General features: G+C 74.0%; 50 protein-coding genes and 1 riboswitch (2 of these 51 only partly in view). Of the genes, 36 read left to right on the plus strand and 14 right to left on the minus strand.

Annotated elements, in window-relative coordinates; translation table 11 throughout:
- The 4 genes from AB0K07_RS06450 to AB0K07_RS06465 form a co-directional block, all read left to right on the plus strand.
- Positions 1–422: the final stretch of a LacI family DNA-binding transcriptional regulator gene (locus tag AB0K07_RS06450; protein ID WP_363751514.1), read on the plus strand. It extends 568 nt beyond the left edge of the window; the window shows 422 of its 990 coding nt (coding positions 569–990); its start codon lies beyond the left edge, outside the window; its stop codon occupies positions 420–422.
- A gap of 26 nt (positions 423–448) precedes the next feature.
- Positions 449–1,699, plus strand: a complete 1,251-nt coding sequence (locus AB0K07_RS06455) for an extracellular solute-binding protein (protein ID WP_363751516.1) — start codon at positions 449–451, stop codon at positions 1,697–1,699.
- Positions 1,700–1,770: 71 nt separating this feature from the next.
- Positions 1,771–2,892 (plus strand): sugar ABC transporter permease, encoded by a 1,122-nt coding sequence (locus tag AB0K07_RS06460; protein WP_363751517.1) that lies wholly within the window; start codon positions 1,771–1,773, stop codon positions 2,890–2,892.
- Position 2,893: 1 nt separating this feature from the next.
- Positions 2,894–3,781 carry a carbohydrate ABC transporter permease gene (locus AB0K07_RS06465; RefSeq protein WP_363751518.1) on the plus strand — a complete coding sequence of 296 codons (888 nt, stop codon included), beginning with the start codon at positions 2,894–2,896 and terminating at the stop codon, positions 3,779–3,781.
- A gap of 44 nt (positions 3,782–3,825) precedes the next feature.
- On the opposite strand, the gene AB0K07_RS06470 is transcribed toward AB0K07_RS06465, so the two are convergent.
- The 3 genes from AB0K07_RS06470 to AB0K07_RS06480 all read right to left on the minus strand — a co-directional run bounded on the left by AB0K07_RS06470 (position 3,826) and on the right by AB0K07_RS06480 (position 5,942).
- Positions 3,826–4,206, minus strand: coding sequence for a VOC family protein (locus tag AB0K07_RS06470; RefSeq protein WP_363751519.1), 381 nt, complete (start codon positions 4,204–4,206; stop codon positions 3,826–3,828).
- 78 nt (positions 4,207–4,284) lie between these two features.
- Positions 4,285–5,259: a sigma-70 family RNA polymerase sigma factor gene (locus tag AB0K07_RS06475; protein WP_363751520.1), complete on the minus strand. Its 975-nt coding sequence runs from the start codon at positions 5,257–5,259 to the stop codon at positions 4,285–4,287.
- A gap of 83 nt (positions 5,260–5,342) precedes the next feature.
- Positions 5,343–5,942 carry a GNAT family N-acetyltransferase gene (locus tag AB0K07_RS06480; protein ID WP_363751521.1) on the minus strand — a complete coding sequence of 200 codons (600 nt, stop codon included), beginning with the start codon at positions 5,940–5,942 and terminating at the stop codon, positions 5,343–5,345.
- A 35-nt stretch (positions 5,943–5,977) separates the two neighbouring features.
- Between AB0K07_RS06480 and AB0K07_RS06485 the strand changes: the two genes are divergently transcribed.
- Entirely contained in the window at positions 5,978–7,252 is a 1,275-nt protein-coding gene (locus AB0K07_RS06485; RefSeq protein ID WP_363751522.1) for a glycosyltransferase 87 family protein, read from the plus strand.
- Here AB0K07_RS06485 and AB0K07_RS06490 read toward each other — a convergent pair.
- Positions 7,151–7,702 (minus strand): GNAT family N-acetyltransferase, encoded by a 552-nt coding sequence (locus AB0K07_RS06490; protein ID WP_363751523.1) that lies wholly within the window; start codon positions 7,700–7,702, stop codon positions 7,151–7,153. The two genes, AB0K07_RS06485 and AB0K07_RS06490, sit on opposite strands and share 102 nt — an antisense overlap.
- A 79-nt stretch (positions 7,703–7,781) precedes the next feature.
- On the opposite strand from AB0K07_RS06490, the gene AB0K07_RS06495 reads away from it, so the two are divergent.
- The 5 genes from AB0K07_RS06495 (at position 7,782) to AB0K07_RS06515 (ending at position 13,598) form a co-directional block, all read left to right on the plus strand.
- On the plus strand, positions 7,782–9,011 hold the full coding sequence (locus tag AB0K07_RS06495) for a crosslink repair DNA glycosylase YcaQ family protein (protein ID WP_363751524.1): 1,230 nt from the start codon (positions 7,782–7,784) through the stop codon (positions 9,009–9,011).
- A 4-nt stretch (positions 9,012–9,015) separates the two neighbouring features.
- The gene (locus AB0K07_RS06500) at positions 9,016–9,579 is read left to right on the plus strand and encodes a DUF2752 domain-containing protein (protein ID WP_363751525.1); all 564 of its coding nucleotides are present in this window, start codon (positions 9,016–9,018) and stop codon (positions 9,577–9,579) included.
- 563 nt (positions 9,580–10,142) lie between these two features.
- Complete coding sequence (gene thyX / locus AB0K07_RS06505; RefSeq protein WP_363752729.1) at positions 10,143–10,883, plus strand: FAD-dependent thymidylate synthase; 741 nt, start codon at positions 10,143–10,145, stop codon at positions 10,881–10,883.
- Positions 10,884–10,930: 47 nt separating this feature from the next.
- A complete protein-coding gene (gene dapA, locus AB0K07_RS06510; protein WP_363751526.1) occupies positions 10,931–11,857 on the plus strand; it encodes a 4-hydroxy-tetrahydrodipicolinate synthase in 927 nt (308 codons plus the stop codon).
- 52 nt (positions 11,858–11,909) lie between these two features.
- Complete coding sequence (locus tag AB0K07_RS06515) at positions 11,910–13,598, plus strand: ribonuclease J (RefSeq protein WP_363751527.1); 1,689 nt, start codon at positions 11,910–11,912, stop codon at positions 13,596–13,598.
- A 64-nt stretch (positions 13,599–13,662) separates the two neighbouring features.
- On the opposite strand, the gene AB0K07_RS06520 is transcribed toward AB0K07_RS06515, so the two are convergent.
- Both AB0K07_RS06520 and AB0K07_RS06525 read right to left on the minus strand, forming a co-directional pair.
- Positions 13,663–15,348 (minus strand): YbjN domain-containing protein, encoded by a 1,686-nt coding sequence (locus tag AB0K07_RS06520; protein ID WP_363751528.1) that lies wholly within the window; start codon positions 15,346–15,348, stop codon positions 13,663–13,665.
- Complete coding sequence (locus tag AB0K07_RS06525) at positions 15,345–15,824, minus strand: YbjN domain-containing protein (RefSeq protein WP_363751529.1); 480 nt, start codon at positions 15,822–15,824, stop codon at positions 15,345–15,347. The genes AB0K07_RS06520 and AB0K07_RS06525 overlap by 4 nt, the downstream gene beginning before the upstream one ends.
- A 113-nt stretch (positions 15,825–15,937) precedes the next feature.
- Here AB0K07_RS06525 and AB0K07_RS06530 point away from each other — a divergent pair, with 113 nt between their 5' ends.
- Positions 15,938–18,394, plus strand: a complete 2,457-nt coding sequence (locus tag AB0K07_RS06530; RefSeq protein ID WP_363751530.1) for a DNA translocase FtsK — start codon at positions 15,938–15,940, stop codon at positions 18,392–18,394.
- A gap of 69 nt (positions 18,395–18,463) precedes the next feature.
- Here AB0K07_RS06530 and AB0K07_RS06535 read toward each other — a convergent pair whose 3' ends face one another.
- Both AB0K07_RS06535 and AB0K07_RS06540 read right to left on the minus strand, forming a co-directional pair.
- Positions 18,464–18,709 carry a hypothetical protein gene (locus tag AB0K07_RS06535; RefSeq protein WP_363751531.1) on the minus strand — a complete coding sequence of 82 codons (246 nt, stop codon included), beginning with the start codon at positions 18,707–18,709 and terminating at the stop codon, positions 18,464–18,466.
- A 79-nt stretch (positions 18,710–18,788) separates the two neighbouring features.
- A complete protein-coding gene (locus AB0K07_RS06540) occupies positions 18,789–19,103 on the minus strand; it encodes an SMR family transporter (RefSeq protein ID WP_363751532.1) in 315 nt (104 codons plus the stop codon).
- 59 nt (positions 19,104–19,162) lie between these two features.
- A riboswitch (guanidine-III (ykkC-III) riboswitch) is annotated at positions 19,163–19,230 on the minus strand.
- 119 nt (positions 19,231–19,349) lie between these two features.
- Between AB0K07_RS06540 and AB0K07_RS06545 the strand changes: the two genes are divergently transcribed.
- From AB0K07_RS06545 to AB0K07_RS06585, 9 genes are all read left to right on the plus strand, one after another.
- Positions 19,350–20,273 (plus strand): ornithine cyclodeaminase family protein, encoded by a 924-nt coding sequence (locus AB0K07_RS06545; protein ID WP_363752731.1) that lies wholly within the window; start codon positions 19,350–19,352, stop codon positions 20,271–20,273.
- A 133-nt stretch (positions 20,274–20,406) separates the two neighbouring features.
- Complete coding sequence (locus AB0K07_RS06550) at positions 20,407–20,973, plus strand: LemA family protein (RefSeq protein ID WP_363751533.1); 567 nt, start codon at positions 20,407–20,409, stop codon at positions 20,971–20,973.
- A 12-nt stretch (positions 20,974–20,985) separates the two neighbouring features.
- Positions 20,986–22,845, plus strand: coding sequence for a hypothetical protein (locus AB0K07_RS06555; RefSeq protein WP_363751535.1), 1,860 nt, complete (start codon positions 20,986–20,988; stop codon positions 22,843–22,845).
- A gap of 74 nt (positions 22,846–22,919) precedes the next feature.
- A complete protein-coding gene (gene rimO, locus AB0K07_RS06560; RefSeq protein WP_363751537.1) occupies positions 22,920–24,419 on the plus strand; it encodes a 30S ribosomal protein S12 methylthiotransferase RimO in 1,500 nt (499 codons plus the stop codon).
- A 77-nt stretch (positions 24,420–24,496) separates the two neighbouring features.
- Complete coding sequence (gene pgsA / locus AB0K07_RS06565) at positions 24,497–25,087, plus strand: CDP-diacylglycerol--glycerol-3-phosphate 3-phosphatidyltransferase (protein WP_363751539.1); 591 nt, start codon at positions 24,497–24,499, stop codon at positions 25,085–25,087.
- A 130-nt stretch (positions 25,088–25,217) separates the two neighbouring features.
- Positions 25,218–25,817, plus strand: a complete 600-nt coding sequence (locus tag AB0K07_RS06570) for a CinA family protein (protein ID WP_363751541.1) — start codon at positions 25,218–25,220, stop codon at positions 25,815–25,817.
- Between the two features lie 152 nt (positions 25,818–25,969).
- On the plus strand, positions 25,970–26,428 hold the full coding sequence (locus AB0K07_RS06575; protein ID WP_363751542.1) for a helix-turn-helix transcriptional regulator: 459 nt from the start codon (positions 25,970–25,972) through the stop codon (positions 26,426–26,428).
- 199 nt (positions 26,429–26,627) lie between these two features.
- Positions 26,628–27,509, plus strand: coding sequence for a PspA/IM30 family protein (locus tag AB0K07_RS06580; RefSeq protein ID WP_363751543.1), 882 nt, complete (start codon positions 26,628–26,630; stop codon positions 27,507–27,509).
- A 23-nt stretch (positions 27,510–27,532) separates the two neighbouring features.
- Positions 27,533–28,318 carry a hypothetical protein gene (locus AB0K07_RS06585; protein WP_363751545.1) on the plus strand — a complete coding sequence of 262 codons (786 nt, stop codon included), beginning with the start codon at positions 27,533–27,535 and terminating at the stop codon, positions 28,316–28,318.
- Between the two features lie 41 nt (positions 28,319–28,359).
- On the opposite strand, the gene AB0K07_RS06590 is transcribed toward AB0K07_RS06585, so the two are convergent.
- Together AB0K07_RS06590 and AB0K07_RS06595 are read right to left on the minus strand one after the other, a co-directional pair.
- A complete protein-coding gene (locus tag AB0K07_RS06590) occupies positions 28,360–32,046 on the minus strand; it encodes a hypothetical protein (protein ID WP_363751546.1) in 3,687 nt (1,228 codons plus the stop codon).
- A gap of 169 nt (positions 32,047–32,215) precedes the next feature.
- The gene (locus AB0K07_RS06595) at positions 32,216–33,043 is read right to left on the minus strand and encodes a DNA-formamidopyrimidine glycosylase family protein (RefSeq protein ID WP_363751548.1); all 828 of its coding nucleotides are present in this window, start codon (positions 33,041–33,043) and stop codon (positions 32,216–32,218) included.
- A gap of 109 nt (positions 33,044–33,152) precedes the next feature.
- On the opposite strand from AB0K07_RS06595, the gene AB0K07_RS06600 reads away from it, so the two are divergent.
- The gene (locus tag AB0K07_RS06600) at positions 33,153–34,418 is read left to right on the plus strand and encodes a hypothetical protein (RefSeq protein ID WP_363751550.1); all 1,266 of its coding nucleotides are present in this window, start codon (positions 33,153–33,155) and stop codon (positions 34,416–34,418) included.
- A gap of 7 nt (positions 34,419–34,425) precedes the next feature.
- On the opposite strand, the gene AB0K07_RS06605 is transcribed toward AB0K07_RS06600, so the two are convergent.
- Positions 34,426–34,686: a CPCC family cysteine-rich protein gene (locus AB0K07_RS06605; protein WP_363751551.1), complete on the minus strand. Its 261-nt coding sequence runs from the start codon at positions 34,684–34,686 to the stop codon at positions 34,426–34,428.
- A 174-nt stretch (positions 34,687–34,860) separates the two neighbouring features.
- On the opposite strand from AB0K07_RS06605, the gene AB0K07_RS06610 reads away from it, so the two are divergent.
- The gene (locus AB0K07_RS06610; RefSeq protein WP_363751552.1) at positions 34,861–35,436 is read left to right on the plus strand and encodes a hypothetical protein; all 576 of its coding nucleotides are present in this window, start codon (positions 34,861–34,863) and stop codon (positions 35,434–35,436) included.
- 134 nt (positions 35,437–35,570) lie between these two features.
- Here the strand turns inward: AB0K07_RS06610 and AB0K07_RS06615 are convergent, their stop codons facing one another.
- Positions 35,571–40,142, minus strand: coding sequence for an ATP-dependent helicase (locus AB0K07_RS06615; protein WP_363751553.1), 4,572 nt, complete (start codon positions 40,140–40,142; stop codon positions 35,571–35,573).
- Positions 40,143–40,320: 178 nt separating this feature from the next.
- On the opposite strand from AB0K07_RS06615, the gene AB0K07_RS06620 reads away from it, so the two are divergent.
- From AB0K07_RS06620 to AB0K07_RS06665, 10 genes are all read left to right on the plus strand, one after another.
- Positions 40,321–40,707: a hypothetical protein gene (locus AB0K07_RS06620; RefSeq protein ID WP_363751555.1), complete on the plus strand. Its 387-nt coding sequence runs from the start codon at positions 40,321–40,323 to the stop codon at positions 40,705–40,707.
- Between the two features lie 151 nt (positions 40,708–40,858).
- Complete coding sequence (locus tag AB0K07_RS06625; protein ID WP_363751556.1) at positions 40,859–43,693, plus strand: Na+/H+ antiporter subunit A; 2,835 nt, start codon at positions 40,859–40,861, stop codon at positions 43,691–43,693.
- Positions 43,690–44,169 (plus strand): Na(+)/H(+) antiporter subunit C, encoded by a 480-nt coding sequence (locus AB0K07_RS06630; RefSeq protein ID WP_363751557.1) that lies wholly within the window; start codon positions 43,690–43,692, stop codon positions 44,167–44,169. Before AB0K07_RS06625 ends, AB0K07_RS06630 begins: the two co-directional genes overlap by 4 nt.
- Positions 44,170–44,194: 25 nt before the next feature.
- On the plus strand, positions 44,195–45,700 hold the full coding sequence (locus tag AB0K07_RS06635; RefSeq protein ID WP_363751558.1) for a Na+/H+ antiporter subunit D: 1,506 nt from the start codon (positions 44,195–44,197) through the stop codon (positions 45,698–45,700).
- On the plus strand, positions 45,697–46,308 hold the full coding sequence (locus AB0K07_RS06640; RefSeq protein WP_363751559.1) for a Na+/H+ antiporter subunit E: 612 nt from the start codon (positions 45,697–45,699) through the stop codon (positions 46,306–46,308). The genes AB0K07_RS06635 and AB0K07_RS06640 overlap by 4 nt, the downstream gene beginning before the upstream one ends.
- On the plus strand, positions 46,305–46,568 hold the full coding sequence (locus AB0K07_RS06645) for a monovalent cation/H+ antiporter complex subunit F (RefSeq protein WP_363751560.1): 264 nt from the start codon (positions 46,305–46,307) through the stop codon (positions 46,566–46,568). The genes AB0K07_RS06640 and AB0K07_RS06645 overlap by 4 nt, the downstream gene beginning before the upstream one ends.
- Positions 46,568–46,927 carry a monovalent cation/H(+) antiporter subunit G gene (gene mnhG, locus AB0K07_RS06650; protein ID WP_363752733.1) on the plus strand — a complete coding sequence of 120 codons (360 nt, stop codon included), beginning with the start codon at positions 46,568–46,570 and terminating at the stop codon, positions 46,925–46,927. The genes AB0K07_RS06645 and mnhG overlap by 1 nt, the downstream gene beginning before the upstream one ends.
- A 185-nt stretch (positions 46,928–47,112) precedes the next feature.
- Positions 47,113–48,477 carry a hemolysin family protein gene (locus AB0K07_RS06655; protein WP_363751561.1) on the plus strand — a complete coding sequence of 455 codons (1,365 nt, stop codon included), beginning with the start codon at positions 47,113–47,115 and terminating at the stop codon, positions 48,475–48,477.
- Entirely contained in the window at positions 48,474–49,538 is a 1,065-nt protein-coding gene (locus AB0K07_RS06660) for a hemolysin family protein (protein WP_363751563.1), read from the plus strand. The genes AB0K07_RS06655 and AB0K07_RS06660 overlap by 4 nt, the downstream gene beginning before the upstream one ends.
- 118 nt (positions 49,539–49,656) lie before the next feature.
- The gene (locus AB0K07_RS06665) at positions 49,657–50,586 is read left to right on the plus strand and encodes a sporulation protein (RefSeq protein WP_363751565.1); all 930 of its coding nucleotides are present in this window, start codon (positions 49,657–49,659) and stop codon (positions 50,584–50,586) included.
- Between the two features lie 10 nt (positions 50,587–50,596).
- On the opposite strand, the gene leuE is transcribed toward AB0K07_RS06665, so the two are convergent.
- Together leuE and AB0K07_RS06675 are read right to left on the minus strand one after the other, a co-directional pair.
- Positions 50,597–51,268 carry a leucine efflux protein LeuE gene (leuE, locus tag AB0K07_RS06670; protein ID WP_363752735.1) on the minus strand — a complete coding sequence of 224 codons (672 nt, stop codon included), beginning with the start codon at positions 51,266–51,268 and terminating at the stop codon, positions 50,597–50,599.
- The gene (locus AB0K07_RS06675; protein ID WP_363751566.1) at positions 51,268–52,509 is read right to left on the minus strand and encodes a bifunctional pyridoxamine 5'-phosphate oxidase family protein/GNAT family N-acetyltransferase; all 1,242 of its coding nucleotides are present in this window, start codon (positions 52,507–52,509) and stop codon (positions 51,268–51,270) included. The genes leuE and AB0K07_RS06675 overlap by 1 nt, the downstream gene beginning before the upstream one ends.
- A gap of 34 nt (positions 52,510–52,543) precedes the next feature.
- Here AB0K07_RS06675 and AB0K07_RS06680 point away from each other — a divergent pair, with 34 nt between their 5' ends.
- The 4 genes from AB0K07_RS06680 to AB0K07_RS06695 all read left to right on the plus strand — a co-directional run.
- Complete coding sequence (locus AB0K07_RS06680) at positions 52,544–53,884, plus strand: aminotransferase class I/II-fold pyridoxal phosphate-dependent enzyme (RefSeq protein WP_363751567.1); 1,341 nt, start codon at positions 52,544–52,546, stop codon at positions 53,882–53,884.
- A gap of 291 nt (positions 53,885–54,175) precedes the next feature.
- Positions 54,176–54,880 carry a UdgX family uracil-DNA binding protein gene (locus AB0K07_RS06685; protein WP_363751568.1) on the plus strand — a complete coding sequence of 235 codons (705 nt, stop codon included), beginning with the start codon at positions 54,176–54,178 and terminating at the stop codon, positions 54,878–54,880.
- Positions 54,881–54,993: 113 nt separating this feature from the next.
- Entirely contained in the window at positions 54,994–55,584 is a 591-nt protein-coding gene (locus tag AB0K07_RS06690; RefSeq protein ID WP_363751569.1) for a hypothetical protein, read from the plus strand.
- 169 nt (positions 55,585–55,753) lie between these two features.
- Positions 55,754–56,584, plus strand: the 5' portion of a protein-coding gene (locus AB0K07_RS06695) for an MFS transporter (RefSeq protein WP_363751570.1). The gene runs 555 nt beyond the window's last position; the window shows 831 of its 1,386 coding nt (coding positions 1–831); its start codon is at positions 55,754–55,756; its stop codon lies beyond the right edge, outside the window.

Below are 56,584 nucleotides of genomic sequence, written 5' to 3' on the forward strand. Positions count from 1 at the left end.
TCGGATGGCCACTCGGCTCCGGTGTGGGCGACGACCGCCGGGCCGGCTGGGGTGAGGCGCTGCGCGCCGCCGGCGTCGACCCGACGGGGATGCACCGGGAGACCGAGGACGGCATCGCCGAGGGCGAGCGGCTGATGCGCGACCTGCTCGTCACCGTGGCGCCGACCGCCGTGGTCTGCGCCAGCGACTCGCTCGCCCTCGGCGCCCTCCAGGCGCTCCGCGGCATCCACCCGCCCGTGTCGGTGATCGGCTTCGACGACACGCCGGTGGCCGCCGCCGTCGGGCTGGCCAGCGTCAGCCAACCGCTCGGTGAGGCCGCCGCCCGCTGCGTGGACCTGCTCACCGGGGTCCTCGACGGCAACCACGAGACCCCCACCCACGTGCTGCTCCAGCCCGCGCTGGCGCTCCGGCACACCGCGTAGTCCCTTCCCCCCACCAGGAGAAACCCATGGCACCTCGAACCCTCACCCGGGCGGCGGTGGCCGGCCTCGCCGCCGTCGCCCTCCTCGGCTCCGCGGCCTGCGGCAGTGGCTTCGACGACTCCTCCGGCGACGCCACCCAGTCCAGTGGCCCGGCCAGCCTCCAGATCCTGATCGGCTCCTCCGGCGACGCCGAGACCAAGGCCGTCCAGGACGCGGCGGCGAAGTGGGCCGGCAGCTCCGGCAACACCGCCACGGTCACCCCGGCACAGGACCTCACGCAGCAGCTCGGCCAGGCGCTGGCCGGCGGCACCCCGCCGGACGTGTTCTACGTGGACGCTGCCCGGTTCGCCGACTACGCCAGCGTCGGCGCCCTCGAGCCGTACGGCGACAAGGTCAGCAACACGAGCGACTTCTACGAGAGCCTGCGCACCGCGTTCACCTACGACGGCAAGCTCTACTGCGCGCCCAAGGACTTCTCGACCCTGGCCCTGCAGATCAACACGGACCTGTGGACGAAGGCCGGGCTGACCGACGCCGACGTGCCGACCACCTGGGACCAGCTCACCGCGACCGCCCAGAAGATCAAGGCCAAGGGGCAGGTCCCGCTGGCGCTCGGTGACACCCGCGACCGGATCGGCGCCTTCATGGTGCAGAACGGTGGCTGGCTGATGAGCAAGGACGGCAAGCAGGCCACCGCCGACACCCCGGAGAACCTGGCCGCCCTCCAGTACGTCAAGACCATGCTGACCACGGGCCTCGCCAAGTACCCGAAGCAGCTCGACGCCGGCTGGTCCGGCGAGGCGTTCGGCAAGGGCAAGGCCGTGATGACCATCGAGGGCAACTGGATCAAGGGAGCCCTGCAGAACGACTTCCCGAACGTCAAGTACAAGGTCGTCCCGCTGCCGGCCGGCGCTAAGGGCCAGGGCACACTCTCCTTCACCCAGTGCTGGGGCATCGCGGCGAAGAGCAAGTACAAGGACCAGGCGACCAAGTTCGTCGAGGCGATGACCAGTGGTGAGCAGCAGATGGCGTTCGCCAAGGCGTTCGGCGTGATGCCGTCCCGGCAGTCGGTGCGCGACCAGTACACCAGCGCCTTCCCGGCGGACAAGCCGTTCATCGACGGTGCCGCGTACGCCCAGGGCCCGGTGAACGCCCCGAAGATGGACAGCGTCCTCTCCGACCTGGACACCAGCCTGCAGGGCCTGGCCAACGGCGACCCGAAGACGGTGCTGCAGAACTTCGACAAGAACGCCAAGGCGGCGCTCGGCGCCAGCTGAGGTGACGGCGGGGGCCCGGGTGGCAGCGGGCCCCCGCCGCACCGTCGGCTCGAGACAGGGAGGGAGGGGAGATGGCAACCGAAACACTGAGCGCCGTGGCGACCGCATCCGGCAGGAGTCCCCGCCGAGGCCGGGGCGGCATCCGCAGCAACGAGACCGTCGCCGGCTGGCTCTTCGTCGCGCCGGTGATCGTCATCCTGGGGCTGTTCATGCTGCTGCCGATCCTGATGGCGCTCTGGGTCAGCCTGACCGACTGGAACGGCCAGGGCAGCCCCTTCACCGGCGACGTGCCGCTCGTCGGCGCGCACAACTACACCCAGTTGTTCACCGAGGACGGGCTGGCCCGCCGCGACTTCATGACCAGCATCCGCAACAACATCTACTACGTGGCGATCGTGGTGCCGGCGCAGACCCTGCTCGCGCTCGGGCTGGCGCTGGTCGTCAACAACCGGATGCTCAAGGGCAAGAGCTTCTTCCGCAGCGCCTTCTACTTCCCCTCGGTCACCAGCTCGGTGGCGATCAGCGTGGTGTTCCTGTTCCTGTTCGCCAACTCCGGCGCGGTCAACGCGCTGCTCAGCATCCTCGGCATCGACGGACCGGAGTGGTTCGCCGACTCACGGGGCGTGCTGCACCTGCTGTTCGGCGCGGTCGGCGTCGACTCGCCCCCGGCGGCGCTGACCGACGGCGGCCCGTTCGGGCTGAGCTGGTGGGACTGGTTGGCCGGCCCGAGCGTGGCGATGATGTCGATCATCACGCTGGTGGTCTGGACCACCTCCGGCACCTTCATGCTGATGTTCCTGGCCGGCCTCCAGAACGTGCCGGTGGCGCTGGACGAGGCGAGCACCCTCGACGGCGCGTCCCGGTGGCAGCGGTTCCGGCACGTCACCCTGCCGCTGATCAGGCCGACCACCTTCCTGGTGCTCACCCTCGGCCTGATCGGCTCCTGGCAGGTCTTCGACCAGGTGTACGTGATGAGCTCGGGAGACCCGGCCAAGACCACGCTCACCCCGGCCTACCTGTCGTACCGGACCGCCTTCCGGGACTTCGACTACGGCTCCGGAGCGGCGATCTCCTTCGTGCTGTTCCTGATCATCATCGTGCTCACGCTGATCCAGCGCCGGGTCCTGGCCGAGCGGGACACCGACCGTCCGCGACGCGGTTGGCGGCGTCGGCGCGTACCGGAGAGGTCCTGAGATGGCCGTGCTCACCGACCGTCCGCCGGCGGCGCCCCCGCGGCGCGACCAGCGCGCCGCCCGCACCCTGGCCACCCGCTTCCTGGGGTACGCGACGCTGATCTTCTTCGGGCTGGTGTTCCTCTACCCGTTCGTCATCCAGCTCGGCAACTCGCTCAAGACCGAGCCCGACGCGTCGGCCAACCCGCTCTCGCCGTTCCCCGACCCGCTCACGCTGTCCGGCTTCGAGCGGATCTTCGCCGGCACCAACTTCCCGCTCTGGCTCGGCAACTCGCTGCTGGTGACGGTGCTCGTCACCCTGGGCCGGGTGTTCTTCGACTCGCTCGCCGGGTACGCGCTGGCCCGGCTGCGGTTCCGGGGTCGGGGCGGGCTTTTCGCCGCCATCGTGGCGGTGCTGGCGGTGCCCGGGGTGGTGCTGCTGATCCCGAAGTTCCTGGTGCTCAACCAGCTCGGCCTCTACAACAGCTACGCCGGTCTGGTGGTGCCGCTGCTGGCCGACGCGGCGGGCGTGTTCATCATGAAGCAGTTCTTCGAGTCGATCCCGTTGAGCGTGGAGGAGGCCGCCCGGATCGACGGGGCGAGCATCTTCCGCACCTTCTGGTCGGTGGTGCTGCCGATGGCCAGACCGGCGCTGATCACCCTGACCATCCTGTCGTTCCAGAGCTCCTGGAACGAGTTCCCGCACAGCCTCGTGTCGGTGCAGGACCCGGACCTGTTCACCCTGCCCCGTGGCCTGGCCGACCTGGTCAGCGGCTCGCTTGGCAAGGGCACCCAGTATCCGCTCAAGCTGGGTGCCGCGTTGCTGGCCACCATCCCCGTCGCGATCATCTTCGTGGTGTTCCAGCGGTACTTCGTTCGGGACGCCAACGACGGCTCGGACAAGGGCTGACCCGACCGGTGTGGCGGCCCCGACGGGCGGAGCCGCCACACCGGTCAGCCCTGCTGGAGGACGGACAGGATGTTGCCGGCCGGGTCGGTGAACCAGGCGATCGCGGGCCCCTGCCCGCGCATGACGCCCTTCTCGTCCTGTGGCATCCCGTCGTAGCGGGCGAACCGCACCCCGCGCGCGATCAGCTCGTCGACCGCCCGGTCGATGTCGTCGACCGGAAAGTTGAGCACCGTGTACGTCGCGGGGACGTGGTCGTCCTTGGGATAGACCAGGATGGGCCGGTCCCCGGCGATGTGCAGGGTCAGCAGACCGCCCATCGCGTCGTCCCGGGTGACCCGCAGGCCGAGCGTCTCGCCGTAGAACCGTTCGGCGCGGCCGGTGTCGTCCACCGAGAACGCGCTGAACGCCTTGGTGTCTGTGAACACGGTGATCTCCTCGTTGTCGGCGTACGAGGGGTGGACGATGTCGCCGGCCGGAACTCATCGCCCGACCGGCCCGGACGGTCAGGGGTCGAGACGGGCGGGCAGGCCGAAGCGCGGAAAGAGCCCCGGGTCGAGGTAGTGGGTGAGACGGGTGATCCGGCCACCGGCGACGTCCAGCAGCTGGATCGAGAACGGCCGGTGCCCACCCGCCGGGTCGGGCCGGTACTGGGCGAAGGCGGGGCCGCCGTTGGCCGCCACCCGGACGAGCCGGGAACCGCGGCAGGCCGCCCCCGGCCCGACCAGCCAACGGCCGATGTCGCCCGGACCGCGCAGCCACATCCGGTACGGCGGCATGGTCTGGACGGCGTCGGCGCGCAGCAGGCCCACCAGGGCGTCGACGTCGTAGCGCTCGAAGAGCTGCACATAGCGGTCGAGCAGGTCACGGTGTGCCCGATCGAGTGGCTGGCCCGGAGCGTCACCGACCCGGTCGGCCAGCGTGGCCCGAGCTCGTTGCAGCGCGCTGTTGACCGCGGGCACGGTGGTGTCGAGCAGGCCGGAGACCTCATCGGCGCGCCAGCGCAGCACGTCCCGCAGGATCAGCACCGCGCGTTGCCGGGCCGGCAGGTGCTGGAGTGCGGCCACGAACGCCAACCGGACCGACTCCCGCACCACGGCCAGCTCGGCCGGATCGGTCGCCGTCGGCAGCACCGACGCGTCCGGAGCGGGCCCCACCCAGCCGGTCTCCGGCTCGCCCAGCGCCGCCGCCACCGGCGGCGAGGGGTCACCGAGGTCCACCGGAAGGGCGAGCCGGCGGCGACCACGCAGCAGGTCCAGGCAGACGTTGGTGGCGATCCGGTAGAGCCAGGTGCGCGGGCTGGACCGGCCGTCGAAGCCGTCCCACCCGCGCCAGGCCCGCAGCAGCGTCTCCTGCACCGCGTCCTCGGCGTCGAACAGCGAGCCGAGCATCCGGTAGCAGTAGCCGGTCAGCTCGACCCGGAACTCCTCCAGCCGGCCGTCCGCGGTCGGCGCCGTCACCGGCGCGGTCGCTGCGCTCATGAGGCCGACGGTAGGCGACCGGTCCGACATCGGCACCCGCGACGGCCCGGAAGCGCCGAGCTGTTACCTGGCGGGTGCGGGCGTCAGTCGCCGGGCTGGTCGTCGTCGGCCGGCACCTTCTCGGCCGGAACGCCCACGTGCAGGCGCACCTGCGGCACCAGCATGTCGTCGACGTCCAGCGCGCGGGCCGCGCCGTCGGGCTCCCAGCCGGTGCTGGTGAGGAACGTCCGGGTCGCCTCGTCGCCCTCGAACGCCCAGGCCACCGCCCGGGTCAGACCGTCCTCGCGCCACAGGTCGACGGCGGCGGCGAGCAGCCGGCTGCCGTGCCCACGCCGACCCCAGCGCGGCTCGACCAGCAGGTCGGTCACGGCGGCGACGTCCGGGCCGAGCGCGTCGGCCGGCTCGCCCGGCGCCAGCGCCTCCGAGTCGGCCGGCCCGGAGGCGACGAACCCCACCAGATACGATTGCTCGGCCTGTTCGACGGCGACCAGCACCCGGTGCGCGCCCGAGGGCGGCTCCTGCACCGCGGCGCTCCACCGCCGGGCGAGGAACGCCTCGTCCAGGTTGTCGAGCACGTGCCGAGGCAGGATCCGGCGGTACGCGACCCGCCAGGTCGCGAGCTGAATGCGTGCGATCTCGCCGGCGTCCTCGGGACGCGCCGGGCGGACGTACCCGAGAGCCATGGGACGGAAGCCTACGCAGGGCCAGGGAGGCGACGGTGGCGCAGGGTGCCAACAGGACGGCCGCGCAGGTCGTCGGGGTGGTGGTGCTCGCTGCGGCGGTCACCGCGTTCCTCGCCGTCGCCGCCGTCCGGCACGGCTTCTTCGACCTGAAGGTCTACTACGGCGCGTTGACGTGGTGGGTGCACGACGGCGGGGAGATCTACGACTACCTCAAGCCGGGCACCCAGTACGGCTTCACCTACCCGCCGTTCGCCGCGCTGGTCATGCTGCCGATGGCGTACCTGCCGTGGACGGTCGCGATCGTGGTGAGCGTGCTGGCCAGCGTGGTCACCACCACGGTGCTGATCTGGTGGCTGGTCGACCCGATCGCCCGCCGGGCGGGCTGGACCCGGTGGTTCGCGCTCGCCGTGGCGCTCTGCCTGGCCGCCGCGTTCGAGCCGATGCGGGAGACGGTCAACTTCGGCCAGGTCAACACGCTGCTGCTCTTCCTGGTCGCGGTGGACCTGCTGCGGCTGCTGCCGACCGGCAACCGGTGGGCCGGGGTGGGCATCGGGCTGGCCACCGCGATCAAGCTGACCCCGGGCATCTTCATCGTCTACCTGCTGGTCACGGGCCGCTGGCGGGCGGCGCTCACCGCCAGCGGCGCCGCCGCCGGCGTGTCGCTGCTGGCCGGTGCGCTCTTCCCGGACGCCTCCCGCGAGTTCTGGACCGAGGCGCTGTGGAACACCGGTCGGGTGGGCGAGCTGGCGTTCGTCTCCAACCAGTCGCTGCGCGGGGTGGTCGCCCGCCTCGACCCGGAGCACCCGAGCACCCTGCTCTGGCTGCTGCTGGTCCTCGGCACCCTGGCGCTCTGGGCGTGGCGGTCCCGGGCCGCCGTGGCGGTGGGCGACGAGGCGACCGGCCTGGCGCTGACCGGCGCGGTGATGTGCCTGGTCAGCCCGGTCACCTGGGTGCATCACCTGGTCTGGCTGCTGCCCGCGCTGATCCTGCTGGTCGACAACGCCATGGCCGCGCCGGCCGGTCGTCGCCGGCGGGTCCTGCTGGTCGCCGCCACCATCGGGTACGTGCTGCTGATCAGCCGGACGGTCTGGTTCTGGGAGAAGGACTTCAACGGCGTCGACGGCTTCGTGGGCAGCAACGCCTACGTCTGGATCAGCCTGGCGCTGCTGGCCTTCCTGCCGATCCGCCGATGGCTGGCGGCGGGCGGGTCAGTCGTCGAGGCGCCCGGCGTAGCGAAGCTCGAGCAGCCCGACGTGCGGTCGCCCGCCGGCAAGCGGCACCTGGTAGGTCGACCGTTCACCGTCCGGTGACAGCCCGGCCCGCTCGCAGAACTGGCGGGCCCGCCGGTTCTCCGCCAGCACCCAGAGCCGGTAGCCGGTCCAGCCCCGCTCGATGAGCCCGGCTCGGGCGGCCGCCAGCAGCGCGGAGGCGGTCCCGTCGCCCCAGCACGCCGGCTCCACGTAGAGCGCCAGCACCTCGCCGACCGCCGGGTCCAGGTCGTCGCGGTCCTGGTTGCGGCGGTACGGCCCGAAGGTGGTGAAGCCGACCACCAGCCCGTCCACCTCACCGAGCAGGGTGGTGAACGGGTGCTCCGGGTCGGCGGTGCCGATGTCGCGGCGGCGTTGCGCCCAGGCCAGGACGTTGAGCCGTCCGAGCACCTCGTCCGGCATGAAGCCGGCGTAGCCCGCCTGCCAGCCGTGCACGTGCACCCGGGCGACCGCCTCGGCGTCGTCCGGTTCCTCCCGGCGGATGGTCAGCATTGCACCGTTCTATGCCCCGGTGGCCGTCGCGTCCAGCTTCCCGCACCGGCGTCGTACCGATGAATTAGGGTCGCCGACGATGGCCGCACCGGAATCACTCTCGCTCGCCCAGGCCCGGCGGGTGGCGCTTGCCGCCCAGGGCTTCGCCGACCCGGCGCCGACCGGGGTGCCCACCCGCCGGCATCTGCGCCGGGTGCTCGACCGGGTCGGGCTGATCCAGATGGACTCGGTCAACGTGCTGCAACGCGCGCACTACCTGCCGCTCTACAGCCGGCTCGGGCCGTACCCGACCACCCTGCTCGACCAGGCCGCCTACCGCCGCCCCCGGGAGCTGTTCGAATACTGGGGCCACGAGGCGTCGCTGGTCCCGGTCGGGCTGCACCCGGTGCTGCGCTGGCGGATGGCCCGGGCGCACAGCGAGTCCTGGGGTGGCATGCGGCGGATCGCGCAGGAGCAGCCGGAGCTGGTCGCCTGGGTGCGTGACGAGGTGGCCGCCCGTGGTCCGCTGACCGCCGCCGAGATCGAGCACGACGCGCCCCGGGAGACCGGCAACTGGGGGTGGAACTGGTCGGCCGTGAAGCGGGCGCTGGAGTTCCTGTTCTGGGCCGGCGAGGTGGCCGCCGCCGAGCGCAGCACCTCCTTCGCCCGCCGCTACGACCTGCCCGAGCGGGTGCTGCCACCGACCGTGCTGGCCGCGCCCACCCCCACCGACGCCGAGGCGTACCGCACCCTGGTGGCCCTCGCCGCGCGGTCCCTCGGGGTGGCCGCCGAGCCGGAGCTGCGCGACTACTTCCGGCTGCCGCTGGCCGGTGCCCGGCAGGCCGTCGCGGAGCTCGCCGAGGCGGGTGAGCTGGTGCCGGTCACCGTGCCGGGCTGGCGGCAGCCGGCCTGGCTGCACGCGAGCGCACGGCTGCCGCGCTGGGTGCGGGGCAACACCCTGGTCAGCCCGTTCGACCCGCTGATCTGGGAGCGCAGCCGTACCGAGCGGCTCTTCGACTTCACCTACCGGATCGAGATCTACGTCCCGGCGCCGCAGCGGGTGTACGGCTATTACGTGCTGCCTTTCCTCCAGGGTGACCGGTTCACCGCGCGCGTCGACCTGAAGGCCGACCGCAAGGCCGGGGTGCTGCTGGTGCCGGCCGCGTGGATCGAACCGGGCGCCGACCCGGGGGAGACCGCCGTGGCGCTGGCCGCCGAGCTGTACCGGCTCGCCGGCTGGCTCGGGCTGGACGCGGTGGCGCCGCCCTCGGCCGGCGACCTGGCCGGTCCGCTCACCGCCGCGTTGGCCGGCGTGTCCGGTGTACCGTGAGCGCGTGACGAGCGCTCCCGGACCGGTGGACCAGCCGCAGCCCGCACCCGGGGCGGTCGACCCCTGGCCGGGCGCCCAGCCGGTGGCGACGAGCCCGCAGGGCGCCTACCCGGTCGCCGAGCCGGACCGGCTCACCCGTTTCGTGCTGCGGCTCTACGAGCGCTCGCCGCGCTGGGCCGTGCCGCTGGCCGCGGTCGGCTGCGTCGCCGCCGGCATGGGCTACGCGCTGCTCAGCGACCCGACCCACGCCAACCCGGACGCCGCGCCGACCTGCCTGCTCAAGCTGACCACCGGGCTGGACTGTCCGGGCTGCGGCGGCACCCGCGCGCTCTGGTACGTGCTGCACGGCGACCTGCCGGCCGCCGCCCGGCACCACTTCCTCTTCGTCTTCGCGCTGCCGTTCCTGGCGTACCTCTTCGTGGCCTGGGCGGGCAACCAGGCTTTCGGCTGGCGGCTGCCCGAGCTGCGGATCAGCTCCAAGGTCATCGGCGGCTTCCTGGCGGCGTGGCTCGCCTTCTCGGTGCTGCGCAACCTGCCCTGGGCGCCGTTCACCTCGCTCTACGTCTGAGCCCCGCCCGAGCGGGGCGGGGCCGGCGCGCCGGAAGCGCCCCTTCTGCAGGCCCCGCGGGTCCACCAGTGCGAGGTAGGACCTTGTCGTGGCCCTGTAGAGCTGCCCCGGATGTGGGGCAGGTATCCGGTCGGCTCTTCCCTACGGAACCGGGCGCGGCCCGGCGGACCGGTGGGCCTCGGCGGCCCGTGGGCTCCCCGCCTGGACCGGCGCGGACGAAGTAGGACCTGGTCGTGCGCCTGTGGAGCTGCCGCGGATGTGGGGCAGGTTTCCGGGCAGGCTCGGCGCAACGGCTCCGGCGGCTCGGCGCGGACCTGGCGGCTCGGCGCGGACCCGAGCCCGGACTGCGCCGGTGCCTGCCCCACACCTGGGGCAGCTCTACAGGCAACCGAGCACATGTCCGGGACCGGCGCGCGTGGGCGAGCTTGTCGAGATCTTGGACACCCGCAGCCCGCCCTGGTCGGGGGAGCGTCGGTGAATTGGCTGCAGCTGGGCGGTTTCTGCACCGCGAGCCCGAGTTGGGTGCGGGGCCGCCGACCACTACAGTCCCAGGCATGCCGGAGATGGTGCAGCCCCAGGTCAAGTTGATCGCGTGGACCCAGTTCGCGGCCCCGGACGACGTGCCGTGGTCGACGGACGCGGAGGGTGGCCAGGCGCTCGCCGAGTTCGCCGGCCGGGCCTGCTACCAGTCGTGGAAGAAGCCGAACCCGGCGACCGCCACCAACGCCGGCTACCTCGCGCACATCCTCGAGGTGGGGCACCTGAGCGTGCTGGAGCACGGGTCGGTCACCTTCTACTTCACCGGGGTGTCGCGTTCCTTCACCCATGAGCTGATCCGGCACCGCCACTTCTCGTACTCCCAGCTCTCCCAGCGGTACGTCCCGGAGCGGGACGCGGCCATGGTCGAGCCGACGGTGATCGCCGAGGACCCGGAGCTGCACAAGCGCTTCGTGGAGGCCGCCGAGGCGAGCGTGCGGGCGTACAACGAGCTGCTCGAGGGGCTGGAGCAGCGGTTCTCCGACGAGCCCAACCCGACGCTGCGCCGCAAGCAGGCCCGGCAGGCGGCCCGCGCGGTGCTGCCCAACGCCACCGAGACCCGGATCGTGGTCACCGGCAACTACCGGGCGTGGCGGCACTTCATCGCTATGCGCGCCACCGAGCAGGCCGACGTGGAGATCCGTGAACTGGCCGTGGAGTGCCTGCGCCAGTTGCAGGAGGTCGCCCCGAACGTGTTCGCCGACTTCGTGATCTCCGCCCTGCCGGACGGCACCGAGGTGGCGGCCAGCCCGCACGAGGCGTCCTGAGGCCTTCCCCGGCAGGCCCCGGCTGGTCGTCCGCTAGGTTGGAGGGTATGACGCACGACCACCCTGACGCCGCCACCCGACCGGTGTCCCGCCCCTTCGGGCGGCTGCTCACGGCCATGGTGAGCCCGTTCACCCCGGACGGCTCGCTCGACCTCGACGGCGCCGCCCGGCTGGCGAGCCACCTGGTCGACGAGCAGGGCAACGACGCGCTGGTGGTCAACGGCACCACCGGCGAGTCGCCGACCACCACCGACGCGGAGAAGGAACGCCTGATCCGGGCCGTCGCGGAGGCCGTCGGTGACCGCGCCAAGGTGGTCGCCGGCGTCGGCACCAACGACACCCGGCACACCATCGAGCTGGCCGCCGCCGCCGAGAAGGCGGGCGCGCACGGCCTGCTGGTGGTCACCCCGTACTACAACAAGCCGCCGCAGAGCGGGCTGCTGCGCCACTTCACGGCGGTGGCCGACGCCACCGGCCTGCCGGTGATGCTGTACGACATCCCGCACCGCTCCGGCGTGCCGATCGAGACCGAGACGCTGGTCCGGCTCGCCGAGCACGCCCGGATCGTCGCGGTCAAGGACGCCAAGGGTGACCTGACCGCCACCGGTTGGGTGACCAGCCGGACCGGCCTCGCCTTCTACTGCGGCGAGGACGCGCTCACCCTGCCGGCGCTGGCCGTCGGCAGCGTGGGCCTGGTCGGCACCTCGACGCACTTCACCGGGGCGCTGACCGCACAGATGATCGAGGCGTTCGACGCGGGGGACATGCCGGCCGCGCTGGCCCTGCACCGGCGGCTGCTGCCGCTGTTCACCGGCATCTTCCGCACCCAGGGCACCATCCTGGTGAAGGCGGCCCTGGCGGCGCTGGGCCTGCCTGCCGGCCCGGTGCGACCCCCGCTGGTGGACGCCACCGACGACGAGATCGCCCGACTGCGCGCGGACTTCGCGGCAGCGGGCCTGGAGCTGCCCGAATGAACGAACGACACGATGGGCGCCGAGTGACGGCGTCGCAGAATGAGGTGAACGCGTGACCGAGGCGCACATCGAGGCGGAACTGCCCCCGCCGCTGCCGGAAGGTGGCCTGCGGATCATCCCGCTCGGCGGGCTCGGCGCCATCGGTCGGAACATGACCGTCTTCGAGTACGACGGCAAGTTGTTGATCGTCGACTGTGGGGTGCTCTTCCCGGACGTCGAGCAGCCGGGCGTGGACCTGATCCTGCCCGACTTCGGCCCCATCCTGGACCGGCTGGCCGACATTCAGGCGATCGTGCTGACCCACGGCCACGAGGACCACATCGGCGCGGTGCCCTACCTGCTCGCCCACAAGCCGGACATCCCGCTGGTCGGCTCACAGTTCACCCTCGCGCTGGTCGAGGCGAAGCTGGCCGAGCGGCGGATCCAGCCGTACACGCTGACCGTGCGGGAGGGCGGCCGGGAACGGCTCGGCCCGTTCGAGTGCGAGTTCTTCGCGGTCAACCACTCCATCCCGGACGCCCTGGCCGTGGCCATCCGCACCCCGGCCGGCCTGGTGCTGCACACCGGCGACTTCAAGATGGACCAGCTCCCGCTCGACGGCCGGATCACCGACCTGGCCGGTTTCGCCCGGCTCGGCGCCGAGGGCGTCGACCTGCTGCTGTCCGACTCCACCAACGCGGAGATCCCCGGCTTCGTCACCCCGGAGCGGGAGATCGGGCCCGTGCTCGACTCGATCTTCGCGAAGGCGAAGGGCCGGATCATCGTGGCCTCGTTCGCCTCGCACGTGCACCGGGTGCAGCAGGTCTTCGACTCCGCCGCGGAGCACGGCCGCAAGGTGGCGCTGATCGGTCGGTCGATGGTCCGCAACATGGGCATCGCCCGGGACCTCGGCCTGCTCAACATCCCGGCCGGCCTGGTCATCGGGATCGAGGAGGCGACCACGCTGCCGCCGGAGCAGATCGTGCTGATGTCCACCGGTTCGCAGGGCGAGCCGATGAGCGCGCTGGGCCGGATGGCCAGCGGAGACCACCGGCACATCACCATCGCCCCCGGCGACACCGTCGTGCTGGCCTCCTCGCTGGTGCCGGGCAACGAGACGTCGGTCTACCGGGTGATCAACCGGCTGGCCCGGGCCGGCGCGGTGGTCGTGCACAAGGACGTCGCCAAGGTGCACGTCTCCGGGCACGCCCCGGCCGGTGAACTGCTCTACCTGCTCAACGTGGTACGGCCCAGCAACCTGATGCCGGTGCACGGCGAGTGGCGCCACCTGCGTGCGCACGCCCGCCTCGGCGTCGAGTCCGGCGTGGCCGCCGACCGGGTGGTGCTCTGCGAGGACGGCGACGTGGTCGACCTCGTCGAGGGCCGGGCCAGCCTGGTGGGGCACGTGAAGAGCCGGTACGTCTACGTCGACGGCCTCGCGGTCGGCGACGTCAGCGAGTCCCTGCTCACCGAGCGACGGATCCTCGGCGACGGCGGCTTCATCGCCACCACGGTGGTCGTCGACTCGGTCACCGGCAAGGTCGTCGCCGGCCCGACCCTGTCCGCGAAGGGCTTCTCCGAGGACCCGGAGGCGTTCAACCCGGTGATCCCGCTGGTCACCGAGGCGCTCAACCGGGCCGCCGCCGACGGCATCACCGACCCGCACCAGCTCCAGCAGATCGTCCGGCGCACCGTGGGGCGGTGGGTCAACGACGCGTACCGTCGTCGGCCGATGATCGTGCCCACCGTCGTCGAGGTCTGAGCAACTCCCGCTGACGCCGGTCCACCCGAACGGGGTGGGCCGGCGTCGCCGCGTCCGGGGCGCGTCAGGGCAACGCGGCGACCGCCTCGGCGTACGCGACACCGGTCGCGATGGCGGCGTCCACCAGCACCAGCAGCTGCGCCGGGGCAACCCCGTGCGCCAGGTCGGTGGCCACGTCGCCGGCCAGCACCAGCTCCTCGCCGAGGTCGTGCGCGTACGCCTTGGGCAGCAGCCGGTCGTGGTTCCACGCGTTGCAGAAGGCGTACGCCTCGGCGCGCCGCGCCACCGGCAGCCGGCGGGCCGCCATCGTGCGCGCGTGCAGCACCTCGCCGCGCTCACCCGCCCGACGGAACTGGATCACCGCGGCGCCCCAGCGGCCGACCACCGTGCCACCCTCGTCCACCCGGTAGCGGTCGCCGCGCCGGTCCAGTGCCATCGTGATCATGTCGAGGGTCAGCGTCACGAGCTCACGCTCGCCCGGCCCGTCCGCGGTCCGTTCGTCACCGGCCCGGCTGTCACCGGTCACGTCGGCGTCGCCGGGATCCTCGGTGGGCTCGTCCGCGGGCAGCGGCACCGGCTCCGCGAGTGGCCGCTCGGCCAGCCAGGCAGCCATCCGACCAGAGTGGTGGCCGGTGCCGTTGCGGGCGTCGAAGCTGCCCGCCAGCTCGCTGGCGATCTCGCCCAGCAGCGCGCCGAGCGTGGCCACGTCCGGCTCGGTTGCCGGCCGGTCACCGTACGCGGGGCGGTGCACCGTCCGCCCGCCCAGGCCGGCCTCCACCGCCAGCCCGCAGACCAGCGCCCCCGCGGCGGCGAACTCCATCGCGGCGAGATCGTCGGTGGGCCGGTCCAGTCGGGGCAGCTGCTCGGCGAGGATCTCCAGCCCGCGTTCCAGGTGCCCGCCCAGCGCGCAGAACCGCAGGTGCGCCGCGAGGTACGGGAACGCCGCACGTTCGCGCCGGTGCCGCCGGTACGCCCGCACGTGTGCCGCCGCCGCCCGCTCCGGCTCGCCGGCCCGCAGGCCGGGCAGCAGCTCGGCGACCAGCGCCCGCTCGGGCTGATCGGTGCAGTCCTCCGGGTCACCGGCGCACTCCCGCAGCTCGGCGAGCGCGGCTCGCCACTCGCCCCAGCCGGCGAGCAGCTCCGCGCGCCGGGCCGGGGCGCAGCCCGGGCACCCGCCGGTCGGCCCGGGACGCGTCCCCGCCCACCGCTGGTACCAGTGGCGGGCGGTGGGCTCGTCGCCGAGATGGTCGGCGATCCGGCAGCGCAGCTCCGCGACGGTCGACGCGTCCGGCCCGTCGGCACCGACGCGGTGGGCCAGATCGTCCAGGAGGGACCGGGTCTGGTCCAGCCCGACCCGGGGGGTGCCGAGCAGGGCCTCCACCGCGTACCGCTGGTAGCGCAGCAGCAACCCGGCCTCGGCGTCATCGAGCAGCTCGGACCGGTGGTCGGCGGCGGCCCGGCAGCGCCGTACCGGCTCGACCAGTCGCCAGCGCTCCCCGTTCAGCAGGTACGCCTCGATCAGCGCGAACCGGGCGTCCACCGCGGACCGTGCGTCGCCGGCCGCGTCGGCCCGTTCGGCGAGCCGTTCCAGGGCCACCAGCCGACCGGGCCCGTCGGGCAGGTCCCGGGTGTCGGCGAGCGCGGTCACCAGCGCCGGGACGCGCCGGACGGCGACCGGGTCGGCGGGCCGGGCGGCCGGCGCGCCGGGATCGTCGGTCCGGCTGCTCGTGGACTCCTCCCGGCCGGTCATGCCGGCACCGCGCCGGGCAACCGGCGGACCGCCACGGCGAGCTGGCAGCCGGCCGAGATGCCACAGTCGAGCAACTGGTCGAGCTGGTGCGGGGTCACCCCGCGCTCCAGATCGGTGATCACCTCGCCGCAGACGCGGGCGCGGCCGTCGTCGTCGACGTGCACGAACGCCTTCGGCCAGAGCCGGTCGTGGTTCCACGAGTTGCAGAACGCGTACAGCGCGGGGACCTGCTCGATGGAGAAGGTGGGCGCGACCATGGTGCGGACCTGGAGCAGCTCGCCGTCCCCGCCGAGGCGCAGGAACCAGATCAGGTTGTCGTCGAAGCGGCCCACCAGGTCGCCGTTGACGGCGCGACCGACGGTGCGGCCGCGGGCCGCGAGCACCGCCGCGACGAGTTCACCGGTCAGCGGACGCAACACGTCAGGGTGCCCGGCCAGCGGATCGTCCGGACCGTCCTCGAATCCCGGCGACGCCATCGGGCATCCCTTCTGAGGCGGATATCACGACCGGCGGCGCGGTCCGTGCTGCGACGCGCGGACACGACCCGGAAAAGCGGCGATCTGCCGGGTCCCGCCGTTACCGTGACTCTATGGCGGGCCGTACCTCTCAGGCGAGCCGGCGACGCGGCGCGTCGCCGCGCGGTGGCACCAACAGTCGTGCCCGCCAACCGGCGAAGAAGACCCGGGCGCCGGTTCGGCGCCGCACCACGGCCGCCCGGCCCGGCCCGGCCGTCTACGTGGGCCGGGCGATCGGTGCACTGTGGATGGGGCTGGCGCACGGCATGGGCTGGGCGGTGCGGGCCGCCGGCCGGCAGGCCGCCTCGGCCCGTGACCTCGACCCGGAGCACCGTCGCGACGGCGGCGGGCTGCTGCTGTTCGGCCTCGCCCTGCTCAGCGCCGTCGCGCTCTGGTTCTCCGGAGCGGGGCCGGTCGGCGTGCGGCTGGCCGACACCGTGCGGCTGTTCCTGGGCGCGATCTCCGTGGTGGTGCCGGTGCTGCTGATGATCGGGGCCTGGCGGTTGATGCGCCAGCCGGCCGATCCGGCACACCGGGGCCGGGGGCTGATCGGCTGGGGCTCGCTGCTGGTGTCGACCGCCGCGCTGCTCCAGATCGGCCAGGACCCGGCGGGCCCGGTGCAGCGTGACTTCGCCGGCGGCCTGGTCGGCGCCGGCGTCGGCGGTCTGCTGGAGCGGGCGGTCACCGCGTGGGTCGCGGTGCCGCTGCTGATCCTGCTGCTCCTGTTCGGCCTGCTGGTGGTCACCGCGACACCGATCAACAAGATCCCCGAGCGGTTGGGCCTGCTCGCCGGTGGGCTGGTCGCCCCGCCGGACGCCACCGAGGAGGAGACGGACGAGACGGTTCTCCGGCCGGCGCGCAAGCGACAGGCGAAGCGGATGCCGCCGCCGGTGGACCCGGACGACTTCGACGACCTGGACGGCGCGGACTTCCAGGAGACCATGGTGCTGCCGCGCAAGGCGCCGGCGAAGGTGCCGGCCAGCCGCAAGCCGGCCGAGCCGCCGGAGCACTCGCCCCCACCGACCCGGGCCGAGCAGCTCGCGCTGACCGGGTTGGCCGGCGACTACACCCTGCCGCCGGCCAACATGCTCAGCGCCGGTGCCGCCGCGAAGACCCGCAGCAAGGCCAACGACGAGGTGATCGCCGCGCTGACCGGGGTGTTCGATCAGTTCGACGTGGACGCCGCCGTCACCGGCTTCACCCGCGGCCCGACGGTCACCCGGTACGAGGTGGAGCTGGGGCACGGGGTCAAGGTCGAGCGGATCACCCAGCTCTCCCGCAACATCGCGTACGCGGTCAAGTCGCCGGACGTACGGATCCTCAGCCCGATCCCGGGCAAGAGCGCCGTCGGCGTGGAGATCCCCAACACCGACCCGGAGAACGTCGCGCTCGGCGACGTGCTGCGCTCGCGGGCGGCGACGAGCGACCACCACCCGATGGTCGTGGCGCTCGGCAAGGACATCGAGGGCGGCTACGTGGTGGCCAACCTCGCCAAGATGCCGCACATCCTCATCGCGGGCGCGACCGGCGCCGGAAAGTCGTCGTGCCTCAACACCCTGCTGGTGTCCATCCTCACCCGGGCCACCCCGGACGAGGTGCGGCTGCTGCTGATCGACCCGAAGCGGGTCGAGATGACCGGCTACGAGGGGATCCCGCACCTGGTCACGCCCATCGTGACCAACGCCAAGAAGGCTGCCGACTCGCTGGACTGGGTCGTCCGCGAGATGGACATGCGCTACGACGACCTCGCCGCCAACGGGGTCCGGCACATCGACGACTTCAACCGCAAGGTGCGCAACGGCGAGATCAAGGCCCCGCCGGGCAGCGAACGGGAGATGCGTCCGTACCCGTACCTGCTGGTGATCGTGGACGAGCTGGCCGACCTGATGATGGTCGCGCCGCGCGACGTGGAGGACTCGGTCGTCCGGATCACCCAGCTGGCCCGGGCCGCCGGCATCCACCTGGTGCTGGCCACCCAGCGCCCCTCGGTCGACGTGGTGACCGGCCTGATCAAGGCGAACGTGCCGTCCCGGCTGGCGTTCGCCACCTCCTCGCTGGCCGACTCACGGGTCATCCTCGACCAGCCGGGCGCGGAGAAGCTGCTCGGCCGGGGCGACGGGCTCTTCCTGCCGATGGGCGCCTCCAAGCCGGTACGGATCCAGGGCGCCTGGGTCACCGAGCGCGAGATCGCCGACGTGGTGAAGTTCTGCAAGGACCAGCGCGAGCCGGAGTTCCGCCCGGATGTGCTGGCCCCCGCCCAGGAGAGCAAGAAGAAGATCGACGAGGACATCGGCGACGACCTCGACCTGCTGGTGCAGGCGGTCGAGCTGGTGGTCACCTCGCAGTTCGGCTCCACCTCCATGCTCCAGCGCAAGCTGCGGGTCGGCTTCGCCAAGGCGGGCCGGCTGATGGACCTGATGGAGACCCGCGGCGTGGTCGGGCCCTCGGAGGGTTCCAAGGCGCGCGACGTGCTGGTGAAGCCGGACGAGCTGGAGGAGGTCCTGGTCGGCCTGCGCGGAGACGCCGACTGACCGGGCGAACGGGCCGGCAACCACGACGGGCCCGCCGGAAGCCGGCGGGCCCGCGTCGGGGGACGGTGGTCAGTTGTTGATCAGCGCGGAGATGACCACCAGGCTGATCACCGCCGCGACGACGCTGGCGGCGGCGGCGTACCAGCCGAGCGGCTTGTCGCCGAGCACGGCGCCGACGATGCCCGCGATCACGCCGAGCACGCCGAAGATGATCGGGTTGAGCAACAGGGCGAGCACCGCGAAGACGAAGCCCACGATCGTGAGGATCCGGGCGGCGTTGCTGCGCGGGCGGGCGGTGCTGGGCATGTCGGCCATGTCTGCCTCCGGGTGAGAGCCTGTCGTGACGGATCGATCACTACCCACTGTGGGCGTCGGCCACGCGTGCCGCAGGAGGTCAGTGGAAGATCTTGAGCCCGACCACGCCGGCCACCACCAGCAGCAGGCAGAGGATCCGGGGCAGGCTCGCCGACTCACCGAGCGCCAGCATGCCGACCAGGGCGGTGCCGACCGCGCCGATCCCGACCCAGACCGCGTACCCGGTGCCGACCGGGATCTCCCGCAGCGCGTACGCCAGCCCGCCCATGCTGAGCACCAGGGTCACCACGAACACCAGTGACGGGACCAGCCGGCTGAAGCCGGCGCTACGGTCCAGGGCGATCGCCCAGGCCGTCTCCAGGAGTCCCGAGATCACCAACACCAGCCAGGCCATCGTCCACCTCACGGGGAGCACCCGGCCATCGCGCCGGGACGAGTCGAGTCTGCACGTCGCACGGGGCGTCTTGGCCTGACCGGGTACGCCCACCACTCGTCCGGAGCGGCCACGGGCGACCGGGCCACCGGTGCCGACGCTAGCACCGGTCGCCCGCCGACGGCGGAGCCGGTCAACGCCGCGACGCGGTGACCCCCACCACGCGACGTTGACCTGCACCTGAGTTCAACTTGCAGTATGGCCGTCATGACCCTGCTCTACGCCGACCCCGAGGTCGCCGCCGTGCTGGACGCCGTCACCACGGTCGACGCCATGCGCGCCGCCCTGCTGGCCGCGTACGACGGGCGGCTGGTCGCCCCGCCCCGGGCCGCCGCCCCGCTGGGCGGTGCGCGGATGGTGCTCACCGCCGGGCACCTGGTCGGCGAGTGGTACGGCTACCGCTCGTACGACACCTTCGGCCATCCGCAGGGCGAGCAGCTGGTGGTGCTGCACGACGCCCAGACCGGCGCCATCCGGGCCGTGGCGGTCGGCGAGGAGCTGGGCTCCCGGCGTACCGGCGGTCTGGGTGGCGTGGCGGTCGACGCGCTGGCCCGACCGGACGCGGCGACCCTCGGCGTGATCGGCTCGGGCCGGCAGGCGTGGACCCAGGTCTGGGCCACCGCCGCGGTCCGCTCCCTGCGCGAGGTGGTGGTGCACAGCCGGTCCGCCGCCCGCCGGGACGCGTTCGCCGCCCGGGTCCGCGCCGAGCTGGGCGTGCCGGCCCGCGCGGTGGCCGACCCCGGCACGGCGGTGACCGGACGGGACCTGGTGGTGCTCGCCACCACCAGCCCCACCCCGGTGCTCCGCGCCGCCGACCTGAGCCCCGGCACGCACGTCAACGCCGTGGGCTTCAAGCAGCGCGACCGCAGCGAGTTCGGCACCGACCTGCTGGACGTCGCCGATCTGCTGGTCACCGACTCGCCGGCCCAGGCCGCGGACTACCGGCCGCCGATGCTCGCCGCCACGCCCCCGTACGCCGGGCGGCTGCGCGACCTGGGTGGCATCCTGGCCGGCGCGGTCCCCGGCCGGACCACCGCGGACCAGCTCTCCGTCTTCTGCTCCACCGGCCTGGCCGGCACCGAGGTGTTCCTCCTCGACGCGCTGACCCGGGTGGCCGCCACCGCGCGCTGACCCGAACGCGGGCGGGACTGACCGAACAGCGGACCGTCGCATGGGCGACCGGGCGGGTCGCCGGTTGTGCGAACCGATCATGATGAGGGTGACCGTCGCGATCGCTGGCGGAGTAACCCGAACGTGAGGTGCCATGGTCCTCGGGCTGGTGCTGGTAACTGTCCTGTTGGTGCTCCTCGTCGCCGTGCTGGTCGCCGCGATCGGCGGCTACAACCGGCTGATCCGGTTGCGCGCCCAGGTCCAGGCATCCTGGGCGCAGGTGGATGTCCAGCTCAAACGACGCCATTCGTTGATTCCCAACCTGGTGTCGACGGTGCAGGGCTACGCGGGGCACGAGCGGGCGACGCTGGAGGCGGTGACCGCCGCACGGGTCGCGGCGACAACGGTGCCGGGCGGTGGGCCACCACGTGTCGACGCCGAGGGCGCGCTGACCGAGGCGCTCGGTCGGCTGTTCGCCGTCGCGGAGGCGTACCCGCAGTTGAAGGCGAGTGACACCTTCGCCGAGCTGCAGCGCGAGTTGGCCGCCACCGAGGACAAGATCGCGTACGCGCGGCAGTTCTACAACGCCGCCGTCCAGTCGCTCAACACGGCCGTGCAGACGCTGCCCACCAACGTCATCGCCGGTCTGGCTGGCGTCCGTCCGGAGCCGTACTTCGAGGCGACCGGCGGCGAGCGCGCCGACGTCTCCGTCCGGTTCTAGCCTCCCGCCGCGATGAACGTTTCCCATCGGGTCATCGAGATCGGCCTGCCGGTGGCGGGTCTCGCCCTCTGGGCAGTGGTCTACGGGATCACCCGGCTGGCCAGCCGACCCTCCGCCGTGAATCCGGCTCCGGCCGCCATGGACCTTCCCGGCGCGGAGCCCCCGGCCGTGGTCAGCCTGCTCGTCAACCGGTGGCGGTACACGGTGGACGCCGCCGAATCCACGCTGCTCGACCTCGCCGCGCGCCACTACCTGGATCTGCGCCAGGCCGACCCGGATCCCCGCCACACCACCGTGCACCTGACCGGCCGCGCCACCGACGACCTCAACCGGTACGAGCGGCAGGTCTTCGACCGGGTGGCCGCCCGGGCGGTCGACGGGATGGTGCCGCTGACCGCACTGGGCTTCTCCGACGCCAACCGGTCCACAGCCTGGTCAAAACGGCTGCGCCGGGCCGTCGTGGCCGACGCCCAGCGGCGCGGGCTCTCCCGCAGGCGGTTCTCCCGCCCGGTGGTCATCCTGCTCACCGTGCTCGGTGCGGTCGTCGCCGCCGGGGTCGGTGTCGGCAGCTGGCACTACGTGACCCGCGTCGGCGAGGACACCTTCGGCAGCGTCGCCGCGTTCCTCGTCACCATGGCGGTGCTCGCCAGCCTCGCCGGCCGGGACCTGGGGGAGCGCGACACCCCCGCCGGCCGGGCCGCCGCTGCCCGCTGGCTCGGACTGCGCGCCTGGCTCGCCGGGCACGAGAGCTTCGCCGACCTGCCGCCCGCCGCCGTCACGGTCTGGGACCGCTACCTGCCGTACGGGGCCGCGCTCGGCGTCACCCGGGTGGCCTCGCAGGTGATCGACCTGGGCATGGCCGACCGTCGGCGACTCTGGTCGTCGTACGGGGGCCGGTGGCGGCAGGTCAGCGTCAGCTATCCGGGCGGGCTTCCCCGGTACGGCCAGCCGCTGGGCTGGATCGTCTTTCGGGCGCTCATCGCCGGCCTGCTGGGCGGGACGTTCGCCCGGGTGATCGGGGGGTCGCCGATCGCCTGGACGCGGTTCACCGACCTCGGCCCGGTCACGCTCGGCTTCGTGCTGCTCGGGCTCGCGCTGCTCGTCCTTGCCGGATACCTCCTGCTCCGGGCCGTGGTCGACCTGGCCGCCCCGACCACGGTCACCGGCGAGGTGCTCTGGCACCAGGTGTGGCAGCGCCAGACGTCCGACGACGGGCCGGGCCGCATCATCAACCGCTACCTCGTCATCGACGACGGTCACGCGGACCGGCTCCGCGCGTGGATCATCCCGGAGCAGATCGCGGGGGAGTGCCGGCTCGGTGACGTGGTCACCGCACGGGTCCGGCCGTGGACCCGGCGGGTGCTCGGTGTGACCGTCCATCGCGCCGCCCCCGAGCCGGCCGACGACGCCGCGTACGCCGATGACGACCTGCCGTCCGGCACCGCTCTGCCCGGCACCGCGACCCACGGCGCGGTCCAGCCGGAGCGCCTGCTCAGCGCCGCCGAGGTGGGCGCCGCGACCGGGCGTCGGGTGTCGCTGGTGCGACCGGCCGGGAGCGGCCAGGTGCGGGGCATGGCGTCGTTCGTCGACGGCAGCGGGACGACGGTCCTCGCGCTCCAGGTCACCCGCGGGATGATGGCCCGGTTCAACCTGACCGTCGGGCGGAGCACGGGCGTCCCGCTGCCCGGGGTGGGTGACGAGGCGTACGCCGGGCCCGACCGGGTGGTCGGCCGGCGGGGGGATCTCGTGCTGCTGCTGGTCCGGGGGCCGGGCGCCGGCGGGGTCGAGGCCGCCCAGCTCGGTGGACTGCTCGCCGCCGCCGTCTCCCGGCTTCCGAGCGAGCCCGCGCCACAGCACAGCGGCGCCGGCTGAGGGGGGCGTACGGCGCGGCTCCGGTGCGGCCAGCCCGCGTGCGCGGGCATCCCCGGCCGGCCCGGTACCCTCGGATGGTGTCTGCCACCTCCCCTAACCCCGCCGAGGGCCGTCGCGTCGCCCTGCTCACCCTGGGCTGTGCCCGCAACGAGGTCGACTCGGAGGAGCTGGCCGCCCGCCTGCACGCCGACGGCTGGCAGGTGACCACCGACGGTGAGGGCGCCGACGTGGTGGTCGTGAACACCTGCGGCTTCGTGGAGAAGGCCAAGCAGGACTCCATCCAGACCCTGCTCGCCGCCGCCGAGACCGGCGCGAAGGTGGTGGCCGCCGGCTGCATGGCCGAGCGGTACGGCCGGGAACTGGCCGACAGCCTGCCCGAGGCGCAGGCGGTGCTCAGCTTCGACGACTACCCGGACATCGCCGCCCGACTGGACGCGGTCGTCGCTGGCGAGCAGGTCACCGCGCACACCCCCCGCGACCGGCGGGAGCTGCTGCCGCTCACCCCGGTGAAGCGGCGCGACGCCGCGGTGTCGCTGCCCGGGCACGGCAGCCCGACCCGCACGGCCGTCGACACCGACGAGCACACCCCGGCGCACCTGCGCCAGGTGCTGCGCCGCCGGCTGGACACCGGCCCGGTCGCCTCGCTGAAGCTGGCCAGCGGCTGCGACCGCCGCTGCGCGTTCTGCGCCATCCCGGCCTTCCGTGGGGCGTTCGTCTCACGTACGCCAGACGAGCTGCTCGCCGAGGCGGAGTGGCTGGCCAAGTCCGGCGTACGGGAGCTGGTGCTGGTCAGCGAGAACTCCACCTCGTACGGCAAGGACCTGGGCGACCCCCGGGCGCTGGAGAAGCTGCTCCCGCAGCTCGCCGCGGTGACCGGCATCGTCCGGGTCCGGGTGAGTTACCTCCAGCCGGCCGAGACCCGGCCCGGGCTGGTCGAGGCGATCGCCGGCACCCCCGGGGTGGCCCCGTACTTCGACCTGTCGTTCCAGCACTCCAGCGAGCCGGTGCTGCGCCGGATGCGCCGGTTCGGCTCCACCGACCGGTTCCTGGAGCTGCTGGCGAGTGCCCGGGCGTTGGCCCCGGACGCGGGCGCCCGGAGCAACTTCATCGTCGGCTTCCCCGGCGAGACCCGTGCCGACGTCGATGAGCTGGTCCGCTTCCTGACCGAGGCCCGGCTCGACGCGATCGGCATGTTCGACTACAGCGACGAGGACGGCACCGAGGCCGTCGGCCTGCCCGGCAAGGTCTCCGCCGCGACCATCAAGCGGCGCTACGACCGGCTCAGCGCGCTCGCCGACGAGCTGTGCTCGCAGCGTGCCGAGGACCGGCTCGGCTCGACGGTCGAGGTGCTGGTCGACTCGATCGCCGACGGCGTGGTGGAGGGCCGGGCGGCGCACCAGGCGCCGGAGGTGGACGGCTCCACCACCCTGGTCGCCCCGGTCGAGGGCGGGGTCGATCTGGCCGCGCTGCGTCCGGGTGATCTGGTGCGGGCCAGGGTGACCGGCACCGAAGGCGTGGACCTGCTCGCCGTGCCGGATGAGATGATCTCGGCGGCGCCCGGCGCGGCACGGTGACGGCGGGCCCGAGCGGAGCGGGGGAGCCAGGTGGTGCGGTGTCGGGAACGCCACGGCGGCCCGAGCGGGGTGAGGCGGTGACCGGGGCGACCGAGTCGACGCCGGCCCGGGTGGTTCCCCGGGTGCCGGTGCTCAACGCCGCCAACGCGCTGACCGCGTTGCGGCTGGTGCTGGTGCCGGTCTTCGCGGCCTCGGTGATCATGTCCGGGATGAGCCACGCCGGCTGGCGGATGGCGGCCTGCCTGATCTTCGCGGTGGCCTCCGCGACCGACCTGGTGGACGGCTGGATCGCCCGCCGGTTCGGGCTGGTCACCTCCGTCGGCAAGGTGGCCGACCCGATCGCCGACAAGGCGCTCACCGGCGCCGCCCTGGTGCTGCTCTCCTGGTACGACCAACTGCCCTGGTGGGTGACCGCGCTGATCCTCGTCCGAGAGCTGGGCATCACCGGGCTGCGGTTCTGGGTGATCCGGCACGGCGTCATCGCGGCCAGCCGCGGCGGAAAGATCAAGACTGCGCTCCAGATCCTGGCCATCGCCTGGTACCTCTGGCCGATGCCGGCAGCCCTCGCCGCCGTGGGCCCGTGGATCATGGCCGCCGCCGTCCTGGTCACCGTCGCCACCGGCTTCGACTACATAGCCCAGGCCCTCCGCCTCCGCCGCCCCCGCTGATCCCACCCCCGGTGGCCCTACTCGGCTGATCATGAAGTTGCCGGAAGCGGCGTGTCGGGGCGACAGCTTCATGATCGACGCGATCGGGTCGGGGAGGGTTGGGTCGGGATGGGTAGGGAAGGACGGGTGCATGGAGCAGGATGAGGGTCGGGAGCGGGCGGTGGGTGGCCCGGAAGTCGGTAGTCCGGCGGCGGGCGTGGTGCACAGCCTGTCGCAGAGGCACGAGACCCTGGCCACCGTCGAGTCGCTCACCGGTGGGCTGCTCGCCGCCTCGATCGTGGAGATCGCCGGCGTCAGCGGGGTCTACCAGGGCGGGCTGGTGGTCTACGCCACCGAGCTGAAGGCCGAGCTGGCCGGCGTACCGGCGGAACTGCTGGCCGAGCGGGGGCCGGTGGACCCGGACGTGGCGGCCGCGCTCGCCGAGGGCGGCCGGCGGCGCTGCGGCGCCGACTGGGGGCTCGCCACCACCGGGGTCGCCGGTCCCGAACCGCAGGACGGCAAGCCGGTCGGTCTGGTCTACGTGGCGGTCGCCGGGCCGAAGGGCGGTGAGGTCCGCCAACTCGACCTGGACGGCGGCCGGGACCACGTCCGCTCGGCGGCGGTGACCGAGGCGCTGCGGCTGCTCGCCGAGCGGATCCGCGCGGCGGACGCCGAGGACGCGGAGGCCGAGGAGGCGGCCGGGACCGCCCGCGCGGCGGAGGCGGGTACGGCCGGGGCCGGGCGACGGTGAGCGGTCGCCGGCGAACCGACGGGCGGGGCGGGATGTCGCCCGGGCCCGCACCGGGTACGGTTGCGGGAAGGCTCCGGCGCTCGGGGTCGGCGCGGTCCGCCGCGACCGGCTGTGAGCCGCCGGGCGAGAGGTATCCCTCAGGGGGAGGTGCGATGGTCCTGCTACGCCGGGTGATCGGTGACGCACTGCGGGCGCGCCGGCAGGGGCAGCAGCGCACCCTGCGCGAGGTGTCCACCGCCGCCAACGTCAGCCTCGGTTACCTCTCCGAGATCGAGCGTGGGCACAAGGAGCCGTCCAGCGAGCTGCTCGCCGCGATCTGCGACGCGCTCGGCGCCCGCCTGTCCGAGCTGCTGCGCGAGGTCAGCGACACGGTGGCGCTGGCCGAGCAGATGCCCGGGGTGCTGGTCCCGATGCAGGACGAGTCGGCCGAGGCCGTGCCCGTCGGCGCCGCTCCCGCGGTGCGCAAGAACACCAACCGGGGCGTTCGCCAGGTCACCTCCGATGGCAAGGTCGCCGTCTCGGTCCGCCAGGAGTCGCCGCTCAAGGCGACGCTTCGCCGCACCCGGGTCCGCCCCACCGAGCGCGACCGGGACGTGGTCTGCGCCGCCTGAGCCCGTCCTTCCGGTTGACCATGGGCGAGCTGGCCCCGGCCGCGTAGGGTGGCCGGCAGGAGCTGCCGGTGCCGTCGACCGCCCGGTACGGATGCCTCACTGGCCTTCGGCTGGGACGATGGAGACCGGCCGGGTCGTGGTCGGCCGGTCCATCCGGCGGGCCGCGGTGGAGCGACGCTACTGAGGGGATACGGCGGAAATGGCGAACCCGTTCGTCAAGGGCTGGAACTACCTGATGGCGCTCTTCGGTGCCAAGATCGACGAGCACGCCGATCCGAAGGTGCAGATCCAGCAGGCCATCGAGGATGCCCAGCGGCAGCACCAGGGGCTGGTGCAGCAGGCTGCCGCGGTGATCGGCAACCAGCGTCAGCTGGAGATGAAGCTGTCCCGGCAGATGTCCGAGGTCGAGCGGTTGCAGGGCAACGCCCGGCAGGCCCTGGTGCTCGCCGACCAGGCCCGGGCCAAGGGTGACGAGGCCGAGGCCGGGCGGTTCGAGCAGTCCGCGCAGACCCTGGCGACCCAGCTGGTCTCCGCCGAGCAGGCCACCGAGGACCTGAAGACCCTGCACGACCAGGCGCTGGGCGCCGCCGCGCAGGCCCGCCGGGCGGTGGAGAACAACTCGATGATCCTCCAGCAGAAGCTCGCCGAGCGCACCAAGCTGCTCAGCCAGCTGGAGCAGGCCAAGATGCAGGAGACGGTGGCCCGCTCGCTGGAGTCGATGTCGTCGCTGACCGCACCCGGCACCACCCCGTCCCTGGACGAGGTGCGCGACCGCATCGAGCGGCGGTACGCCAACGCGATGGGTCGCGCGGAGCTGGCCGGCAACTCGGTCGAGGGCCGGATGCTGGAGATCCAGAAGGCGACCATCGACTCGGCCGGCTCGGCCCGGCTGGAGCAGATCCGGTCCAGCATGGCCGGGGAGCAGCTCGGCGGCGCGGCGCAGCGGCCGGCCGTGCCGCAGGGCGAGACGACCGGCGTGGCCGCCCCGGCCAGCGACCCGGCCGCCGCGGCCCGGCTGGACGAGCTTAGGGCCAGCATGGCCCGCGAACGGGGCACCGGCGACCCGACCGCCGCCGGCTGAACGAACGGTCCGAGGAGGTCAGGGTGGCAGACGAGCGGACGCGGTACTTCCGTCGGCTGGGCCGGCTGCGCCGGTCCGCCCGGCGGTGGAGCGTGCTGGCCGGTGGGCTCGGCGGCGCCGCTGCGGTGCTGACCCCGTACGCCGGCCTCGGTCTGCCCGACGCTGCTTGGGCGGGCGCCGCGGGCGGTGCGGTGGCGCTCGCCGCCTGGCGCTGGGTCGACCTGCGCGCGCTGGCCGCCCGGCCGGCGCCCCCGGCGCTGGACCCGGCGGAGGCCGCGGCCCGGTCGCGGGCCCGGCTGGTGGCCGCGGTCGAGCGGCTGCCGGTTGGCCCGGGGGTGCTGGCCGAGGTACGCCGGGTCCGCACCCGGGTCGCGCTTCGCGGCACCAGTGCGGGGCAGCCGTGGGCCCGACTCGACCGGGCGGCGCTCACCCTGGCCGGGATGGCCCCCCGGTTGACCGGGCTGGCCGAGCCGGCGGTGCTGGAGGCAGCCGCCGCCGACCACTCGCTACGTGACCTGGCCGGTCGGGTGGCCAGCGTCGAACGGGCGCTGCGGCTGGCTCCGACCGACGCCCGGGCGCCGCTGGCCCAGGCGCACGGCGCGTTGACCTCCCAACTGGAGAGCGGGGTGGCGGCCTACGAACGGCTGGTGGTCGCCGCTGCCGGCTACCTGGCCGAGGACGCCCACCCGGAGACCGCCCACCCGGCCGCCGCCCGGCTCACCGAGGCGACCGACCTGCTGCACGGCGTGGCGTCGGCGCTGGCCGAGCTGCGCGCGGTCGGCACCCCGTTGCGGGCACCCACCCGCTGAGCACGCCCCTCCCCTGATCCGGCACGGCCCGGGCCGTGCGGTCACGGCGGGGTGGTGACCTGGATCGCGTCGGTGTACGGCGAGCTGCCCACGACGTTGAACGACCGGATCCGGTAGTGGTAGGTCACACCTCGGGCGAGCCCGGTGTTGGTGAAGCCGCGACCGGTCACCGTGAAGGTGGCCACCTCCCGGCCGAAGGTCGGGTCCAGCGCCCGCTGCACGATGAACCCGGCCCCCGGGCCGGCCGGTGTGCTCGCCGCCCAGCCCAGGATCACCGTCGCGGTGTCCGGCCCCGGCGCGCTGGCGGTGACACTCACCCCGCTCGGCGTGACCGGCGCGGGTGGGGTGCTCACCGCGGCCACCGTCGACCAGGCCGACGCGGCGCCCAGGTAGGTGGTCCGGACCCGGTAGTAGTACGTGGTGTTGGGGGCGACCGCGACGTCCAGGTGGTTGTCACCGACCCCGATCGCGGTGGTGCCCGGGCCGCTGGTGAAGGTCGGGTTGGTGGCCCGCTGGACGTCGATGCCGGTGGCGAAGGAGCGGTTCGTCCAGCGCAGCGCCACCCGCAACGGCGCGGCCGGCGGGATCGCCGCGGCCAGCGCGCTCGGGGCGGCCAGGTGCACCGACGCGGGCACGCTGTTCGACCAGGACGAGTAGCTGACGGCGTTCTCCGCCCGGATTCGGTAGTGGTAGGTGACCCCGGGAGTGACCGTCGCGTCGGTGTAGCGGGTGGCGGTGGCAGCGACGGTGATGGTGGTGACCTCGCCGGCGAAGGTCGAGTCGGTCGCCCGGTGCAGCAGGTGGCTGGTGGCCGGCGGTAGGCCACCGTTGCCGGTCCAGGCCAGCGCGATCGCCGGCAGCGCGGTGGCCGAGCCGGGCACCGGGGTGGCGGTCAGCCCGGTCGGTGCCTTCGGCGCCACCCGCAGCACCAACGGCCGGCTCATCCCCAGGTCGCGGTGGCCGGCGAGCTGGCTGTGCCAGCGGTACTCCCAGCCGAGATTGACCAGTTGGTTCACCACCAGCGCCTGTCGCCCGTCGGCCGGGCTGACCGGGGTCGAGCCGGTCCGGGTGCCGGCCGGGCGGCCCGGGTCGAGCAGTCGGACGCTGTCGCCCAGCTTGAACGGCAGCGTCGGGGCGACCGGGCGTAGCGCCACCACCACGTCCTCCCGGGGGTTGACCCGGACGATCTCCTTCCAGCCCAGCTCGGCGCCGTGCGGGGGCCGCAGCGTCCCGTCCCAGCCAACCCGGTTGATCAGCTGCACGTCGCAGCCGCCGAAGCGCAGCGGCTCGGTCTGCCGCACGTTGCCGCTGATCCGCCAGACTTGCGTCCCGTCGGTCGGCGCGCCGACCGGCACGGCCGGATCGGTGGCGAAGAGCACCTCGGTGGCCGGGTCGGTCGGGCCGAGCGGCAGGGTCGCCGGGGTGAGCGGCCCGGCGTGCGGGTGCCCGACGCCGAGCCGACCGGCCAGCCGGCCGTGGTCGGGCGAGAAGACCTGCTGCGCGGCCTTCACCGCGACGGGCAGCGTGACCGGTCCGGCGACGCCCGCCGGGGTGAAGGTGACCGTGGCGGCGTGCACCGGCACGGTCGTCTCCCGCGCGGTCCGGGTGCCGAACGACGCGTCGTACGCCGGTTGCGGCACGATCGGTGGCCGCTGGCAGGCCGCGTACGCGAGGGGCAGCCGGCGGCGCAGCCGCGCCAGGTCGTACGGCGGCGCCGCCACTCCGGTCACCCGGAACTGGAGCAGCGTACGGGTGTTCGGGCCGTACCCCGGCTCGGTCGGCGGCGGGCCGCCCTCGGCGGTCCGGTCCGGCGCGTCGGTGTGCTGGTCGTAGCGCGGGTCGAAGCCGGGCAGCGGGGCCGGGGCGTCGTTGTACAGGATCAGGGTGCTGCCCGGCGGTACGGCGGAGAAGTCGACGAGCACGTCGGCCCGCTCGCCGGGGGCGAGCAGCAGCGTGTGCCCGTCGACGTTCAGCACGGTCGGGTCGAGGCGGTCGTAGCGGTAGCCGATCGGCCGGTTCGGCGACACCACCGGGGCGGGGAGCAACCCGGCCTCGTTGCCGATCTGGATGAACGCCGGTCCGGCGGCGCGCGGGTCCGGCACGCCGCCGTCGCGCCCGTCGGTCGGCCAGTCCGCCGGCCGGCCGGCGGCCCGCACGGCGGGCACCATCGGCACCTCGCCGGCGTCGGCGTCGGCCAGGCCGCCGTCGTCGGTCCACATCGGGGAGTCCGAGCAGGCCCGGTAGAGCTGGAGGTTGAGACTGCGGTCCAGGCAGGCGTTGAGGACCCGGAACCGGTACGTGCGCGCCTCCACGTCCAGGTACGGGTAGGCGACGCCGTTGACCAGCGGGGTGTCCCCGTACACCTCGGGCACCGCGGACGGGTGCGGCGTGCCAGGGGTCAGCGGTGGCTCGTCCGGCGCGCCGACCGGGTCGTGATGCGGGTTCGGCACCGGGCCGGGCCCGGTCAGCGGCGGCCCGCCGGTGACTCCGTCCGCCGTCGGCCAGGCGTCCACCGCGGGCCAGCTGTCGCCACGGGTGCCGTCCGGGGCCGCGTTGCGCGACCAGGGGCCGTAGTCCCACCGGCCGGTCGGGTTGCGCCCGCCGGACCGGTACGGGTTCTGCCGGGGCTGGTAGACGTGTGGATGCCAGAGGCTGCCCCGGGCACCCCAGCGTTCCCGGTCCCAGGTCGGGTCCTCGGCGGCGAGCTGGGTGTCGTCCGGCACGAACGTCTTGTCCTCGATCACCAGCGGCAACTGGTCGGCCGGCAGCACCCCGTCCGCGACGAGCTGGTCCTCGGCCGGGTCGGTGAGCAGGTAGAGCGCGAGCTGTCCGCCGTAGACGGTGAGCCGGGCCAGGCCGAGGGTGTTGTCGTGGAACCACATCAGCCGGCCGCTCTGCTCGTTCGGGTAGTAGAGCGTGGTGGCGCCGGCCCCGGGCGGCGGCATGTCCGGCACGTGGGTCAGGCCGGTCCCGGTCGGGTACGGGGTGATCTCCCCAGCCGGGGTGATCCACTGCCCCGGGTTGCCGGCGCTCGTCCAGCCGGTCTGCGCCCCGGCCAGGTGCAGCACCGCCCGGTTCTGCGGGTACGGCGCCGGGCCGTCCAGCGGGCCGGTGCCGGCCCCCTCGACCGTGTCGTCGACCGGCAGGAACAATTCGCCGGCCCGGCCGGTGGGGAGCTGGTTGATGAACTTCACCCGGACCGGCCGGCCCCGGCGTGCGCGGATCATCGGGCCGAGGTGCCAGGGCCGCTCCGGCGGCGCCACCGTGTTGTGGCCCGACGCGTCGGTGCCCAGGTTCAGTTGCCGGTAGCCGCGCAGCCGGCTGGCCGGCAGGTCCCGGTGCAGCCGTTGGGCGTACTCCTGCAGGCCGATCTCGTAGTAGTCGCAGCCCGGATAGCTGATCGTGTCCGGCACCGCCACCGGCAGGTACCCGCCGAGGCCGCTGCGGCCCAGCTGGCCCGGGGTGGGCAGCGGGTCGACGAACTTGCGCAGCCCGGTGCCCGGCACCACCCGGCCGTCCGGGTCGCGTGCCGGGCGGGGGCTGTGCGCGAAGTTCGGCACCGGGCCGAAGCGGTGGGGCAGGACGGCCGGGTCGAGGCTGGGCGCCGGGGCGGCCTCCTCGGCCGTCCGCGCGGCCGGCACGGACGCCACCCGCCCGTTGGCGCTGCCGTTGCTCTCGCGGGCGGTCCGCTCGAACCAGGTGGAGCGGAGTCTGCGGAAAATCGCCATGGCTCTCCCCGGGGTCGGGGCACGAGGGTCGCCACCCCGGCGTGGCGACCTGGTCGGGCCCGGCACTCTGACGATCGGTGAGCACTCAACCGCAGCATGCGACTCCGACGGCCGGTTAGGAATTACCCAATCGTCCGTATCTGGGATGACCTCGGTCCGCAGGGGGCGGTCAGGCGGGCGGTGGGGTCCCCGGAAGCTCCGGTTGGCAGACCGGGCACCAGTAGGTGACCCGTTCGCCCAGCTCCTGCTTGCGGATCGCGGTGCCGCAGCGGCGGCAGGGCTGGGCGCGGCGGCCGTACACGTAGCTGGTCTGCCCCCGGTGCAGCGAGCCGGTGGTGCTCTGCGTCCAGCGGCCCCGGTTGGCGGCGAGCAGCCGCTGCGCCAGCGCCACGGTGCCCGCCAGGTCGGGCACGGCGCCCACCGGCGTCCAGGGCGACACCCCGCGCAGGAAGAGCAGCTCGCACTTGTAGAGGTTGCCCACCCCGGCCAGGTTGCGCTGGTCGAGCAGCGCTTCACCGATGGTCTGCTCCGGGTGGGCGGCGAGCCGGCGGACCGCCTCGGCCGGGTCCCAGTCCGGGCCGAGCAGGTCGGGGCCGAGGTGGCCGACCAGGCCGTCCTCCTCGGCGGTGGGCACCAGGGCCAGCTCGTGCAGGTGGTAGCCGACCGCGACCGCGCCGGGGCTGCGCAGCACCACCCGGATCAGGTGCGCCGGCCGACCGCTCCAGCGTTCGCCCGGCGCGTACGCCCGCCAGGCGCCGTCCATCCGCAGGTGCGAGTGCAGCGTCCACCGCGCCCCGTCCAGCCCAGGCCCGTCGGGCGGGGCGGTGAGGCGGAGCAGCAGGTGCTTGCCCCGACTGGCCGACTCGCGGACGGTCCAACCGGTGAGGTCGGTGGCGGCCAGCTGCGGCACCCGGAAGTCACTGCCGGTGAGGCGCGCGCCAGCCAGCGCGCGGTGCAGCACGCGCGCGGTGTTCCAGACGGTGTCGCCTTCGGGCACCTCGCCATCCTCCCTCGTTCGAGCAAGATTCGCATGTGTCGCCATTTGTACTCAGGTTCCTCCTGATCTCCCGACATGCGAGGGTCGGTAAGTTCTGAGGAGAATGCCCATGTCACGACCTCGTTGTCGTACTCGCTCCGTCGTCCTCGCTTCCACCCTGGTCCTCGCGCTCACCGCCGCGCTCGTGCCGGCCACCAGCCCCGTCCCGACCACCCCCGCCGCCGGCCACACGTTGACCCTCACCGCCGCCGGTGCGGGCGGCGAACGGTGGAACGCCGACCTGTCCGTCGTCGACCGGGACGACGTCAACGTCCGGCGCAGCGCCGCCGGGCTCCGCCTGCGCGAGGCCCGGGCCGCCGGGCACAGCCCGCGCAGCCCGCACAGCGCGGTCGCCGAGGGGATGCTGCTGACCGCTCCGCGCACCCTGATCCGACCCGCCACCCGGGTCCGCGCCGAGATCACCGCCGACGTCCCCTCCGGTGCCACGGTGGAGGCGCAGGTCCGCGGCTGGCGGGCCAGCGGTTGGACCGAATGGCGGGCCGCCACCGCCGGTGCCGTCTTCGACCGGCCGGTCAGCCGGGTGCAGACCCGGGTGGTGCTCACCGCGCCGGCCGGTGGGGCCACCGCGACGGTACGCGGCGTCCAACTCGCCGCCGACGCGACCGCCGCCGTCTCCGCCGCCACGCCCGGCCTCACCTACCGGGTGTACGCCACCCGGATCGGGCTGGTCGGCGAGGTCACCGCCAACGGCCGTACGGTGCAGCCGCGGGACCACTTCGCCGCGCTGCCGTCGCGCCGGGGGCTGGCCCCGCTCAACAGCGGCGACTACACCGTGCGGGTCTGCACCACCACCGGCTCCCGCTGCGAGTACGCCCCGGTCTGGGACGTCGGGCCGTGGAACACCCGCGACGACTACTGGAACCCGTCCGCCGTGCGGGAGAACTGGAAGAACCTGCCGCAGGGGCGACCCGAGGCGCAGGCCGCGTACCAGTCCGGCTACAACGGTGGGCGGGACCAGTTCGGGCGTACGGTGCTCAACCCGGCCGGCATCGACCTGGCCGACGGCACCTTCTGGGACGGCCTGCAACTGACCACCAACGCCTGGGTGGACGTGGCCTACCTGTGGACCGGTGGCGGGCCGCGCGGGGTGGTCGGCGACGGACCGCTCAACATCCGTACCGGGCCCAGCACGTCGTACCCGGCCCGTGGCCTCGCCGCCCGGTTCGCCAACGTGCCGATCCAGTGTTACGTGACCGGCCAGTCGGTGGCCGGCCCGTACCGCACCACCACCCGCTGGAACCGCCTGGCCACCGGGCAGTACGTCAGCCACGCGTACATCTCCGCGGTGTACGGCGGCTCCGTGCCGGTCTGCTGACCCGAGCTCAACCCCGGCGGGCGCCGTCAGGGCGCTCGTCGGGGCGGGCCGGGCGCACCATGTCCTGGTAGCGAGGGTGGCTGGCCCCGTAGACCGCGTAGTTGAGTCGGGCGTGCGAGAGGCTCAGGTCGCCGTTGAGGCCACCCCGGACCGCGTCGGCGTCGACGTCGGACTGACCATCGTCGGTCCAGAAGCAGACCGGGCAGGTCCCGCCGCCGGTCCGGGAGGCGCAGCAGGGACAGGCCACGGGAACTACGTGTTCACCCACCGGGGAAGCATTCCACAGTCGAATATCAGCCCGCGACCCGCAGGAGGTCGCCCGGGACCACCCCTAGCAGGTCCATCCCTCGACACACGGTCGACCGGCCGGTGGCGGATATGGGACATCGCACTGGCCGACCGGCCACTCCCGCCCCCGGTCGCCGTTGGGCAGACTGCCCTGGTGACACATCGCAGCCTGCCCGCCCTCGGCGTACTCATGGTCGCCGTCGCCCTCACCGCCGGCTGCGGCAGTGACGACGCCGCTCAGCCGGACGCGGCCTCGTCCCTCCCGGCCCCGACGGCCACCGGTCTGCCGAGCGCGCCGACGCCCTCGGCAGGCCCGTCCAGCGCCAGCGGGGCCGCCTCTCCGCCGGCTCCGCCCGCGGCCGCGCAGGGGCCCACCGAGCGCCGGCCAGCCAGCCCGCCGCCGGTGGTGCTGCCCAAGAGGCCGGCCGGGGCGCCCGGCGCGAAGCAGGTGGTCGACGCGTTCAAGGCCGCCGGCCTGAAGGTGCCGCATCCGAAGGACCGGTCTGTCGACTGTGGACCGGACGGGCTCGGCCTGGGCTGCTCCGAGCTGATCGCCACCGACGCCGTCACGGTGTACGTGTTCCCCGACGAGACCAGCGCCGGTGACATCGCGGAGACCTGGGGCGGCCAGTCGTACCGGCGTGGCGCGGTGGTGCTCAACTACCTGGAGGCGAAGACCCCGGCTGCCGACCGCGTCCGCTACGAGAAGGTCCTCGCCGACCTCCGCTGAACACCGAGCCCGTGGCGCCGGGGAGCTGTCTGTCTGTTGCGGGTCATACCTGTGAGTCATGGATATGACGCACAGGTATGGCGCGGAGAAGGGTGCGACCTGCCGGGCGTTGGCCGTCCGGCAGGTGGGGCGGGTCAGCCGCGCAGGCGCAGGCCGCGCGGGGTGGTCCGGAAGCCCGCGGCGGTCAGCGCGTCACGCAGCGGCGAGGACTGCACCGCCTCGCCGTCGGCCCGCTCCACCGACATCGCGCCCAACGCTCCGGAGTGGACGGCGTCGGCGAGCGCCTTGCCGGCCGCGGCGAGCGTGTCGCCGTCGTCGGTGAAGGAGAGCAGCGTGCGGCCGCCGCGTTCCACGTAGAGCACGAGGTCGCCGGCGACCTGTACCACCAGGGCGCCCGCCTTGCGGCCGGCCCGGTGCCCGGTGGCCGGGGCGGCCCCGTCCCCGGAGTCGATCGCCCTGTCCGGCCAGGGCAGCGCCGCGCCGTACGGGTTGGCCGGGTCGGTGGCGGCGAGCACCGTCGCCGGCCCGCCCCGGGCCCGGGCACCGTCGGCCGGCTCGGCCAGCGCACGCAGCCGGTCCACCGCGCCGGGCACCGCGAACTGCGCCGCGCCCAGCCCCTCCACGAAGTAGCCCCGGCGGGCCGCGCCGCGCTCCTCCAGCGCCGACAGCACCGGGTAGACCGCCGCGAACCCGCCAACGACCTGCTCGGCCATGACCGCGCCCCGGGTGACCACCCCGTGCCGCTCCAGCAGCACGTCGGCGAGAGCGGCAGCGCGGCGGGTGGGGTCCAGGTCCCGCTCCGGAAGCCGCGACCAGCGGCCGGCTACGGTCGGCGGGCCGCCCCGGGTGGGCAGCGCCACCCTGCCGGGCCGCCGGTAGCGGGTGCGCGGCGCGGACGGCCGGGAGCGGTGCGCGCCGCCGGCACCGAGCACCGCGCGCAGCGGGGCCAGGGTGTCGTTGGTGAGGTGACCGGCCCAGACCAGGTCCCAGATCACCGCGGTCAGCGCGGCGTCGTCGGTCGAGCCGACCCGGTCGGCCAGCGGCCGGAAGAACAGCGCCTGCCCGTCGCCGAGCGCGTCGAGCACCGCCTCGTGCAGCGGCGTCCGGGTCAACGCCTCGTCGGGCGGGGGAAGCAGCAGCGGCGCGGTGTCCGCGTACGCCAGTGTGACCCAGCCGTCGCCGCCGGAGATCGCCCCCGACCCGGCCCAGACCACCTCCCCGCTGGCGCACAGCTCGTCGAGCTGGGCGGGGGAGTAGTCGGCGACCCGGCCGGGCAGCACCAGCCGCTCCAGCGCGGACGCCGGCACCGCCGCGCCCTGCAACTGCTCCACCGTGGCGGCCAGCGCCTCCACCCCTCGGGCGGACGAGCCGACCTGCTGCCAGCGGGGCAGGAACGTGGCCAGCGCCCGGGGCGGCACCGGCTCGATCTCCCGGCGCAGCGCCGCGAGGGAGCGGCGGCGCAGCAGCCGCAGCACCTCGGCGTCGCACCACTGGGCACCGGCGGAATCCGGGGTGAACTCCCCGGACACCACCCGACCGGTGGCGCCGAGCCGGCGCAGCGCCTGCTCGACCACGAACACACCGAGCCCGAAGCGGGCCGCGCAACTCGCCGCGGCGAACGGCCCGTGGGTGCGCGCGTAGCGGGCCACCAGGTCGCCGAGCGGATCGGCCACCGGGGCGAGGTACGCCTCGGCCACCCCGACCGGCAGGGCCACGCCGAGCGCGTCGCGCAGCCGGGCGGCGTCCTCGACGCCGACCCAGCGCTGCTCACCGGCGATCCGGACCCGCAGCACCCGGCGGGTGGCCTCCAGCTCGGTCAGCCAGCTCTCCGGTACGCCCCGCTCGGTCAGCTCGGCGTCGCTCAGGTCGCCGAGCACCCGCAGCAGCTCGACCACGTCCTCGGCGTCGCGCGGGCGGCGCTGCTCGGTCAGCCAGCGCAGCTGCCGCTCGGTCTCGGCGAGCACCGTCGGGTCGAGCAGCTCGCGCAGGTCGACCCGGCCGAGCAGCTCACCCAGCAGCGTGGAGTCCAGGGCGAGCGCGGCGGCGCGCCGTTCGGCGAGCGGCGCGTCGCCCTCGTAGAGGAACGCCCCGACGTAGCCGAAGAGCAGTGACCGGGCGAACGGGGACGGCTGGGTGGTCTCCACCTCGACCAGCCGCACCTTGCGGGCGGCCAGGTCACGCATCAGCCCGGCCAGCGCCGGCTGGTCGAAGACGTCCTGGAGGCACTCCCGGGCGGCCTCGAGGGTGACCGGGAAGTCGGCGTACTCGCGGGCCACGTCGAGCAGCTGCGCGGCACGCTGCCGCTGCTGCCAGAGCGGCTGGCGGCGGCGCGGGTCGCGCCGGGGCAGCAGCAGTGACCGGGCGGCGCACTCCCGGAACCGGGCGGCGAAGAGCGCGGACGTGCCGACCGACTCCTCCACCAGCTGGGCGATCTCGTCGGGCTCGAAGATCACCACGTCGGCGCCGGGTGGTTCGTCGGCCGTGTCCGGCAGGCGCACCACGATGCCGTCGTCGGAGGGCATCACCTGGGCGTCCACCCCGTACCGCTCGGCGAGCCGGCGGCCCACCGCGAGCGCCCACGGCCCGTTGACCCGGGCGCCGAGGACGCTGTGCACGGCCAGCCGCCAGTCGCCCAGCTCGTCGCGGAACCGCTCGACCACGATCGTGCGGTCGTCCGGCAGTGAGCGGGTCGCCTCCCGCTGCTCGCGCAGGTACGCCATCAGGTTGGCCGCGGCCCAGTCGTCCAGCCCGCCGGTGCGCAGCGTGGCCAGCGCCGCCTCGTCGCTCTGCCGCAGCAGGGTGCGTACGCGAGCGCCGATGGCCCGGCCCAGCTCCACCGGCCGGCCCAGCTGGTCGCCCTTCCAGAACGGCATCCGGGCCGCCTGCCCCGGGGCTGGCGAGACCAGCACCCGGTCGGGGGTGATCTCCTCGATCCGCCAGGAGGAGGAGCCGAGCAGGAAGACGTCGCCGACCCGCGACTCGTAGACCATCTCCTCGTCCAGCTCGCCGACCCGGGCGGCGCGCTCGGCGCCGGCGAGGAAGACGCCGAACAGGCCCCGGTCGGGGATGGTGCCACCGCTGGTCACGGCAAGCCGCTGCGCGCCGGGGCGGCCGGTGAGCACGTCGGTGGACCGGTCCCAGACGAGCCGGGGGCGCAGCTCGGCGAAGGCGGTGGACGGGTAGCGGCCGGAGAGCATGTCCAGTACGGCGTGCAGCGCGGAGTCGGGCAGCTCGGCGAAGGGCGCGGCCCGGCGGACCAGCACGGCCAGATCACCGACCCGCCACGGCTCCAGCGCCACCATCGCGACGATCTGCTGGGCCAGCACGTCCAGCGGGTTGCGCGGGTAGTGCAGCTCCTCGATCGCGCCGTCGGTCATCCGCTCGGCGACCACGGCACAGGAGAGCAGGTCGCCCCGGTGCTTCGGGAAGACGACGCCCCGGGAGACCGCGCCCACCTGGTGCCCGGCCCGGCCGACCCGTTGCAGGCCGGCGGCCACGCTCGGCGGCGCCTCGATCTGCACCACCAGGTCGACCGCGCCCATGTCGATGCCCAGCTCGAGGCTGGAGGTGGCCACCACCGCGGGGAGCTGGCCGGACTTGAGCGCCTCCTCGATGTGCTTGCGCTCCTCGCGGGAGACGCTGCCGTGGTGCGCGCGGGCGATCACCGGTGCCGCGCCGGTGGCCGCGCCCGACTGCGCCATCACCTCCGCCGGTGGCCGGTTGCCGATCGGCCCGGCCGGGCCGTCCGCCACCGTCTCCTCGGCGGCCAGCTCGTTGAGGCGCGCACAGAGCCGCTCGGCGCTGCGCCGGGAGTTGGTGAAGACGATGGTCGAGCGGTGCTCGCCGATCAGCGAGAAGACGCGCTCCTCCACGGCGGGCCAGATCGAGGCGCGGCGCGGCCCGGGGCCGCCGAGGTCGTCCTCCGGTGGCTGCTCCTGCTCGTCGAGGCGGGTCATGTCCTCCACCGGGACCTGCACGCTGACCTCGATGGTCTTCGGGGTGGCCGGCTGCACGACGTCGACCGGCCGGGCGCCGCCGAGGAACCGGGCGCAGGCGTCGATCGGCCGGACGGTGGCGGAGAGGCCGATCCGCTGCGCCGGGGCGGGCAGCAGCTCGTCGAGGCGCTCCAGCGAGAGAGCGAGGTGGGCGCCGCGCTTGCTGCCGGCGACCGCGTGCACCTCGTCGACGATCACCGTCTGGATGCCGCGCAGCGAATCGCGAGCGGCGGAGGTGAGCAGCAGGAACAGCGACTCGGGCGTGGTGATGAGGATGTCCGGTGGGGTGCGGGCGAAGGCCCGCCGCTCGTCGGCCGGGGTGTCGCCGGTGCGCATGCCGACGGTGATGTCCGGCGGGGCGACGCCGAGCCGGGTCGCCGCCTGCCGGATGCCGGCCAGCGGGGCGCGCAGGTTGCGCTCGACGTCGACGGCGAGTGCCTTGAGCGGGCTGACGTAGAGCACACGGCAGCGCTGCCGAGCCTCGGCCGGGGCGGGCTCGCGGGCCAGCCGGTCGAGAGACCAGAGGAATGCCGCGAGCGTCTTGCCGGAGCCGGTGGGCGCCACCACGAGCGCGTTGCGACCGGCGGCGACCGATCGCCAGGCGCCCGCCTGGGCCGCGGTGGGGGCGGCGAAGGCGGCGTCGAACCAGGCACGGGTGGCCGGGCCGAACCCGGCCAGCGCACCGGCCGTGTCTGCGTCTGCGCCGGTCACCGCTCCATCGTGCCCCGCCGGTACGACAACCACGAGCGGCCGGCGGTGGAACGTGTCCGAGTCAAAGCCATAAGCACGGGATGCGTGCTTAATACGTTAAGTCTCACTTAACTGCTTGCTTGTGCAGAGCAACATAAAGTAACTTCACTCGCAACGCGAACCGGGGTGGAGGGGTCGGATGGCCGGCGAGCAGCGGAATGTCGAACCCGGCACCGACGTGTTGATCCGCAAGGTCGACAGCCACCTCGCCGCACTCCGGGGCGGCCTGCACGGGCCCGAGCTGGAGCTCGCCGAACGCCTCGCCCGCTGCCTACGGGAGCTGGTCGTCTCCACCGCACAGGCCAGCGCCGCCGACCGTGGCCAGGTCCGCGTCGCCGTCCACTACTTCGTCCTCCGTCGGGAGAGCCGTGGCCGGCTGCTCTCGGTGCGGTCGCTGGCCGCCGCGGAGCGGGTGGTCGGCAAGGTCGCCCGCCAGCTCGGCCGCGTCGACCTGCTGGCCGAGCTGCGCCGCGACCGCCCCGCCGCCGACGACGCGCTACCCGTCGGGGACGCCCTGCTGCGCTGACACCGGCCGCACCCGCCCGCCGGCCGTGCACCCCTCACCGCAGCGCGCACGAATTCCGGCAAAACCGCCCGACAGGCGACTAACTGGCGTCTGATCGCTGGTGGGCGCCACCGCTGGACGGCGGCGTCGGCCACCTCGACCGGGAGCGCGGGTGCTGGTACTGCTCATCCTCCATCTCGTGGCGGCCCTCACCGCGCCGCTCCTCGTCCGGTGGTGGGGTCCGCGCGCGTGTTACCCGCTGGCGCTGGCGCCGGCCGCCGCGTTCGGCTGGGCGCTGGCCCGCACCCCGGCCGTCGGCCGCGGCGGGGCGGTGGTCGAGACGTACCCGTGGATCCGGCAACTGGGCCTCGACATCGCGCTGCGGCTCACCACACTGTCGTGGCTGATGACCCTGCTGATCGGCGGCGTCGGCGCGCTGGTGCTGATCTACAGCGCCCGGTACTTCGCCGCCGGCTCGATCGGGCTGGCGCAGTACGCCGCCGTCCTGGTGGCCTTCGCCGGCGCGATGCTCCTCCTGGTCCTCGCCGACGACCTGCTGCTGCTCTACGTCGGCTGGGAGCTGACCACGATCTTCTCGTACCTGCTGATCGGGCACAGCACCGAACGGCGGTCCAGCCGGTGGGCCGCCGCGCAGGCGCTGACGGTCACCACGCTGGGCGGGCTGGCCATGCTGGTCGGGTTCATCCTGCTGGGCGAGCACGCCGACAGCTACCGCTGGTCGGAGGTCGTGGCTCAGCCGCTGCCCGGCGGCGGGTACCTGGCCACCGCGGTGCTGCTGATCCTGGCGGGTGCGCTGTCCAAGTCGGCGGTGCTGCCGTTCAGCTCCTGGCTGCCGGTCGCGATGGCGGCGCCCACCCCGGTCAGCGCGTACCTGCACGCGGCCGCGATGGTCAAGGCCGGCGTCTACCTGGTCGGGCTGCTCGCGCCGGTGCTGGCCGTGGTCGGCCCCTGGCGGCCCGTCGTGCAGATCGCCGGCCTGGCCACCCTGCTGGTCGGCGGCTGGGCGGCGCTGCGGCAGACCGACCTGAAGATGTTGCTGGCGTACGGGACGGTCAGCCAACTCGGCCTGCTGGTCGCGGTGACCGGGTCCGGTACCCCGGACGCCGCGCTGGCCGGCACGGCGATGCTGCTGGCGCACGCCCTGTTCAAGGCGGCGCTGTTCCTGGTCGTCGGCATCATCGACCACGGCGCCGGCACCCGCGACCTGCGCGAGCTGTCCGGGCTGCGGCGCTGGTCCCGACCGCTGTTCGTGGTCGCGGTGCTGGCCGCGGCGTCGATGGCCGGCGTGCCGCCGTTGGTCGGCTTCGTGGCCAAGGAGGCGGTGTTCGCGGCGTTCAGCGACCGGCCGGTGCTCCTCGCCGGGCTGGTCGCCGGGACCGTGCTCACCGTCGCGTACAGCGCCCGCTTCGTCTGGGGCGCGTTCGCCGACCGGCCGGGCGTGGCACCGGTCGAGCCGGGCCCGATCGCCGGGTCGCTGCTGGCGCCACCGGCGCTGCTGGCCGGCCTCGGGCTGCTCGCAGGCCCGGCCGCCACCGTGCTGGACGACCTGCTGCGCCCGTACGCCGAGCTGTTCGGGGGCGTCCACGCGCACCTTGCGCTCTGGTCCGGACCGACCCCGGCGCTCGGCCTGTCCGGGCTGGTGCTCGCCGCCGGCGGCCTGCTCTTCGCGCTGCGCGGACCGCTCGCGCCGATGCTGGCCCGGCTCCGCTCGCCGGTCAGCGGCAACCAGGGCTACGAGTGGATCGTGGGCCGGTTCGATCGGCTGGCGGTCGAGGTCACCGGGGCGACCCAGCGCGGTTCCCTGCCGCAGTACCTCGGCATCATCCTGGTCGCCCTGGTGCTGCTGCCCGGCGCGGCGATGCTCGCCGTCGGCCCGTGGCGGGCCCGGATTCCACTCTGGGACAGCCCGCTGCAACCGGTCGTGGTGCTGGTGATCGGGGTGGCCGCCGTGCTGGCGGTCGGCGCCCGCCGCAGGCTGACCGCGATGCTGCTGGTCGGGATGACCGGCTACGGCAGCGCCATGCTGTTCGTCCTGCACGGCGCCCCGGACCTCGCCCTCACCCAGTTCCTGGTGGAGACCGCGACCATCGCGGTCTTCGCCCTGGTGCTGCGCCGCCTGCCGGACCGGTTCTCGGCCCGTCCGCTGCGCCGCAGCCGGTGGGCCCGCCGCGCGATCGGGGTGACGGCGGGGGTGGTGGCCGCCGGCCTGGCCCTCGTCGCCGCCAGCGCCCGCCGGGCGCCGGACATCTCCGCCGCCTTCCCGGACCTGGCGGTGGCCCAGGGGTACGGCCGCAACGTGGTCAACGTGACCCTGGTCGACATCCGCGCCTGGGACACCATGGGCGAGCTGGCCGTGCTGGTGGTGGCCGCGACCGGGGTCGCGAGCCTGATCTTCGAGCGATCCCGCACCGGGCCCCGGCCGCACAGGCCCGAGCCGGCCGGGCGGGCGAGCCAGACCGACCGGTCGGTGTGGCTGCGCGGCGGGCCCACGCTGTACGAGGAGCGCCGCTCCATCGTGCTGGAGGTGGTCATCCGGCTGATCTTCCACACCGTGGTGCTGTTCTCCCTCTTCCTGCTCTTCTCCGGGCACAACGCGCCGGGCGGCGGCTTCACCGGCGGGCTGGTGGCGGGCCTCGCCCTGGTCGTCCGCTACCTGGCCGGCGGCCGGTACGAGCTGGCCGAGGCCGCACCGGTCGGCGCCGGCACGATCCTCGGCACCGGTCTGGCCGTGTCGGTGGGCACCGGCGTGGTGGCGCTGCTGGCCGGTGGATCGGTGTTGGAGAGCGCCAAGCTCGACGGATCCCTACCGCTGGTCGGCGATGTCCACCTGGTCACCTCGCTCTTCTTCGACATCGGCGTGTACCTGGTCGTGATCGGGCTGGTGCTGGACATCCTGCGCAGCCTCGGGGCCGAGGTGGACCGGCACATCGAGGCGGCCGGAACGGCCAGCGGAGGGCTCACCGTCGACAAGGGGGACCGGCCATGACGGCCAACGGCACGGGGCCCGCGCTGGTGTTGGTGCTCGCCGTCGGGGTGCTGGTCGGCTGCGGGGCGATCCTGCTGCTGGAGCGCAGCCTGACCCGGATCCTGCTCGGCGTGATCCTGCTCGGCAACGGGGTCAACCTGCTGATCCTGCTCGGTGGTCGGTCCGGCGCGGCGCCGGTCGTGGGCACCGTCGCGGTGGACCGGATGAGCGACCCGCTGCCGCAGGCCATGGTGCTGACCGCCATCGTGATCACCTTCGGGCTGACCGCGTTCCTGCTCGCCGTGGCGTACCGCAGCTGGTACCTCACCGGCGACGACGAGGTGCCCGACGACCTGGAGGACCGGCAGATCATCCGCCGGGCCGAGCGCAACGAGGTGGCCACCGCCGACCTCGGCGGGGAGGGCCCGGACGAGGACCCGGAGCAGGTCGATCCCGAGCCCGCCCGGCGGCGGCTGCGGCGCGGGGACGAGGCGTGATGACCGGGCCGCCGCGGGGGACGCGATGAGCCGGCTGCTGCCGCTGCCGGTGGTGGTGCCGCTGCTCGGAGCGGCGCTGACGCTGCTGCTGGCGGCCCGGCCCCGTCTCCAACGCGGGGTCAGCGTGCTCTGCCTGAGCGGCACCCTCACCGTGGCGCTGGTGCTGCTGGTGCAGGCGTACCGGCACGGGCCGGTGGTTCTGGCGATCGGCGGCTGGCCCGCGCCGGTCGGCATCGTCCTGGTCGCCGACCAGCTGGCCGCACTGATGCTGGTGGTGTCCTCGGCGGTCACCCTCTGCGTGCTGTTGTACTCGATCGGCCAGGGCCGCAGCGAGACCGGTGAGACCGCGCCGGTGGCGATCTTCCACCCGACGTACCTGGTGCTCACCGCTGGTGTCACCAACGCGTTTCTCGCCGGCGACCTGTTCAACCTCTTCGTCGGATTCGAGATCCTGCTGGCCGCCAGCTTCGTGCTGATCACCCTGGGCGGCACCGAGGTCCGCATCCGCACCGGGTCGACGTACGTCGTGGTCAGCATCCTCTCCTCGATGATCTTCCTGGCCGGGGTGGGGCTGGTGTACGCGGCCACCGGCACCCTCAACCTGGCCCAGCTCGCCCAGCGCCTCGACGACCTGCCCGCCGGCGTCCGGCTGACCCTGGAGGTGACGCTGCTGCTCGCGTTCGCGATCAAGGCGGCGGTCTTTCCGCTCTCGGCCTGGCTGCCGGACAGCTACCCCACCGCGCCGGCGCCGGTCACCGCGGTCTTCGCGGGGCTGCTCACCAAGGTGGGCGTCTACGCGATCATCCGCACCCAGACGCTGCTCTTTCCGGGCGGCCAGACCGACACGCTGCTCATGGTCGTCGCCGGGCTGACCATGGTGATCGGCATCCTCGGCGCGGTGGCCCAGTCGGACATGAAGCGGCTCTTCTCGTTCACCCTGGTCAGCCACATCGGCTACATGATCTTCGGGGTGGCGTTGAGCACCGTGGCCGGGCTCTCCGGCGCGATCTTCTACGTGGTGCACCACATCACCATCCAGACCACCCTGTTCCTGGTCGCCGGACTGGTCGAGATACGGGCCGGCAGCACCGACCTGCGCCGCCTCGGCGGGCTGGCCCGGATGGCGCCGCTGCTCGGGGTGCTGTTCTTCGTCCCGGCGATGAACCTCGCCGGCGTGCCACCGTTCTCCGGCTTCCTCGGCAAGCTCGGTCTGCTCCAGGCCGGGGTGGCGGCCGGCGGGCCGCTGCCCGGAGTGCTCGTCGCGGCCGGCGCGCTGACCAGCCTGCTCACCCTCTACGTCGCCTCCCGGGTCTGGAACATCGCCTTCTGGCGGTCCCCCCGGCTGGCCGACGCCGAGTCCGCCGTCCGGCTGCCCGCGCTGATGGTCGGTGCGACCGTGGCTCTCGTCGCGTTCGGGCTGGCGCTGACCGTGCTGGCCGGCCCGCTCTTCGACGTCACCGCCGACGCCGCCGCCGACCTGCGCTCGCGCACCCCGTACGTGCGGGCCGTGCTGCCGGCTGGTGCACCGTGACCGGCCCGCGCGGGGCAGCCCCGGGCGGCGCCGACGGGCCGGCCGAGCCACGGAGCCGGCTCGGACGCTGGCGGGACCAGGCACTGGCGCTCGGCTGGCTGGTGGTGGTCTGGAACCTGCTCTGGGGCGAGATCAACTGGGCGAACCTGGCCGGCGGCCTGCTGGTGGGCGGCGTGGTGCTGTTGTTCTTCCCGCTCCCGGCGGTCACCTTCGCCGGCCGGCTGCGCCCCCGCGCCCTGCTGGTGTTCGCGGTCCGGTTCGGCGCCGAACTGGTCAGCGCGAGCCTGCACGTGGCCCGGATCGCGGTGCAGCCCGGCTACCAACCGCGCGGGGCGATCATCGCGGTGCGGCTGCGGGTGCCCACCGACCTCAACCTGGCGCTCACCGCCGAGGCGGTCTCACTGGTGCCCGGCACGCTGATCCTCGAGGTGGACCGGGACTCCGGCACCCTCTACCTGCACGTGCTGGACACCCACGGGCCGGCGGAGCTGACCCTCGCCCGGGAGCGCACCCTCGCCATCGAGCGGCGGATCGTCCGCGCGGTGGGCTCCGCCGCGGAACTGCGCCGCGTCGAGACCGATCCAGTCGAGAAGGGAACCCTCCCGTGACCACGTTCCTGGCCGTCGTCCTCACCGCCCTGCTCTCGGTGACCGCGCTGCTCGCGCTGACCCGGCTCTACCGGGGCCCGTCGCTGCTGGACCGGGTGATCGCCGCGGACGTGCTGCTCGCCACCATGGTCGGCGCGGTGGGCGCCGAGGCGGCGGTCAACCGGCACGCCACCACGCTGCCCGTCCTGGTGGTGCTCTCCCTGCTCGGCTTCATCGGCTCGGTGTCGCTGGTCCGCTTCGCCGTCCGGGAGCAGGCGTGATCGCCACGATCGCGGACTGGGTCGGTGCCGGTTGCCTGGTGGCCGGCGCGCTGCTCGGCCTGGCCGCCGGCATCGGCGTGCTGCGCTTCCCGGACGCGCTGTCCCGGATGCACGCGGCCACCAAACCGCAGGTGCTCGGGGTGCTTCTGCTGCTGCTCGGCATCGCGCTGCGGCTGCGGTCCCGCGCCGACCTCGGCATGATCCTGCTGGTGGCGGTCTTCCAGCTGGCCACCGTGCCGGTCGCGGCGCAGATGATCGCTCGGGCCACCTACCGGGCCGGCCGGCTGGACCGGGACCTGCTCGACGCGGACGAGTTGGCCGGACGCGGACCGGGCGGCGGGCCGGCGGGGCCGGGGTGACGGCCCGGGACGGCCTCCCCGTGAACCGGACGATCGGCGCCTTCGGCCCACCCTCAGCGGAGTCCCAGCCAGCGCCGATAAAATGAAGACATGATCGACTCTTCTGCCCAGGAGGGCAGCAGTAGCCAGCCGGGTCGTGCCCGGCATATTCCCGTCCCGACGACCCCGGGAGCCCTGAGCGACCCGTGTTGATCGTCGTCGGTCTCCTTCTGATCATCGTGCTCACCGCCGCCACCGGTTACTTCGTGGCGCAGGAGTTCGGCTATGTCGCCGTCGACCGGGGCAAGCTCCGCCAGCTCGCCGATGACGGCGACCCGGCGGCCGCCCGGGCCCTGACCGTCACCAGTCGGCTCTCCTTCATGCTCTCCGGCGCGCAGCTCGGCATCACCGTCACCGCCCTGCTGGTCGGTTACGTCGCCGAGCCGTACCTCGGCGGCGGCCTCGCCGACCTGCTCGGCGTCGCCGGCGTCAGCGAGGCGGTCAGTCTGCCGCTGTCGGTGGCGCTGGCGCTGGTCATCGCCACCGTGGTCCAGATGGTCCTCGGTGAGCTGGCCCCGAAGAACCTGGCCATCGCCCGGGCCGAGCCGCTGGCCCGGGCGCTGAGCCGGTCCACCCTGATCTACCTCACCGTCGCCGGGCCGGTGATCCGGCTCTTCGACCGGGCGTCGGTGCGACTGCTCCGCCGGGTCGGCATCGAGCCGATCGAGGAGCTGCCCAGCGGCGCCACCCCGGCCGACCTGGAACAGATCATCGCCGAGTCCCGCGAGGAGGGCAGCCTGGACGCCGAGATGTCCACGCTGCTCGACCGGGGGCTGGATTTCCGCGAGCTGACCGCCGGCGAGGCCATGGTGCCCCGGGTCGACGTGCACACCGTACGGGCGCACGAGCCGGTGAGCCGGGTGGTCGAGCTGCTGGACACCGGCCACTCGCGCTTCCCGGTGCGCGGCGCGGAGGGCGTCGACGACCTCATCGGCGTCGTCGGCATCGCCGACGTGCTCGGCGTACCGCCGGGGGAGCGGGCCACCACCCCGGTGAGCGAGGTGGCCGGCCCGCCGCTGCTGGTGCCGGAGACGTTGCCGCTGCCCACGGTGCTGGACCGGCTGCGGTCCGGGCATCGGCAGATGGCCTGCGTGGTCGACGAGTACGGCGGCTTCGCCGGCGTGATCACGCTGGAGGACATCGCCGAGGAGCTGGTCGGCCCGATCCGGGACGAGGACGACCCACCGGAGCGGGCGCCCGCCCGGCAGGACGACGGGTCCTGGGTGGTGCCGGCCCGCTGGCGGATCGACGAGGTCGCCGACAGCACCGGCATCGCGCTGCCCGAGGCCCCGGAGTACGACACCCTCTCCGGGCTGGTGATGCGGGAGCTGGGCCGGGTGCCGGAGGTCGGTGACCGGCTGGAGATCAGCCTGCTGCCCGACGGCGCCGACGCCGAGGACGGCGAGGCGGAACCCCGGGCTCTGGTCGAGGTGCTGGCCGTGGACCGGCACGTGGCCGACTCGGTGCGGTTGCAGCTGACCGAGCCGGGCGAGCGGCGGGTGGCCGCATGAGCCCCGGGATCGCGCTGTTCAGTTCGGTGATCCTGCTGGCGCTGAACGGGTTCTTCGTGGCCGCCGAGTTCGCCCTGGTGGCGAGCAAGCGCTACCGCCTGGAGCAGGCGGCGGCCGGCGGTGGCCGGGCGGCTCAGGCCGCGCTCGACGGCGTCCGCGAGTTGTCGCTGATGCTGGCCGGCGCGCAGCTCGGCATCACGCTGTGCACGCTGGGGCTCGGTGCGCTGGCCGAGCCGGCGATCGAGCACCTGCTCAGTCCGCTGCTGCACGCGGTGGGGCTACCGGACGCGGCCAGCCACCTGGTCGCCCTGGTCTTCGCTCTCGGTCTGGTCACCTTCCTGCACCTGGTGGTGGGGGAGATGGCGCCGAAGTCGTGGGCGATCACCGACGCGGAGCGCTCGGCGACGCTGCTCGCGCTGCCGTTCCGTGCCTTCGCCCGGGTGGCCCGGCCGGTGCTCTCCGCCCTCAACGCGCTGGCCAACGCGATCCTGCGGCTGGTCGGGGTCAACCAGCAGGATCAGCTGGCCCAGGTGCACGGCCCGGACGAGCTGCGGATCCTGCTGGAGCAGTCCCGCGAGCACGGGCTGCTCGGCGCCGAGCAGCACCAACTGCTCACCAGCATGTTGGAGTTGCAGGGCACGTCGGTGGCGCAGGTGATGGAGCCGTTCGCGACCATGGTCACCGTTCGCCGGGACGACCCGGCCGAGCGGATCGAACAGGTCAGCCGGGACAGCGGCCGGTCGCGGCTGGCGGTGCTGGACGCCGCGGGCGACGTCTGCGGCCTGGTGCACGTGCGGGAGGCGGTGCGGGTGGTCACCACCGGCCGCGCCGCCACGGCGGGCGAGCTGATGACGCCCGCGTTCACGCTGCCCGCGACGTCCTCGGTCACCGAGGCGGTGGCCGCGATGCGGGCCCGGCAGTCCCAGCTCGCGCTGGTACGCAACGGCGGTGGCCCGGCCCGGCCGATCGGCTTCGTCGCGCTGGAGGACCTGCTGGAGGAGGTCATCGGCGAGTTCGACGACGAGACGGACACCGTGCCGCGCGGCCGACGGTTGCGATGAAGCGCGGCCCCGGCCGTGCTGGCGCGGTCGGGGCGGCGCAGCGGGCGTGAGGTCACCGCGACCGGGTAGGCGCGGCTGGTGCGGACCAGTAGGGTCCCTTCCCGGAAGGGGGCGCGCGGTGCGGCTGACGGGGGTGTCCCGGGAGTCCGGCTGGACCGGGCTGTCGGTGCAGACCACGCTGCCCAATCCGAGCACCCGTCCGGGTCTGCGCCTGCCGGGGCGGGTGACGCTGGCGGCCGGGCCGGACGACGTGCTGGTGCGGCACATCCGGCTCGGCCTGGTCACCACGGCCGAGCCGGACGACCCGTACGCCGCCAAGCGCCTGGTGCAGTTCTTTCAGCTGCCCATCGCGGGCCGGTTCGTCGTACCGGCGAACCGGCGGCGGGCGGTCGACTTCGCGCTGCCACTGCCGTGGGAGACCCCGGTGACCACCTTCGGCGGGGTGCCGTTGCTGAGCCTGCGGATGGGGCTGCGGACCGAGGTCTCCGTCGACCCGGACCTGGATCAGGGCGCCATGGTGCCGGTCTTCGTGCACCCGATCCCCACTCAGGAGCACGTGCTGGCGGCGCTGGACACGCTGGGTTTCTCGATCCGCCAGGCCGGGCTCCAGGAGGGCGGGTTGCCCGGGGTGGCGCACACCCTGCCGCTGCACCAGCGGTGGGGCTACTGGGTGGCGCCGCTGTACGCCGGCCCGATCACCGAGCTGGAGGTGATCTTCGTGACCAACTCGGCGGGCCTGGAGGCGATCTTCTGGATGGACCGCCGGCTGGCGCTGGCGGGGATCACCCACCAGAGCATCAGCCGGTTCCGGATCTGGCACGCGGACGCCGACCGGCGGGACTGGGTCGCCACCGTGGACGGCTGGCTGCGCCAGGCGATCAACCGGCATGCCGCTGCGGCGGCAGACGCCGACTGGTCCGCGCAGATCAACGAGTCCGCGCACGTCAGCCGCCACCCGGACGAGCCGGTCCGGCACGGGTACGGCCTCGGCGGCACCGCCGGCAGCGGCGGAGTCGGTGGCGGCGGCTCCGGCGGCGACGGCACCTGACCGGCGCGGGTCAGCCTGCGCTGGCGGTGGCCAGTTTCAGGCTGAAGGCCAGGAAGAGCGCGGCGACGGCGGTGGTCCCGCCGGCGGCGAGCCGGCGACGCTGGCGGAACTGCGCGGCCAGGAAGGTGCCCGCGAAGATCAACGCGGTCAGGTAGAGCGCGCTGGTCACCTGGGCGATCAGCCCGAGCAGCAGGAACGACAGCGCCGGCCAGGCGTAGCCGGGGTCGACGAACTGGATGAAGAACGAGATGAAGAACAGGATCGCCTTCGGGTTCAGCAGGCTGATCACCAGCGCCTTGCGGAACGGGCTGCGCATCGCCGCCGGCTCCGCGGCGTCGATGAGCCGCGGCGTGCTCGGGTCGTTGCGGTCGCGCCAGCGCCGCCAGGCCCCGCGCAGCATGGTCACCCCGACATAACCGAGGTACGCGGCACCGGCGTACTTGATCACCAGGAACAGCGGTGGGTACGCCTTGAGTATCGAGGCCACCCCGGCGGCGGAGAGGAACATCAGCACCCCGTCGCCGACGAACACCCCGCCCGCCGCCCGGTAGCCGGCCGCCACGCCCCGCTTGGCGGCGGTGGAGAGCACGAAGAGCGAGTTCGGCCCGGGCAGCAGGATGATGGCCACGGTGCCCAGTACGTACGTCCAGATGTCGGTGATCCCCAGCACGCCCGCCATCATCACGCCACGGGTGCCGTTCGGTGAAGTCTTTCCCGCAGCCTGACCTGTGCGTTCGGCCACTCGTCGACGGTCATCGCGTACTGCACGGTGTCCCGCCAGGAGCCGTCCGGGCGCTGCCGGTGCATCCGCAGCACGCCCTCCCGGGTGGCGCCGAGCCGCTCGATCGCCGCCTGCGAGCGAACGTTGCGGATGTCGGTGTGCCAGGCCACCCGCACCGCGCCCAGCTCGTCGAAGGCCCGGCTGAGCAGCAGCAGCTTCGCCTCGGTGTTGATCCCGGTACGCCACCACGGCCGGCCGAGGAAGGTGTGGCCGATCGCCACCGAGCGCCGCTCCGGGTCGATCTCGTAGTAGGAGGTGGTGCCGACCACCGCCCCGGTCGCCGCGCAGCGCTGCACCCAGGGCACCCGCTCGCCGCGGTGCTGGGCGGCCAGCGCGGCGGCGATCACCTCGCCGGTGCCGGCGGGCGTGGTGGGCAGCGCGACGTTGAGGTGTCGCCAGACCTCCGCGTCGGCGGTGGCGGTGTGCAGCTCGTCGGCGTGCGCGAGGTCCAGCGGCTCCAGCCGGACGTGCTGGCCGGCCATCGGGGCCGGGTCGTGCCAGGGCGTGCGGGTCGCCCGCAGGTACGCCGGCAGCGGCGCGGTGACCCCGGCGGCGGCTTCCGGCAGCCCGGCGGTGAGCCGCAGCGGCAGTACGCCCGCCCAGTGCGGCAGGTGCAGGTCGGCCTCGTCCTCGCGTACCCCACCGACGCGGGCCCGGACGGACACCTCACGCAGTGGCAGCGCCAGCACGGCGGTCTCGGCCAGCTCCCGCCGGTTGGGCGGGCGGCTGTCCGCGCTACGCCCCGCGCCCACCTTCTCCACCAGCGCGGTGAGCATGGCGCTCTTCTCCCGCTCGTCGGTGACCAGTCGGGCGGTGCCGTGTGCGACCACCGAGCGGTAGTTGGCGCTGTGGTGGAACTGGGAGCGGGCGTAGACCAGCCCGTCGAGCAGCGTCACCGCGACGCAGACCGGCAGGCCGTCGCCCCGGGCGGCGAGCAGTGGCCGGCTGCCGGTGGAGCCGTGCAGGTAGAGCGTGTCGCCGATGCGCACGTGCAGCGTGGGCAGCACCCGTGGCTGACCGTCCACGGTGAACCCGAGCGCGCAGTGGTACGCCTCGTCGAGCACCGCGTGCGCGGCGGGCCGGTCGTAGCTCATCCGGTCGCGGGAACGGTTGGGGGTGGTCCGGGCGGTGGGAGGGTACATGCTCGCCCCTTTGTTCTAGTACAATCTCTTGTTTGTGTCAGCACGCTATCAGCTCACCGGGTCGTCGGCCGTCGCGATTTCGGCCAGCATCGAGTCGGGCATCCGTACGGGGGGCCTGCCGCCCGGCGCCGCCCTGCCGCCGGTCCGGGTGCTCGCCGCCGAGCTGGGCGTCAGCCCGGCCACCGTCGCCCGCGCCTACCAGGAGCTTCGCCAGCGCGGCCTGCTCGCCACCGCCGGCCGGCACGGCACCCGGGTCCGCCCCCGCCCGCCGGTGGCCGCCCGCCGCTCCGCGCTGCGTCCGGCGCCGTTGCCCGGGGCCCGTGACCTGTCCCGGGGTGAGCCCGATCCCCGGCTGCTGCCCGCCCTCGGCCCGCACCTGGCGGCACTCGCCGCCGACACCGGCCCGCCGGTCGGCTACTCCGACGCCGGCGTGCTCCCCGAGCTGGCGGCGGCGGCACGCGCCCGGCTGAGCGCCGACGGCGTGCCGGCCGGGGAGCTCACCCTCACCGGCGGGGCGCTGGACGGCATCGAACGGCTGCTCGGCGCCCACCTGCGCCCCGGCGACGCGGTGGCGGTGGAGGACCCGGGCTGGGCCAACCTGCTCGACCTGGTCGCCGCGCTGGGGCTGCGCCCGATCGGCGTACCGCTGGACGACGAGGGGCCGCTGGTGGCCGGGGTGGCCGCCGCGTTGGCCGCCGGTGCGCGGGCGCTGGTCGTCACCAGCCGGGCGCAGAACCCGACCGGCGCGGCCGTCTCCGCCGCCCGGGCCGGGGAGCTGCGGGCGCTGCTCGCCGGTCGGCAGGACCTGCTGCTGATCGAGGACGACCACGCCGCCGAGCTGGCCCGCGTACCGCTGCACCCGCTGGCCGGCGCGCCCGCGAGCTGGGCCTTCGTCCGCTCGGTGAGCAAACCCTTCGGCCCGGACCTGCGGCTGGCCGTGCTGACCGGCGACGAGACCACGGTGGCCCGGGTGACCGGCCGGACGCGGGTCGGGGCCGGCTGGGTCTCCACCGTGCTGCAACGGCTGGTGCTCGCGCTGTGGCGGGATCCGGCGGTGGCCGAGTCGGTGCGGCAAGCGGCGGAGAGTTACGAGCGGCGGCGCGAGGGGCTGCTGGCCGCGCTGGCGGAGCACGGCCTGGCCGCGCACGGCAGCAGCGGCATCAACGTCTGGCTGCCGGTGGCGGACGAGACCAGCGCGGTCACCGCGCTGCGCGACGCCGGCTGGGCGGTGGCACCTGGAGCGCTCTACCGGATCGCCGCCCCGCCCGCCCTGCGCATCACCGTCAGCCCTCTCGCGACCGGGGATCTCGCCCCCCTGGCCGCCGCCCTGGCCCGCGCCGTCCATCCCACCCCGCCGCCCGGGTTCCCCATCTGACCCCACCGTCGGGCATGCCGGCTCCCCCGGCTTGTGGGGGAGAAAGTGCAGCATCACGACGATTCGGGGCGGTTGGGGTGGGTATGCGGGGCGCCGGAGGTGAATGACATGGCTTCAGGTGGCTCGCGCAAAGGGCTCTGGATCGCGGTGGCGGTGGTGGTCATCATCATCATCATCGTGCTGATCGCGCTCGCGTCCGGTGGCGGCGGCGGCGGCAACGGTTACTGACCCGGCCGGCCGTGGTCGGGGCGGATCCGGCAGGGGGCACCGAACGGGTATATAACAGTCGGCATGGCCGAGCAGACCGGGAGCGCCCAGGGCGCCCAGCGGTTCATCCCGCCGGGCGCGGACACGATCGACGAGCTGCGCACCGCCTCGGGTGGCTGTCAGGGGTGCGAGCTGTACCGGGACGCCACGCAGACGGTCTTCGGTCGTGGCGACGAGAGTGCCCGGGTGGTCCTGGTCGGCGAGCAGCCCGGCGACATGGAGGACCAGAAGGGGCTGCCCTTCGTCGGTCCGGCCGGGCGGCTGCTGCGCAAGGCGGTCGACGACGCCGGGCTCGACCCGGGGCAGATCTACCTGACCAATGCCGTGAAGCACTTCCGCTTCGAGCTGCGCGGTAAGCGGCGTATCCACCAGACCCCGGACCGGGTGCACATCACCGCCTGCCGGCCCTGGCTGGTCGCCGAGTTCGCCCGGCTCGACCCGGAGATCGTCGTGGTGCTCGGCGCGACAGCCGCCAAGGCGCTGCTCGGGCCGACGTTCCGGGTGACGAGACAGCGCGGGGAGCTGCTGCCCTGGCCGGCGTCGGCCCAGCATCCGGAGGACTTCACCCGGGTGCCGGTGGACAGCGCGGGCGGGGTCGCCGACGCGCCGCCGGCCCGGCTGCTCGCCACCATCCACCCGTCCGCGGTGCTGCGCGCCGACGACCAGGACAAGGCGTACGAGGGGCTGGTCGCCGACCTGACCGTCGCCGCCCACGCCCTGCCCGCCTGACGCCAAGATCTGCCCAGATCTTGGACGGTTTCCGTTCGCCGATCACGAGAACTGTCCAAGATTGACGGTGCGCTCGGGATTGCGTGGCCGTCGCGACCGGGTAACAAGGGTCGATGGACGTCGACAGCCGGGCGCATCGGGCAGGGGAGCACAGCGAGGCTACCGGCCGCCGCCGGAGATGGAAGAGTTTCGTCGAGCGGGCGACCGGGCTGCAGCTGGTGGCCGCCTACTGGGTGCCGGTGACGCTGTTGATCGGGCTGCCGGTGCGCTGGCTCTTCGACCGGCAGGAGTCCCTTGTCGAGGCCGTGCTGAGCGCGGCACTGAGCGCCGTCTGGATCGGCCCCGCGTTCTACCTGGGCCGGCGGGTAGCGGGCGACCAGGCTGCCCGGCGGGACCCCGACGGGTACGCGCTGCGCGAGGCGTTGCGCTCCGGCACCGTGCCGCAGAACGACTCTGCGCGGGCCGAACTGCCCGGCTACCTGGCAGGGCAGTGGCGGGCCACCTGGGCGGCGCTGCTGCTAATCCTGAGCGTGTCCCTCGGTCTGGTCCTGCTCGGTCTGCTCGCCACCGACAACGAGGGCTTCGCGGTGATCTTCGGCGTGGTCGCCGTGGTCAGCATGGCCGTCGCCGCTCACACCCTGGCCCGGATCCGCCGGCTGACACACCTGCTCGCCGTGCCCGACACGCCAGGACCGCGCGAGTAGAACGACTACTAGCGGGTGGCGCCCGCACCGTCGCCGCCCACGCCCGACCGGTCCGACCCAAGATCCGCACACCTCGGGAGACGGGTGTCGGTTCGGCCGCTGGCGAAACCCACTGCCGCTGGTCGGCGCGGGTGCGCGAGGATGGGTCAACCCGTCCCGAGGAGCGCCGATGGCCACCGACCTGACCGCGCCGCGTACCGTCCGGCCCGACGTCGCGCCGATCCAGCGGCGTACCCTGCGGCTGCTCTTCACCACCCAGATCGTCGGCGGCATCGGCGTGACCATCGGCATCGCCGTGGGTGCGCTGCTCGCCGCCCGGATCGCCGGCACGGCGGTGGCCGGCCTGGCGCAGAGCGCCGGGGTGGTGGGCGCCGCGCTGCTCGCCGTCCCGGTCACCAGGATCATGACCCGGCACGGCCGGCGGCCGGGCCTGGTGGTGGCGTACGCGGTCGGTGCCGTCGGCGGCGTGCTGGTGGTGGTGGCCGCGGCCACCCGCTGGGTGCCGCTGCTCTTCCTCGGCATGCTGTTCTTCGGCGGCGGCACCGCCGCGAACCTCCAGGCCCGCTACGCGGCGGTGGACCTCGCCGAGCCGGCCCGTCGGGGTCGGCAGCTCTCCGTGATCGTCTGGGCCACCACCATCGGCGCGGTGGCCGCGCCGAACTTCGCCGCGCTGGCCGACCGGGTCACCACCGGCTGGGGGCTGCCGCCGCTGGCCGGCCCGTTCGCGTTCAGCGCGGTCGCGTTCGTGCTGGCTGCGGTCGTACTCCTGGGTCTGCTCCGGCCCGACCCGCTGCTCACCGCGCGCCGTCTCGCCGCGGCCGACACGCCGCCGACCGCCGACGTGCCGGCGGCTGCCGTGGCGGCCGAGGCGCCGGCGGACGGTGGCCCGGTCGGTGGCGGTGCGGCACCGACCGCCGCGCCGGTCGGGGTGCGCGCGACGCGCGGCGCCGGGATGCGCGTGGCCTGGTCGGTGGTACGTGGGCGGCCGGCCGCCCGGCTC

Origin of the sequence: Micromonospora sp. NPDC049301 (assembly GCF_040678715.1) — a bacterium.
In the GTDB taxonomy this organism is placed as follows: Bacteria; Actinomycetota; Actinomycetes; order Mycobacteriales; family Micromonosporaceae; genus Micromonospora.

Excerpts from the sequence above, each read along its gene's own strand:
- AB0K07_RS06535 (WP_363751531.1), bottom strand. The coding sequence starts at position 18,709 with ATGGCCGACATGCCCAGCACCGCCCGCCCGCGCAGCAACGCCGCCCGG.
- AB0K07_RS06550 (WP_363751533.1), top strand. The coding sequence starts at position 20,407 with ATGGTCCTCGGGCTGGTGCTGGTAACTGTCCTGTTGGTGCTCCTCGTC.
- AB0K07_RS06635 (WP_363751558.1), top strand. The coding sequence starts at position 44,195 with ATGAGCCGGCTGCTGCCGCTGCCGGTGGTGGTGCCGCTGCTCGGAGCG.
- rimO (WP_363751537.1), top strand. The coding sequence starts at position 22,920 with ATGGTGTCTGCCACCTCCCCTAACCCCGCCGAGGGCCGTCGCGTCGCC.
- AB0K07_RS06580 (WP_363751543.1), top strand. The coding sequence starts at position 26,628 with ATGGCGAACCCGTTCGTCAAGGGCTGGAACTACCTGATGGCGCTCTTC.
- AB0K07_RS06525 (WP_363751529.1), bottom strand. The coding sequence starts at position 15,824 with ATGGCGTCGCCGGGATTCGAGGACGGTCCGGACGATCCGCTGGCCGGG.
- leuE (WP_363752735.1), bottom strand. The coding sequence starts at position 51,268 with ATGATGGCGGGCGTGCTGGGGATCACCGACATCTGGACGTACGTACTG.
- AB0K07_RS06660 (WP_363751563.1), top strand. The coding sequence starts at position 48,474 with ATGAGCCCCGGGATCGCGCTGTTCAGTTCGGTGATCCTGCTGGCGCTG.
- AB0K07_RS06575 (WP_363751542.1), top strand. The coding sequence starts at position 25,970 with ATGGTCCTGCTACGCCGGGTGATCGGTGACGCACTGCGGGCGCGCCGG.
- AB0K07_RS06475 (WP_363751520.1), bottom strand. The coding sequence starts at position 5,259 with ATGAGCGCAGCGACCGCGCCGGTGACGGCGCCGACCGCGGACGGCCGG.
- AB0K07_RS06460 (WP_363751517.1), top strand. The coding sequence starts at position 1,771 with ATGGCAACCGAAACACTGAGCGCCGTGGCGACCGCATCCGGCAGGAGT.
- AB0K07_RS06520 (WP_363751528.1), bottom strand. The coding sequence starts at position 15,348 with ATGACCGGCCGGGAGGAGTCCACGAGCAGCCGGACCGACGATCCCGGC.
- thyX (WP_363752729.1), top strand. The coding sequence starts at position 10,143 with ATGGTGCAGCCCCAGGTCAAGTTGATCGCGTGGACCCAGTTCGCGGCC.
- AB0K07_RS06690 (WP_363751569.1), top strand. The coding sequence starts at position 54,994 with ATGGACGTCGACAGCCGGGCGCATCGGGCAGGGGAGCACAGCGAGGCT.
- AB0K07_RS06455 (WP_363751516.1), top strand. The coding sequence starts at position 449 with ATGGCACCTCGAACCCTCACCCGGGCGGCGGTGGCCGGCCTCGCCGCC.
- AB0K07_RS06530 (WP_363751530.1), top strand. The coding sequence starts at position 15,938 with ATGGCGGGCCGTACCTCTCAGGCGAGCCGGCGACGCGGCGCGTCGCCG.
- AB0K07_RS06570 (WP_363751541.1), top strand. The coding sequence starts at position 25,218 with ATGGAGCAGGATGAGGGTCGGGAGCGGGCGGTGGGTGGCCCGGAAGTC.
- AB0K07_RS06630 (WP_363751557.1), top strand. The coding sequence starts at position 43,690 with ATGACGGCCAACGGCACGGGGCCCGCGCTGGTGTTGGTGCTCGCCGTC.
- AB0K07_RS06675 (WP_363751566.1), bottom strand. The coding sequence starts at position 52,509 with ATGTACCCTCCCACCGCCCGGACCACCCCCAACCGTTCCCGCGACCGG.
- AB0K07_RS06545 (WP_363752731.1), top strand. The coding sequence starts at position 19,350 with ATGACCCTGCTCTACGCCGACCCCGAGGTCGCCGCCGTGCTGGACGCC.
- dapA (WP_363751526.1), top strand. The coding sequence starts at position 10,931 with ATGACGCACGACCACCCTGACGCCGCCACCCGACCGGTGTCCCGCCCC.
- AB0K07_RS06480 (WP_363751521.1), bottom strand. The coding sequence starts at position 5,942 with ATGGCTCTCGGGTACGTCCGCCCGGCGCGTCCCGAGGACGCCGGCGAG.
- AB0K07_RS06620 (WP_363751555.1), top strand. The coding sequence starts at position 40,321 with ATGGCCGGCGAGCAGCGGAATGTCGAACCCGGCACCGACGTGTTGATC.
- AB0K07_RS06540 (WP_363751532.1), bottom strand. The coding sequence starts at position 19,103 with ATGGCCTGGCTGGTGTTGGTGATCTCGGGACTCCTGGAGACGGCCTGG.
- AB0K07_RS06555 (WP_363751535.1), top strand. The coding sequence starts at position 20,986 with ATGAACGTTTCCCATCGGGTCATCGAGATCGGCCTGCCGGTGGCGGGT.
- AB0K07_RS06465 (WP_363751518.1), top strand. The coding sequence starts at position 2,894 with ATGGCCGTGCTCACCGACCGTCCGCCGGCGGCGCCCCCGCGGCGCGAC.
- AB0K07_RS06685 (WP_363751568.1), top strand. The coding sequence starts at position 54,176 with ATGGCCGAGCAGACCGGGAGCGCCCAGGGCGCCCAGCGGTTCATCCCG.
- AB0K07_RS06490 (WP_363751523.1), bottom strand. The coding sequence starts at position 7,702 with ATGCTGACCATCCGCCGGGAGGAACCGGACGACGCCGAGGCGGTCGCC.
- AB0K07_RS06495 (WP_363751524.1), top strand. The coding sequence starts at position 7,782 with ATGGCCGCACCGGAATCACTCTCGCTCGCCCAGGCCCGGCGGGTGGCG.
- AB0K07_RS06590 (WP_363751546.1), bottom strand. The coding sequence starts at position 32,046 with ATGGCGATTTTCCGCAGACTCCGCTCCACCTGGTTCGAGCGGACCGCC.
- AB0K07_RS06600 (WP_363751550.1), top strand. The coding sequence starts at position 33,153 with ATGTCACGACCTCGTTGTCGTACTCGCTCCGTCGTCCTCGCTTCCACC.